The organism is Streptomyces sp. NPDC029122, from assembly GCF_055569445.1.
This window is the reverse complement of record NZ_JBVHWK010000042.1, coordinates 1-50,347: the sequence shown is the minus strand read 5'-3', so window position 1 is coordinate 50,347 and position 50,347 is coordinate 1. Positions and strand designations below refer to the sequence as shown.

Annotated in this window: 37 protein-coding genes; 17 read left to right on the top strand and 20 right to left on the bottom strand. The window is 75.3% G+C overall.

The genetic code is table 11. The annotated features are described in order from the left end of the window. Positions 1-112: 112 nt before the first annotated feature. Positions 113-580, bottom strand: a complete 468-nt coding sequence (locus ACZ4WZ_RS32285; RefSeq protein ID WP_467896454.1) for a MarR family transcriptional regulator — start codon at positions 578-580, stop codon at positions 113-115. A 119-nt stretch (positions 581-699) separates the two neighbouring features. Then, positions 700-1,197 (bottom strand): anthrone oxygenase family protein, encoded by a 498-nt coding sequence (locus ACZ4WZ_RS32280; protein ID WP_467896452.1) that lies wholly within the window; start codon positions 1,195-1,197, stop codon positions 700-702. 263 nt (positions 1,198-1,460) lie between these two features. Here ACZ4WZ_RS32280 and gdhA point away from each other — a divergent pair, with 263 nt between their 5' ends. Further along, complete coding sequence (gene gdhA, locus ACZ4WZ_RS32275) at positions 1,461-2,810, top strand: NADP-specific glutamate dehydrogenase (RefSeq protein WP_467896451.1); 1,350 nt, start codon at positions 1,461-1,463, stop codon at positions 2,808-2,810. 52 nt (positions 2,811-2,862) lie between these two features. On the opposite strand, the gene ACZ4WZ_RS32270 is transcribed toward gdhA, so the two are convergent. Further along, a complete protein-coding gene (locus tag ACZ4WZ_RS32270; RefSeq protein WP_467896450.1) occupies positions 2,863-4,836 on the bottom strand; it encodes a tetratricopeptide repeat protein in 1,974 nt (657 codons plus the stop codon). A 223-nt stretch (positions 4,837-5,059) separates the two neighbouring features. On the opposite strand from ACZ4WZ_RS32270, the gene ACZ4WZ_RS32265 reads away from it, so the two are divergent. The 3 genes from ACZ4WZ_RS32265 to ACZ4WZ_RS32255 all read left to right on the top strand — a co-directional run bounded on the left by ACZ4WZ_RS32265 (position 5,060) and on the right by ACZ4WZ_RS32255 (position 7,431). Next, positions 5,060-5,221, top strand: coding sequence for a hypothetical protein (locus tag ACZ4WZ_RS32265; protein ID WP_467896448.1), 162 nt, complete (start codon positions 5,060-5,062; stop codon positions 5,219-5,221). Between the two features lie 90 nt (positions 5,222-5,311). Further along, entirely contained in the window at positions 5,312-6,664 is a 1,353-nt protein-coding gene (locus ACZ4WZ_RS32260) for an AMP-binding protein (protein WP_467896446.1), read from the top strand. Continuing rightward, positions 6,661-7,431 carry a thioesterase II family protein gene (locus ACZ4WZ_RS32255; protein WP_467896444.1) on the top strand — a complete coding sequence of 257 codons (771 nt, stop codon included), beginning with the start codon at positions 6,661-6,663 and terminating at the stop codon, positions 7,429-7,431. The genes ACZ4WZ_RS32260 and ACZ4WZ_RS32255 overlap by 4 nt, the downstream gene beginning before the upstream one ends. Positions 7,432-7,467: 36 nt before the next feature. Here the strand turns inward: ACZ4WZ_RS32255 and ACZ4WZ_RS32250 are convergent, their stop codons facing one another. Then, entirely contained in the window at positions 7,468-8,181 is a 714-nt protein-coding gene (locus tag ACZ4WZ_RS32250; protein ID WP_467896443.1) for a MerR family transcriptional regulator, read from the bottom strand. Positions 8,182-8,239: 58 nt separating this feature from the next. Here ACZ4WZ_RS32250 and ACZ4WZ_RS32245 point away from each other — a divergent pair, with 58 nt between their 5' ends. The 4 genes from ACZ4WZ_RS32245 (at position 8,240) to ACZ4WZ_RS32230 (ending at position 11,597) form a co-directional block, all read left to right on the top strand. After that, positions 8,240-9,436, top strand: a complete 1,197-nt coding sequence (locus tag ACZ4WZ_RS32245; RefSeq protein WP_467896441.1) for an erythromycin esterase family protein — start codon at positions 8,240-8,242, stop codon at positions 9,434-9,436. Between the two features lie 81 nt (positions 9,437-9,517). Beyond that, entirely contained in the window at positions 9,518-9,859 is a 342-nt protein-coding gene (cutA, locus tag ACZ4WZ_RS32240) for a divalent-cation tolerance protein CutA (RefSeq protein ID WP_467896440.1), read from the top strand. A 106-nt stretch (positions 9,860-9,965) separates the two neighbouring features. Beyond that, a complete protein-coding gene (locus ACZ4WZ_RS32235) occupies positions 9,966-10,271 on the top strand; it encodes a hypothetical protein (protein WP_467896438.1) in 306 nt (101 codons plus the stop codon). Positions 10,272-10,526: 255 nt separating this feature from the next. After that, complete coding sequence (locus ACZ4WZ_RS32230; RefSeq protein WP_467896436.1) at positions 10,527-11,597, top strand: saccharopine dehydrogenase; 1,071 nt, start codon at positions 10,527-10,529, stop codon at positions 11,595-11,597. A gap of 56 nt (positions 11,598-11,653) precedes the next feature. Here the strand turns inward: ACZ4WZ_RS32230 and ACZ4WZ_RS32225 are convergent, their stop codons facing one another. The 3 genes from ACZ4WZ_RS32225 to ACZ4WZ_RS32215 all read right to left on the bottom strand — a co-directional run bounded on the left by ACZ4WZ_RS32225 (position 11,654) and on the right by ACZ4WZ_RS32215 (position 13,765). Next, the gene (locus ACZ4WZ_RS32225; RefSeq protein ID WP_467896434.1) at positions 11,654-11,878 is read right to left on the bottom strand and encodes a DUF5988 family protein; all 225 of its coding nucleotides are present in this window, start codon (positions 11,876-11,878) and stop codon (positions 11,654-11,656) included. Positions 11,879-11,984: 106 nt separating this feature from the next. Continuing rightward, entirely contained in the window at positions 11,985-12,191 is a 207-nt protein-coding gene (locus tag ACZ4WZ_RS32220; protein ID WP_467896432.1) for an acyl-CoA carboxylase epsilon subunit, read from the bottom strand. After that, on the bottom strand, positions 12,188-13,765 hold the full coding sequence (locus ACZ4WZ_RS32215; protein WP_467896431.1) for an acyl-CoA carboxylase subunit beta: 1,578 nt from the start codon (positions 13,763-13,765) through the stop codon (positions 12,188-12,190). Before ACZ4WZ_RS32215 ends, ACZ4WZ_RS32220 begins: the two co-directional genes overlap by 4 nt. A gap of 235 nt (positions 13,766-14,000) precedes the next feature. Here ACZ4WZ_RS32215 and ccrA point away from each other — a divergent pair, with 235 nt between their 5' ends. Next, positions 14,001-15,383, top strand: coding sequence for a crotonyl-CoA carboxylase/reductase (gene ccrA / locus ACZ4WZ_RS32210; protein WP_467896429.1), 1,383 nt, complete (start codon positions 14,001-14,003; stop codon positions 15,381-15,383). Next, positions 15,380-16,399, top strand: a complete 1,020-nt coding sequence (locus ACZ4WZ_RS32205) for an AIR synthase-related protein (RefSeq protein ID WP_467896427.1) — start codon at positions 15,380-15,382, stop codon at positions 16,397-16,399. Before ccrA ends, ACZ4WZ_RS32205 begins: the two co-directional genes overlap by 4 nt. On the opposite strand, the gene ACZ4WZ_RS32200 is transcribed toward ACZ4WZ_RS32205, so the two are convergent. Beyond that, positions 16,362-17,798 carry an MFS transporter gene (locus ACZ4WZ_RS32200; RefSeq protein WP_467896425.1) on the bottom strand — a complete coding sequence of 479 codons (1,437 nt, stop codon included), beginning with the start codon at positions 17,796-17,798 and terminating at the stop codon, positions 16,362-16,364. The genes ACZ4WZ_RS32205 and ACZ4WZ_RS32200 overlap by 38 nt on opposite strands. Positions 17,799-18,048: 250 nt before the next feature. Here ACZ4WZ_RS32200 and ACZ4WZ_RS32195 point away from each other — a divergent pair, with 250 nt between their 5' ends. After that, on the top strand, positions 18,049-20,319 hold the full coding sequence (locus tag ACZ4WZ_RS32195; protein ID WP_467896423.1) for a helix-turn-helix transcriptional regulator: 2,271 nt from the start codon (positions 18,049-18,051) through the stop codon (positions 20,317-20,319). 195 nt (positions 20,320-20,514) lie between these two features. Here ACZ4WZ_RS32195 and ACZ4WZ_RS32190 read toward each other — a convergent pair whose 3' ends face one another. Beyond that, positions 20,515-20,721, bottom strand: coding sequence for a hypothetical protein (locus ACZ4WZ_RS32190; protein WP_467896421.1), 207 nt, complete (start codon positions 20,719-20,721; stop codon positions 20,515-20,517). Positions 20,722-20,976: 255 nt separating this feature from the next. Here ACZ4WZ_RS32190 and ACZ4WZ_RS32185 point away from each other — a divergent pair, with 255 nt between their 5' ends. Both ACZ4WZ_RS32185 and ACZ4WZ_RS32180 read left to right on the top strand, forming a co-directional pair. Further along, on the top strand, positions 20,977-21,924 hold the full coding sequence (locus tag ACZ4WZ_RS32185; protein WP_467896419.1) for a helix-turn-helix transcriptional regulator: 948 nt from the start codon (positions 20,977-20,979) through the stop codon (positions 21,922-21,924). A 105-nt stretch (positions 21,925-22,029) separates the two neighbouring features. Next, positions 22,030-23,022 carry an AfsA-related hotdog domain-containing protein gene (locus tag ACZ4WZ_RS32180; RefSeq protein ID WP_467896416.1) on the top strand — a complete coding sequence of 331 codons (993 nt, stop codon included), beginning with the start codon at positions 22,030-22,032 and terminating at the stop codon, positions 23,020-23,022. Between the two features lie 43 nt (positions 23,023-23,065). Here the strand turns inward: ACZ4WZ_RS32180 and ACZ4WZ_RS32175 are convergent, their stop codons facing one another. The 8 genes from ACZ4WZ_RS32175 to ACZ4WZ_RS32140 are packed head-to-tail and all read right to left on the bottom strand — an operon-like array spanning position 23,066 to position 34,074. Further along, positions 23,066-23,914 (bottom strand): 4'-phosphopantetheinyl transferase family protein, encoded by an 849-nt coding sequence (locus ACZ4WZ_RS32175; protein WP_467896414.1) that lies wholly within the window; start codon positions 23,912-23,914, stop codon positions 23,066-23,068. Then, positions 23,911-24,192 (bottom strand): acyl carrier protein, encoded by a 282-nt coding sequence (locus ACZ4WZ_RS32170; RefSeq protein WP_467896412.1) that lies wholly within the window; start codon positions 24,190-24,192, stop codon positions 23,911-23,913. The genes ACZ4WZ_RS32175 and ACZ4WZ_RS32170 overlap by 4 nt, the downstream gene beginning before the upstream one ends. After that, entirely contained in the window at positions 24,167-26,143 is a 1,977-nt protein-coding gene (locus ACZ4WZ_RS32165) for an HAD-IIIC family phosphatase (protein ID WP_467896410.1), read from the bottom strand. Before ACZ4WZ_RS32165 ends, ACZ4WZ_RS32170 begins: the two co-directional genes overlap by 26 nt. After that, positions 26,140-27,180: a 3-oxoacyl-ACP synthase III family protein gene (locus ACZ4WZ_RS32160; RefSeq protein WP_467896408.1), complete on the bottom strand. Its 1,041-nt coding sequence runs from the start codon at positions 27,178-27,180 to the stop codon at positions 26,140-26,142. The genes ACZ4WZ_RS32165 and ACZ4WZ_RS32160 overlap by 4 nt, the downstream gene beginning before the upstream one ends. 5 nt (positions 27,181-27,185) lie before the next feature. Then, on the bottom strand, positions 27,186-30,143 hold the full coding sequence (locus tag ACZ4WZ_RS32155) for a type I polyketide synthase (RefSeq protein ID WP_467896406.1): 2,958 nt from the start codon (positions 30,141-30,143) through the stop codon (positions 27,186-27,188). Then, on the bottom strand, positions 30,140-30,427 hold the full coding sequence (locus ACZ4WZ_RS32150; protein ID WP_467896404.1) for an acyl carrier protein: 288 nt from the start codon (positions 30,425-30,427) through the stop codon (positions 30,140-30,142). Before ACZ4WZ_RS32150 ends, ACZ4WZ_RS32155 begins: the two co-directional genes overlap by 4 nt. Positions 30,428-30,481: 54 nt before the next feature. Next, positions 30,482-32,269 (bottom strand): acyl-CoA dehydrogenase, encoded by a 1,788-nt coding sequence (locus ACZ4WZ_RS32145; RefSeq protein WP_467896402.1) that lies wholly within the window; start codon positions 32,267-32,269, stop codon positions 30,482-30,484. Next, positions 32,266-34,074, bottom strand: coding sequence for a fatty acyl-AMP ligase (locus ACZ4WZ_RS32140; RefSeq protein WP_467896400.1), 1,809 nt, complete (start codon positions 34,072-34,074; stop codon positions 32,266-32,268). The genes ACZ4WZ_RS32145 and ACZ4WZ_RS32140 overlap by 4 nt, the downstream gene beginning before the upstream one ends. 246 nt (positions 34,075-34,320) lie before the next feature. On the opposite strand from ACZ4WZ_RS32140, the gene ACZ4WZ_RS32135 reads away from it, so the two are divergent. Continuing rightward, complete coding sequence (locus ACZ4WZ_RS32135) at positions 34,321-36,909, top strand: AfsR/SARP family transcriptional regulator (protein WP_467896398.1); 2,589 nt, start codon at positions 34,321-34,323, stop codon at positions 36,907-36,909. 78 nt (positions 36,910-36,987) lie between these two features. Then, the gene (locus tag ACZ4WZ_RS32130; RefSeq protein ID WP_467896396.1) at positions 36,988-38,322 is read left to right on the top strand and encodes an AMP-binding protein; all 1,335 of its coding nucleotides are present in this window, start codon (positions 36,988-36,990) and stop codon (positions 38,320-38,322) included. Between the two features lie 16 nt (positions 38,323-38,338). Here the strand turns inward: ACZ4WZ_RS32130 and ACZ4WZ_RS32125 are convergent, their stop codons facing one another. After that, positions 38,339-39,259 carry an ABC transporter ATP-binding protein gene (locus ACZ4WZ_RS32125; protein ID WP_467896394.1) on the bottom strand — a complete coding sequence of 307 codons (921 nt, stop codon included), beginning with the start codon at positions 39,257-39,259 and terminating at the stop codon, positions 38,339-38,341. An 82-nt stretch (positions 39,260-39,341) separates the two neighbouring features. Between ACZ4WZ_RS32125 and ACZ4WZ_RS32120 the strand changes: the two genes are divergently transcribed. Beyond that, positions 39,342-39,833 carry a GbsR/MarR family transcriptional regulator gene (locus ACZ4WZ_RS32120; protein WP_467896392.1) on the top strand — a complete coding sequence of 164 codons (492 nt, stop codon included), beginning with the start codon at positions 39,342-39,344 and terminating at the stop codon, positions 39,831-39,833. A 143-nt stretch (positions 39,834-39,976) separates the two neighbouring features. Here the strand turns inward: ACZ4WZ_RS32120 and ACZ4WZ_RS32115 are convergent, their stop codons facing one another. Then, positions 39,977-41,743, bottom strand: coding sequence for a 3-hydroxyacyl-CoA dehydrogenase family protein (locus ACZ4WZ_RS32115; protein ID WP_467896390.1), 1,767 nt, complete (start codon positions 41,741-41,743; stop codon positions 39,977-39,979). After that, entirely contained in the window at positions 41,740-42,771 is a 1,032-nt protein-coding gene (locus ACZ4WZ_RS32110; protein WP_467896388.1) for a 3-oxoacyl-ACP synthase III family protein, read from the bottom strand. Before ACZ4WZ_RS32110 ends, ACZ4WZ_RS32115 begins: the two co-directional genes overlap by 4 nt. Positions 42,772-43,083: 312 nt before the next feature. Between ACZ4WZ_RS32110 and ACZ4WZ_RS32105 the strand changes: the two genes are divergently transcribed. Further along, positions 43,084-50,347: type I polyketide synthase (locus tag ACZ4WZ_RS32105; RefSeq protein WP_467896386.1), on the top strand; the 7,264-nt coding region annotated here is incomplete at its 3' end.

Here is a 50,347-nt window from a genome sequence, read left to right as displayed (position 1 = left end):
CCCCCCCCCCCCCCCCCCCCCCCCCCCCCCCCCCCCCCCCCCCCCCCCCCCCCCCCCCCCCCCCCCCCCCCCCCCCCCCCCCCCCCCCGGGGTCACGGGGTCCGGCGGTCCGTCAGGCGACCGGCCCGCCCGCGTTGTGGATCAGCCGCCGGAGCACCTTCATGGTGGTGACGTAGTCCGCGTCGTCGATGCCCTCATGGAGGGCGGCGCGGATCGCGGGGGCGTTGCGCGCGAGCTCGACCCGGGCCCGTTCCCCCTCCTCGGTGAGCCACAGCCGCTGTCCGGCGTCCCGGGTCAGCCAGCCGCGCTCGAGGAGCACTTCGGCCTCCGCGGCCAGATCGTCCTCGGGCCGGATGTAGGAGGCCATGGCCGCCCGCAGTTCCGGCAGGGTCATCCCCTCCCCGTCGGGGGAGATGTCGTTCGCCGACAGGTTGCGCAGGAGCCAGAACTGGGGCTGGGTGTAGCCCTTCTCGACCTGCCGGGCCCGGGTGAACGCGATGAGCGCCTCGTAGGCGAGACCGGTCCAGTACGCGGCGGGCTGGCCGGCGAGTTCGGCGTCGGTCATCGGCTGGGTCGTCATGGGGGCCTCCTGAGCATTCCGGCGCGGATCCTGCACACCGTGCAGGTCATGCGGAAAACGTACGACCTCAAGCGCGGTTGAGGGCAAGCGGATGATCTCCCGGAAGCGGCAGGACCTTCCTAGGCGTGCCCGCCGTGCAGGGTCAGCGCCCACGTCAGCAGCCCGAACGCCACCGTGCACAGGACCGTGCGCCACACGTTCGCGCGGACCCACGGCCCCTCGAACGCGCGGCGCACGGCGGCCGGATCGGTGATCCGGTCCACCGGTCCGGCCTGCTCCAGGGCGTTGTTGAGCGGGATGTTCACCCGGGCGGTGACGGCCATCGCGAGCAGGTACGCGACGAACGCGCCGGCCAGCGGCAGCAGGGCGCGGCGTCCGTCACCCGGCAGGTGCAGGCCCAGGGCGAGCCCGGTGAACAGCAGCGAGCCGACGTAGCCCAGCAGGAACCAGCCGTTGAGGATGGCCACGTTGATGCGCTGCATCGTCTCGACCGCCGTCCGGTCGGACGCGGCGCGCAGGCCGGGCATCACCGCCACCGAGAACCCGTAGAAGAGGCCGCCGACCAGGCCCGTCGTGATGGTCGCGGCGATCAGTGACACCAGCCGTGCCGTTTCCATGTGTCCCCCGTACGCGTAGGTGCCGCAGGTGCGCGCCGTGCGCCGCGGTGGCCGGATTCTCGCCCATTCCCGGCCGTTGCGCTGCTGATCCGCGCCGTTCCCGTCCGATCCCACGGTCGTGCGCGCGCCACCACCCGTGGCATCGCACGGGCCCAACAGCCCTGCCGGTCAGGCCGGATGACCGGTTCCGGGGGCACCCCCCGCGCGCGGTACCCTCCCGCTGGGCCCGCACGCCCGCCAGGACGCCGGAGAGGAATCAGACCGTGACCGACCCGAAGCACAGGCTGGACGCACTGCGGTCCGACATCGAGCGCCGCAACCCCGCCCAGCCCGAGTTCCACCAGGCCGTACGGGAGGTCCTGGACACCCTGGCCCCCGTCTTCGCGGCGCGCCCCGAGTACGCCGAGGCCGGGCTCGTGGAGCGGCTCGTGGAACCGGAGCGGCAGATCATCTTCAGGGTGCCGTGGACGGACGACCACGGGCGCGTGCACGTCAACCGCGGCTACCGGGTGGAGTTCAACAGCGCGCTCGGCCCGTACAAGGGCGGGCTGCGCTTCCACCCGTCCGTGGACATCGGCGTGGTGAAGTTCCTCGGCTTCGAGCAGATCTTCAAGAACGCGCTGACCGGGCTGGGCATCGGCGCCGGCAAGGGCGGCAGCGACTTCGACCCGCACGGCCGCTCCGACGCCGAGGTCATGCGCTTCTGCCAGTCCTTCATGACCGAGCTCCACCGCCACATCGGCGAGCACACCGACGTCCCGGCCGGGGACATCGGCGTCGGCGGCCGCGAGATCGGCTACCTGTTCGGCCAGTACCGGCGCATCACCAACCGCTGGGAGGCCGGCGTCCTGACCGGCAAGGGGCAGGGCTGGGGCGGCTCCGCGATCCGGCCCGAGGCCACCGGTTACGGCAGCGTCCTGTTCGCCGCCGAGATGCTGAAGGTGCGGGGCGAGTCCCTGGACGGCCTGACGGCCGTGGTCTCCGGCTCCGGGAACGTGGCCCTGTACACGGTCGAGAAGCTCCAGCAGCTCGGCGCCAACCCGCTGACGTGCTCCGACTCGCAGGGCTACGTGGTCGACGACAAGGGCATCGACCTGGCGCTGCTGCGGCAGATCAAGGAGGTCGAGCGGGGCCGTGTCAGCGAGTACGCGGCCCGGCGCGGCCCCTCGGCCCGCTTCGTGCCGGGCGGGCGGGTCTGGGAGGTCCCGGCCGACGTGGCGTTCCCCTCCGCGACCCAGAACGAACTCGGCGCCGACGACGCGCGCACCCTCATCGGGAACGGCGTCAAGGCGGTCTCGGAGGGCGCCAACATGCCCACCACTCCCGAGGCGGTCCACCTCTTCCGGGCGGCGGGCGTCGCCTTCGGCCCGGGCAAGGCCGCCAACGCGGGCGGCGTCGCGGTCAGCGCCCTGGAGATGGCCCAGAACGCGGGCCGCACGGCCTGGACCCGCGACCGGGTCGAGTCGGAGCTGGCCGGCATCATGAGCGCGATCCACGAGGTGGCGTACGAGACGGCCGCCCGCTACGACGCCCCGGGCGACTACGTCACGGGCGCCAACATCGCCGGCTTCGAACGCGTGGCGGACGCGATGCTGGTCCAGGGCGTGATCTGACCCCCGGCCCCGCAGGGCCCGTGTCCCCGGTGACGGGACGCGGGCCCGCTCGTCAGGCCGGGGCGCCGCCGGCTTCCGCGACCCGTCGCGCCAGCTCGGCGAGCCGCTCGCGGCCGGTGACGGAGTCGGGGTGGCCGACGCCGAGCGCGCGTTCGAGATCGGCCGCGAGTGCGGTCATCAGATCGAGGGCGGCGACGGGGTCGCCCGCCTTGGCGGTGTGCCGGACGTGCTGGTAGCGGCCGGCCAGGGTGCGGCGGTGGTCGGGTCCGAGGACGCGGGCCTGGTCGCGAGCGAGCCCCTCGTAGAGGTCGCGCGCCGTGGCGTGATCCCCCGCTTTCGCCGTGTTGCGGGCGTGCTGGCGACGGCTGTTGAGGGTGTCGGGGTGGTCGGCGCCGAGGACCCGGGTCTCGTCGGAGACGACGGCCGCGAAGAGGTCGCGTGCGGTGGCGGCGTCGCCGGCCGCTGCCGTGTAGAAGGCGTGCTGGAAGCGGCTGACGAGGGTGTGGGGATGGTCGGCTCCCAGGACGCGTTCGCGGTCGAGGACCAGTGCGGCCATCATGCGGCGCGCGGTGACGGGTGCGCCTGCCGATCCGGTGAAGTGCGCGTGCTCGAAACGGCTGTTGAGGGTGTCGGGGTGGTCGGCGCCGAGGATACGGGTCTGGTCCTGGACGAGTTCCCCGTACAGGTCTTCCGCCTCGGCGGGCGCGCCGCCCATGCCGGTGTAGTAGGCGTGCGCGTAGCGGCTGCTCAGCGTGGAGCGGTGGTCGGGTCCCAGCACGCGCTCCTCGTCCCGGAGGAGCGCGGCCGCGAGGTCCCGCGCGGTGACGAAGTCGCCGGCTTCGCCGGTGTAGTAGGCGAGCTGGTAGCGGCTGTGCAGGGTGTCGACGTGGTCGGCGCCGAGGACGCGGGTCTCGTCGGAGACGAGGGCGGCCGTGAGGTCGCGTGCGGTCGCGGGTGCGCCCGCCTCGCCCACGGACCGGGCGTGCTCGTGCCGGCTGCGGAGGGTTTCCGGGTGGTCCGGGCCCAGGTAGCCGGCCGAGGCCGTGGTCAGCCGGCCGTAGAGGCGGGCCGCCTCCCCGAAGTCGCCGCCGTTCTCCGCGGCCTCGGCCTCGGCGCGGAGTTCGCGGGCCGTGTTGTTCCGCACGTCCGGGCTGGTGGAGGGCTTGTCCGGGACAGTGGCCGGTGAGGGCTCGCCGAGTTCCCCGAGTTCCCCGGTGATGCGGTGGACCGTGTCGCTGTCGGTGTCGTTGACCGCCGTCACGCGGGCCAGGGTCGCGTCGACGTCGTCGCCCACGGGGTCCGGGGAGGCGGCCGGCGGAGTGGACGGGGTGAGGCCGGGGAGACCGTCCGAGGGGGCCTGGCCGCCGCCCTGGCCGCGCAGCCGCTCCAGCTCCTCCGCCAGCGCGGCGATCTGTTCCTGAAGGCGCCCGGCCAGGGCCTCGGCCTGCCGCTTCTTCTCCTCGGCCCGGCCCAGTTCGCCCTCGGCCTTGGCCTGCTGGGATTCCGCGCGCGCCAGCTTCGCCCGGGCCGCCTCCAGGGCCTCCTGGCCCGCGGCCCGGTCGCGCTCGCGGCTCAGGGTGCCGACCCGTTCGTTCAGCTTGTGGATCATCCCGAGCAGGATCCAGATCAGCCGCGCGGCGTTGTCGGCGGTCTGGCGCAGCTCCGCCTGCTGCTCCAGGGCGCGGGTCAGCCGGTCGTACGTCTCGATCTGCTGCGCCTGCACGGCCGTCAGGTCCACCACCGCCGCGCCGGCCGCCCGCGCCGCCGGTTTCGCGGCCCGGGGCGGGTGCAACGCCTCGTACAGCAGGGCCTCCGCCTCGCCGCGCCGGCGTTCGCGCAACGGCGCGGGGACCGTGGCCCCGATCAGTGAGGTGACGAACCGCTGCGGCGGGATCCGCCCACTGAGCAGCGAGCTGACCTGCGACTTGGAGTAGTCGATCTCCTTCGCCAGGTCGGCCAGGGTCTTGCCGGAGCCCTCCACCTGCGCGCGCAGGAACGCGGCCAGCCTGCCCGCGCCCGGGTTCACGGGCCGGATCTCCTTCCACGGCCGGCCCTTGGGCCTGTCCGTTCCCGCCAACGAGGTACCCCCTGTCGCGCGTGCCGCGCCCTTGTCCGGTCCGTCCAGGACGAGCGGCCCTCCGTCCGCAACTTATCTGCGATGTTCCGCCCGGAGGGTCCGGACAACCCAACTCCCCCCGATGGTGCGTCCACCGGCCGCACCCCGCGGCCCCACCCCGAAGGGCCCGGCCATGACCGACCTCCTCCCCGTCCTCTCCGTCGCCGCCGACGTCCTCACCCTGATCGGATCGGGGCTCTCCCTCACCCTCGAGGTCCGCCGGGTCCGCCGCGAGGCCATCGCCGCGGCCGAGGACCCCCAGAACCCCGAGACCCCCGAGAACCCCGAGGAGTGAGCGGGCCCGGCGTACGAGGGCCGCTCGGGCGGGCCTCGGGGGCGGCGGCGTAGCCTGGGGGCCCGCCCGCCACCGACAGGGAGTTGCCGCGTGCTGACCGCGCTTGACGGGACGTACGGCGACCGCGAGGACGCCATCGGCGTCGCCGGCCGCACCGCCTCGTACGAGGAACTGCTCGGCGCGGCGAGGGCCGTGGCCGCCGACGTCGCCGGAGCCCCCGCCTTCGCCGTGACGGCGACCGCCTCCCTCGAAACCGTGGCGGCGGCCGTCGGCGGGCTCCTGGCCGGGGTGCCCTTCGTACCGCTGCCCCCCGACGCCGGCCCGGCCGAACGCGAGCACATCCTGCGGGACTCCGGCGCCGTCGAGACCACCGTCGACTTCGCCCGGCGCTCCGCCGCCGCCCCGCCCCGCGGCGGCGGCCCGAAGGACCCGGCGCTCATCCTGTACACCTCGGGGACCACCGGCCCGCCCAAGGGCGTGGTCCTGACCGCCGACGCCCTCGCCGCCGACCTCGACGCCCTCGCCGAGGCCTGGCAGTGGAGCGCCGAGGACACCCTGGTGCACGGGCTCCCCCTGTTCCACGTGCACGGCCTCGTCCTCGGCGTCCTCGGCGCCCTGCGCACCGGCAGCCGCCTGGTGCACACCGGCCGCCCGGCCCCGCGGGCGTACGCCGCCGCCCGGGGCAGCCTGTACTTCGGGGTGCCGACCGTGTGGTCCCGCATCGCCGCCGAACCGGAGCACGCGGCCGCGCTGTCCGGGGCCCGCCTCCTCGTCTCCGGCAGCGCCGCCCTGCCCGCGCCCGTCTTCCGGGACCTGGAGCGCCTCACCGGCCACCGCCCCGTCGAGCGCTACGGGATGACCGAGACCCTGATCACCGTCAGCGGCCGCGCGGGCGGCGAGGTCCGGCCCGGCACCGTCGGCACCCCCCTGCCCGGCATCCGCACCCGGATCGCGGCCGAGCCGGGCGCCGAGATCGGCGAACTCCAGCTGACCGGGCCCACGCTGTTCTCCGGCTACCTGGGCCGCCCCGAGGCCACCGCGGCCGCGTACACCGAGGACGGGTGGTTCCGTACGGGCGACATCGCCGCCGTCGACCCGCGGGACGGGGTCCACCGCATCGTCGGCCGGGCCTCCATCGACATGATCAAGTCCGGTGGCTACCGCATCGGCGCGGGCGAGATCGAGAATGCCCTGCTGGACCACCCCAAGGTCGCCGAGGCGGCCGTCGTCGGGGTCCCGGACGCGGACCTCGGACAGCGCATCGTCGCCTTCGTCGTCGCCGAAGGGGTCACCGGCCCCGAGCTCACCGACTTCGTCGCCGCGCACCTGTCGGTGCACAAACGCCCGCGCGAGGTCCGCTTCGTCCCCGCGATCCCGCGCAACGCCATGGGCAAACCGCAGAAGAAGCTCCTCCTCACCGACCGGACCGGGGACGCCCGGTGAGCACCACCGCGCAGGGGAGCCCCTGGATCCGCCGCTTCCACCCGCCGACGGCGCCGCCGGGGAACGTACCGGTCCTCGTCGTCCTCCCGCACGCGGGCGGCAGCGCCTCCTTCTACTTCCCGCTCTCCCGCGACCTGGCCGCCCACGCCGAGGTGCTCACCGTCCAGTACCCCGGCCGCCAGGAGCGGCTGGGGGAGCCGAGCCCGGACACCGTCGCCGGGCTCGCCGACGGGGTGGAACGGGCGCTCCTGCCGTGGCGCGACCGGCCCCTCGTCCTGTTCGGGCACAGCATGGGCGCGGTCCTCGCCTACGAGCTGGCGCGCCGGCTGGAGGCGGCCGGCGACACGCCGCGCGGCCTGATCGTCTCCGGGCGCCGCTCCCCGCTGATCGTGCGGGAGGAGAACCTCCACACGCGGGACGACGACACCCTCCTCGCCCGGGTGCACTCCCTCTCCGGCACCGACCCCGCACTGCTGGCGGACCCGGAGTTCCGGGCGCTGATCCTCCCGGCGCTGCGCAGCGATTACAAGGCGGCCGAGACCTGGCGGTACGAGCCGGGACCGCCGCTGCGCACTCCCGTCAGCGTGTTCTGCGGGGAGTCCGACCCGCGGGCGAGCGTGGCCGAGGCGATGGGCTGGCGGGCGCTGACGGGGGCGGGGTTCGGCTTCCGGAGCTTCCCCGGCGGGCACTTCTACCTGGCCGAGCAGCACGGGGCCGTGGTCCGGGCGGTGGCCGAGGACCTGGCGGCGTTCACCGCGGCGAAGTAGCGGGTCCGGCCGGGCGGGGCCGTGCGCCGCGCCCGGTCATCCGCGGGCGCGGAGGTAGGCGTCCAGCGCGGCGGCACCGGCCAGCAGGGCCCGGCCCCGGGCGGACAGGCGGCCGTGCCAGTCGTGCAGGGCGGCCTCCAGGGGCTCCAGGCCGCCGGCCGCGCGGACCCGGCCGATCAGCGGGGCGATCCGCTCCAGCGGGTAGCCGCCCCGGCGGAGTTGGCGGGTCAGCCGGGCGTCCCGTACGGCGGCCCCGTCGTAGACGCGGTACCCCGTCCGGGGATCGCGGTGCGGGCGTACCAGCCCGGCGCCCTCCCACTTGCGCAGGGTGGCGGGCCGGATCCCGAGCTTCGCCGCCAGCGGGCCGATGAAGGTGCCGCCGGGCTCGGGGAGCGGGACCGGCTCCAGGTCGCGCAGGGCGCTCTCCACGGCGCGGAGGGTCCGGCGGTCCTCGAGCAGCTGCGCGTGGCTCTCGTCGACGAGGCGGAAGGCGTCCTCGGCCGCCCCCTGGTTCACGGCCCGCATGATCGCCGCCGCTGTCGGGTGGCCGTGACCGGGCACCAGGGCGAGGAACGCGCGCAGGGCGTCCGCGTGCAGCGGGGTGTAGGCGCGGTAGCCGTGGGGCGACCGGGCGGCGGCCGGGAGGATGCCGGCCTCCTCGTAGTTCCTGACCGCCTGGGTGGAGAGACCGTGCCCGCGTGCCAGGTCGACCGGCCTCAGCTGCCGGGGGGTTTTAAGGTTCTGGCCCATGGGAGGCGAGAATAGCGGCCAAAGTTTCAACCGAAGGTTCAACGATAGCGTTGAAGCCATGGCGACCCGCATCAAGGAAACCGTCCATGCCGTCGACGCTGCCGCAGTTCTGCGACTGCTGCCGGAGCGGCCCCGGCTGCTCGCCCTGGGCGAGCCCACCCACGGCGAGGACACCCTGCTCCACCTGCGCAACGAGCTCTTCCGGCAGCTCGTCGAGGAGGGCTACCGGACCATCGCGATCGAGAGCGACTGCCTGAGGGGCCTCGTCGTGGACGACCACGTCACCACCGGCGAGGGCGTCCTCGGCGAGGTCGTGGACCACGGCATCAGCCACGACTGGGGCACCTCGGCGGCCAACCGCGAGCTGGTGCGCTGGATGCGCGCCCACAACGAGGGACGGCCGGCCGGGGAGCGGGTGCGCTTCGCCGGTTTCGACGGCCCGCTGGAGATCACCGGCGCCGCGAGCCCCCGTCAGGCCCTCGTCGCGCTCCACGGCCGCCTCGCCGCCCGGGTGGACGCGGACCTGCTGCCCTGCACGGGGGCGACCCTCGACCGGCTGCTGGGCGCCGACGGCCGGTGGACCGAACCCGCCGCGATGAGGGACCCGGCCCGGTCCGTCGGGAGGTCGGCCGACGCCGGTCGGCTGCGGCTGATCGCGGACGACTTGGCGGCGCTGGTGGAGGAGCAGGCCCCGCACCTGATCGCGGCCGCCGGGCGCGAGGGCTGGGACCGGGCGCGCCTGTACGCGCGGACGGCCACGGGACTGCTGCGCTACCACCACTGGATGGCCGACGACTCGCCCGCCCGTCTGGCCCGTCTGGTAGGGGTCCGGGACCAGATGATGGCCCGCAACCTGCTGGCCCTCGCCGAGCGTGGACCGGTGTTCGTCCACGCCCACAACACCCATCTCCAGCGCGAGAAGAGCTCGATGCGGATGGGCGGGGCGCCGCTGGAGTGGTGGAGCGCCGGTGCGCTGGTGGACGCCCGTCTCGGCGAGGAGTACGCCTTCGTGGCGACGGCCCTCGGCACGATCCGGCACCGGGGCGTGGAGGCGCCGGAGCCGGACACCCTCGAAGGGCTCCTGTACGCGCTCCCGGAGGACCGCTGCCTCGTCGACGCCCGGCGGCTGGCCGCCGTGCTCGGCGACGCGCCGCCCCCCGCGCCGCGCGCCTCCGCCTGGTTCGGCTACTTCCCCTTCGACCCCGCCCGCCTGGCCGGCAGCGACGGGCTGGTCTTCGTCAAGGACCTTCCGTAGCTCCGCGGCCTGTCGCGGCGCCCGCTGCACCGGCGCGGCCGGGACCCTTAGGGTCGGCGGGACCGGGAGAGAGGGAGAGCCGTGGCGACCGACATCGTGATCGCGCAGACCACCGTCGACGACGAGGAGCGGGCACGGGTGCTCGCCCGGGGCGCGGTGGAGGAGCGGCTCGCGGCCTGTGCGCACGTCGACGCTCCCCTCACCGCCGTATACAGGTGGAGGGGGAGCGTCGAGACGGCCACCGAGTGGCGGGTCTCCTACAAGACCACCCGGGACCGTCTGCCGGCCCTCGCCGAGTGGGTCGCGCGGACCCATCCCTACGAGGTGCCCGAGTGGATCGTCCTGCCCGTCGCCGGCGGATCGGCCGCCTACCTGGCCTGGGTCGCCGAAGAGAGCGGTCAAGAGAGCGGTCAAGGGACGTAGGTGGCTTCGTTGCGGCGCCCTGCCGGACGCCGACGCGGTCCGCGCCGTCTGCGCCGCCGTCGAACGGCCCGTCAAAGCCTGACGACCGCCGCCCCTCAAGCTGTCCGTGGCCGACCTCGGCGCCCTCGGCGTACGCCGGATCGGCACCGGCTCCGCGCTCTCCCGCGCCGCGCTCGGCGCCCTCACCCGCGCCGCCCGCGAGATCACCGGGACGGGCACCTTCGGCTTCGTCGCGGACTCCCTCCCGTACGACGAGGCCAACGCCCTGCCGGCCGCCGCCCCCGTCCCGTCCGCCGGTCCGGAGAGCGATCCGGCACCGTGGGCCTTCCGTACGCGTCACCCGCCGCCTCCGCACCGGCCGAGGCCCCCGCCGTCAATCCGGACCCGCACGCGCCGACCCCCGGCAGGGTGAATCCGGCCGTCTTCACCTTCGGCGCGGCGGCCCACCGCTGCCCGGGGGCGGAGCCCGCCACGGCCCTCGCCACCGCGGTCGTCACCGAACCGAGCGCGGCAGGCTTGGGTACCACCGCGACCCCCGCCTACCGCCCGCCGGCGAACGCACGGATCCCGCTCCTAGGGCCGTCCCCGACGGAAGCCGACGCAGCCCCGCGAACGCGATCAGGCCGGGTCGGCCGCCCCTATACCTTCAGACAGGACGAACCGTACGATGTCGGACACCCTTCACCTCTGGATGCGGCACGAGGCCCGCCCCACCGAACGCCGGGCACCCCTCACCCCCCAGGACGCCGCCCGCCTCACCGCGGCCGGCATCCGGATCACCGTCGAGGAGTCGGACCAGCGCGCCTTCCCCCTCACCGGCTACACCGCCGCCGGCTGCGCCACCGCCCCCACCGGCTCCTGGCACGAACAGGCCCCCGACGACGCGTACGTCCTCGGCCTCAAGGAACTCCCCGCCGGGCCCGGCGCCCCCGCCCTGCGCCACCGGCACATCTACTTCGGCCACGCCTACAAGGGCCAGGCAGGCGCCCGCGAGCTGCTCGCCCGCTTCACCGAGGGCGGCGGCGCCCTGCTCGACATGGAGTACCTCACCGACGAAGCCGGCCGCCGCGTCGCCGCGTTCGGCTACTGGGCGGGCTACGTCGGCGCCGCCCTCGCCGTCCTGCACCAGCGCGGCGCCCTCACCGCCCCGCTGCGCCCCACGGACCGCCCCACCCTGGACGCCCTCCTCGCCGCCGGCGCGTCCGCCCCCGGCACCGCCACCGCCCTCGTCATCGGGGCGCTCGGCCGCTGCGGCCGCGGCGCCTGCGACGCCCTCGTCCAGGCCGGGCTGGAGCCCACCCGCTGGGACCTCGCCGAGACCCGGAACATCGACCGGCCCGCCCTCCTCGGCCACGACCTGCTGGTCAACACCGTCCTGACCACCGCCCCCGTACCGCCCTTCCTGACCAAGGCCGACCTCGACGACCCCGGTCGCCGGCTCTCCCTGGTCAGCGACGTCACCTGCGACGTCACCTCCGACTGCAACGTCCTGCCGGTCTACGACGAGACCACCACCTGGACCGAGCCCGTACGCACCCTCCGCGAGGGCGAACGCCGCCTCGACCTCATCGCCATCGACAACCTCCCCTCCCTCCTCCCCGTCGAGGCCGCCACCGCCTTCTCCGCCGAACTCGCCCCGCACCTGCTGCGGCTGGCCGAGTGGGACGGCGTCTGGGCCCGCGCCCTGCACACCTTCGAGGCGGCCGTCCAAGCCCAGGAGGCACCCCGTGACCACTGACCAGCGGCGCGCCGGAGGGGGCGGCTGCGGCGCCGCCCCCTCCGTACGGTTTCCGGCTACTCGGCGATGTAGGTGTGGCCGCTGTAGGCGTACACCAGGAGCTCGAGTTCGAGTTCAGGGTCCACCACGGTGCCCCCGGTGGGCTCGAAGTGCTCGTACCGGTTCCCGTTGAGGACCTTCACCTTCGCGCTCGTGTCCTCCACGTAGCGGATGCGGTCCAGCGCTTCGACACTGGTCGCGGGACCGCCGCTGAGTATGACGTTCGGGCTCTGCGCTGTCATGGTCGTCGTCTCCTTCGGCCGGGTGCGGAGGCAGCAGCCTCACTGCCTGCCCGCACACAATGGGGGATACCGCTAAAGCTGGTCTAAACCGGAGGAACCGCCCGCCCTACGATGCCCACGAGCCCGGGGCGCGGAAGTCCTCGTCCTCCGCCGGCCAAGGGGCGCGGAGCGGCCGCGGGTCGGGCGGGGCGATCTCGGCGCCCATCATCCGGGCGGTGAGCAGCATGGCGATGGCCGCGACCTCCTCCAGCGTGGGGGACCCGCCGACCACGTGGAAGGCCGCCTGCTGGAGCCGGTCCCCGGCGGGGTTCACAGGGGGAGGTTCCCGTGCTTGCGGCTGGGGCGCGGCGCGTGCTTGCCGCGCAGCATCTCCAGCGCGTCGATGAGCCGGGACCTGGTCTCGGCGGGGTCGATGACGTCGTCCACAAGGCCTCGTTCCGCGGCGTAGTAGGGGTGCATCAGCTCGGTCCGGTATTCCTTGATCTTCATCTGGCGCACCGTGTCGGGATCGTCGGACGCGGCGATCTCGCGGCGGAAGATGACGTTCGCCGCGCCCTCCGCGCCCATCACGGCGATCTCGTTGGACGGCCAGGCCAGCGCGATGTCCGCGCCGATGGAGCGGGAGTCCATGACGATGTACGCGCCGCCGTAGGCCTTGCGCAGGATCAGCGAGATCCGCGGCACGGTGGCGTTGCAGTACGCGTACAGCAGCTTGGCCCCGTGCCGGATCACCCCGCCGTGCTCCTGGTCCACGCCCGGCAGGAATCCCGGTACGTCGACCAGCGTCACCAGCGGGATGCTGAAGGCGTCGCAGAACTGCACGAAGCGCGCCGCCTTCTCGCTCGCCTGGATGTCGAGGACGCCCGCCATGCAGGAGGGCTGGTTGGCGACGATGCCGACGGTCCGCCCGCCGAGCCGGGCGAGGGTGCAGACGACGTTCTGCGCCCACCGGCCGTGGATCTCGAAGTGCTCCCCGTGGTCGACGACCTCCTCGATCAGCTCGCGGATGTCGTACGACTGGTTGGGGCGCGACGGCACCAGGTCGGCCAGGCGCTCGCAGCGCCGGCCGGGCGGGTCGTCGGTGTCGCCGGCGGGCGGCAGCTCGCGGTTGTTGGCGGGCAGCAGCGACAGGAGGTAGCGCACGTCCTCCAGAGCGCTCTCCTCGTCGTCGTACGCGAAGTGCGCGACGCCGGAGGTCCCCGCGTGGCTGTCGGCCCCGCCGAGGGTCTCGCTGGTGACGGCCTCGCCGGTGACCGCCTGGACCACGTCGGGTCCCGTGATGAACATCTGCGAGGTCCCGCGGACCATGAAGACGAAGTCGGTCAGCGCGGGAGAGTACGCGGCCCCGCCGGCGCACGGGCCCATGACCACGGAGATCTGCGGGATCACCCCGGAGCTGCGCACGTTGCGGGTGAAGATGCCCCCGTAGCCGGCGAGCGCGGTGACGCCCTCCTGGATGCGGGCGCCGGCCCCGTCGCACAGGCCCACCAGGGGTGCCCCGGTGGTCTCGGCGAGGTCCATCAGCTTGTGGATCTTCTGTGCGTGGGCCTCGCCCAGCGCGCCGCCGAAGATCCGGAAGTCGTGGGCGTACGCGAAGGCGGTCCGGCCGTGGACCAGTCCCCACCCCGTGATGACGCCGTCGGTGTGCGGCTTCCTGTACTCCAGGCCGAAGCCGGTGGCACGGTGCCGTCGCAGCCCTTCGATCTCGGTGAACGTCCCCTCGTCGAAGAGGAGTTCGAGTCTTTCGCGGGCGGTCAGCTTGCCCTTGGAGTGCTGGGCCTCGGTCGCCTTCTCGCTCGGACCCCGTACCACCTGCTCCCGCAGGACGGCGAGCTCCGCCGTGCGCTCCCGCAGTGACGAGTACCGGATCTCCTCCTGGGTGCTCATGAGGGCCCCTTTCGACGCAGACGCGCCGGTCCGGCCGGTGCGCGGCGACGAGCGTCCGGCGGAGGGCTAAAGCCGGGCTTGCACGGGGCCGCCCGGACACCGGCGCCCACCGCACCCGGAACCCGGGGCACCCCTACCTCGCCCGTGCGGACCCCACTGCACGCGCCGCGCCCGGGACTTCGGGGGCCGGGATGCGTATCAGTGGAACGTCACGTCCGAACCGCCGGAGGCCTCTGTGAAGGAAATCCTCGACGCGATCGCCGCGTCGACCGCATCTGGCAGCGGTTCTCCCGCTGTCACCGCCGCCGACTTCGCGGCCCTGCCGCTGCCCGAGTCGTACCGCGCGGTGACCGTGCACAAGTCGGAGACGGACATGTTCGCGGGCATCGCGACCCGCGACCGCGACTCCCGCAAGTCCCTGCACGTCGAGCGGGTACCGCTGCCCGAGCTCGGGCCCGGCGAGGCCCTGGTGGCCGTCATGGCCTCCTCGGTCAACTACAACACCGTCTGGAGCTCGATCTTCGAACCGCTGCCGACCTTCGGCTTCCTGGAGCGCTACGGCAGGATGTCGCCGCTCGCCGCGCGGCACGACCTCCCGTACCACATCCTCGGCTCCGACCTGGCGGGCGTCGTGCTGCGCACCGGCCCCGGCGTCAACCGCTGGCACCCCGGCGACGAGGTCGTCGCGCACTGCTTGTCGGTGGAGCTGGAATCGGCCGACGGGCACAACGACACGATGCTCGACCCGGAGCAGCGGATCTGGGGCTTCGAGACCAACTTCGGCGGCCTCGCCGAGATCGCCCTGGTCAAGTCGAACCAGCTGATGCCCAAGGCGCGCCACCTGACCTGGGAGGAGGCCGCCTCCCCGGGCCTGGTCAACTCGACCGCGTACCGCCAGCTGGTCTCCCGCAACGGCGCCGGGATGAAGCAGGGCGACAACGTCCTGATCTGGGGCGCCAGCGGCGGCCTCGGCTCGTACGCCACCCAGCTGGCCCTGGCCGGCGGCGCCAACCCGATCTGTGTCGTCTCCTCCCCGGAGAAGGCGGAGATCTGCCGCACGATGGGCGCCACCGCGGTCATCGACCGCAACGCCGAGGGCTACCGGTTCTGGAAGGACGAGCGGACCCAGGACCCGCGCGAGTGGAAGCGCTTCGGCAAGCGGATCCGCGAGCTGACCGGCGGCGAGGACGTGGACATCGTCTTCGAGCACCCGGGCCGCGAGACCTTCGGCGCCTCGGTCTACGTCACCCGCAAGGGCGGCACCATCGTCACCTGCGCCTCCACCTCCGGCTTCATGCACGAGTACGACAACCGCTACCTGTGGATGTCCCTCAAGCGCATCATCGGCTCGCACTTCGCCAACTACCGCGAGGCGTGGGAGGCCAACCGGCTCATCACCAAGGGCAAGATCCACCCCACCCTCTCGAAGGTCTACCCGCTGGAGGAGACCGGCCAGGCCTCCTACGACGTCCACCGCAACCTCCACCAGGGCAAGGTCGGCGTCCTCGCGCTCGCCCCCGAGGAGGGCCTCGGCGTCCGCGACCACGAACTGCGCGCACGGCACCTCGACTCCATCAACCGCTTCCGCGACGGCCGAACCCTGCCGGAAACAGGATGACGGGTACGAGAGCCGCCGGGACCGCCGTCCCCGGCGGCCAGGTGGCTCTCGTCCACGACGACGAGCTCCCCCCGGGCGGTGAGCTGCGCGCCCTGCTGGAGGACGCCCTCGCGGAGGTGCGCGGCACCTGCCCGCCCCTCGGCCAGCACCCGCCCGCCGTGGTGAGCGGCGCCCACGTCGTCGACCCGCCGTTCTACGGCAGCGGCGACATCGGGCGGGTCGCCGTGTGCGCCGCCGTCAACGAACTCGCCGCCGTCGGCGCCCGGCCCCTCGCCCTGACGCTGTCGGCGGTCGTCGAGGCGGGCCTGCCGCTGGAGCGACTGCACCGGCTGGCCCGCTCCGTGCGCGACGTGGCCCTCGAGGCCGGCGTGGTGATCGCCGACGTGGACGTCCGGGTCGTCCGGGCCGGCGAGGCGGACCAGGTCTACCTGCAAACCACCGGGATCGGCGCCTTCCACGGCGCCCCGCTGCGCACCCGCGACGTCCGGCCCGGGGACCGCGTCCTGCTGAGCGCCCCGCTCGGCGGACACGGCGCCCACCTCCTGTCGGTGCGCCGGGGACTCGGGTTCGAGAGCCTGGTCCCCAGCGGCTGCGCGCCGCTGGCCGGACTGCTGGAGCGGGCCCGCGCGGCCGGGTCCGGCGACGGGATCCGGGCCGTACGGACCGTGGCGCGCGGCGGCCTCGCCGCCGTGCTGCACGCGTACGCCCGCGAACTGGGCCACACCCTGCGCGTCGAGGAGAACGCGCTGCCCGTGCAGTACGAGGCCCGGATGGCCCTGGACGCCATGGCCGTCGACCCGCTGCACGCCTCCAGCGAGAGCTGCTTGTGCCTGCTCGTCGCGCCGGACGCCGCGGCCGGTGTCCTGGCCGCGCTGCGCACCCACCCGTACGGGCGTTTCGCGGCCGACATCGGCACGGTCGCCGAGGACGGCGCCGCCCCGGTCGAGATGGTGCGCGACCAGGGCGCCGCGGTGCCCGTCACACCCGAACCGGCGGCCTCCCCCCGGCTGGCGTGAGCCCCGCCGGGGCCGCCGGAGCAGGAGCCGCGGCGGCGGTCGCCGCCTGCACCGGACCGGCGGGGGCCTTCGGAGCCGCGGGCCGGAAGCCGCGCAGCAGTACCAGTCCGGCCGCCGTGGCCAGCGCCGGGAGCAGCGCCATCCCCGCCAGGACGCCCCACGTGGCGCCGGAGCCCTGGCCGGTGGCGTGCCCGGTGCCGGAGGAGACGTAGCCGGACGACTGCAGCACCAGCCCCGTCAGGAACGGCCCGACGGCCATGCCCAGCGCCTCCCCGGCGCTGAACAGACCCGACATCGCACCGGCTCGGCTGCGCCCGGTGCGGACGGCGTCCCCGGCCGCGCACTCGGCGAGCATCGCGTACAGGAACAGCAGCTGCCCCGCGTGCCCGGTACCGGCGACGAGGAGCGCCACCGGGGCCCAGAACAGCGGCAGCACGGGCGCGGCCGACAGCAGCAGGGTGCCCCCGGCGAACAGGGCGCAGGAGAGACCGAGCACCCGCCGGTGACCGTACCGGGCGCCCACGCGGGACCACAGGGCCGTGGTGAACAGGTTCGGCAGGACGAACGCGGCGACCAGCACCCCGGTCATCCCCGGCCGCTCCAGGACGTGTTCGGCGTAGTAGGGGCAGCCCGCGAGCAGCACCCCGGTGCCGACGACGAGGACGGTCGCCCCGCGCAGCAGTACGGCGAACCGCGCGTTGCCGCGCAGCACGGCGAACCACGCGCGGGGCCCGGCGCCGCGCGGCTCCCCCGCGTCCTGCGGCAGGCCCCGCGGCAGGTCCCGGGCCGCGCCGGACAGGGTGGTCCGGGAGGTCCCGAAGAACACGCCGAGCGTCCCGGCGGCGACCACGCAGGCGCCGAACAGCCCGGCCCAGCGGTGTCCGGACAGGCCCCCGCCGCCCGCCTCGACGACGGCGGGCGCGGCCGATCCGGCGACCAGGGCGGCGACGGCGAGGCCGGCCACCCGGCCCCCCACCAGCCGCACCCGGTCCCGCGCGGTCGTGGCGATCTCGGCGGGCAGGGCGGCGTACGCCACCTGGAAGAACGCGAACGCCGTCGCGGTGAGCAGGAAGCCCGCGGCGGTCCACAGCGCCCCCGCCGGCCCCCGCGCGGTCCCCGCGAACATCAGGGCGAAGCCGGCGGCCACACCGAGGCCCCCGCCCAGGACGTGGCCCCGCCGCGGGCCCCACCGGCCGTGCGTCCGGTCGCCGATCCGCCCCGCGTGCGGGGTGAGCAGCACGTCCCAGACCTTGGGCACGAGGACGACGGCCCCCGCCACGGCGGCGCCGACGCCGAGGGTGTCGGTGAGGTAGGGCAGCAGGAGCAGACCGGGCAGGGTGTTGAAGGCTCCGGTGACCAGGGAGCCGGAGGCGTAACCGAGACGCGTACGGGGGGACATGCCCCGATCGTCGCCGTGCCGGGCCGGCCCCCACCAGTCGGTGCTTCTCCCCCTTCCCGCAGGTCGCGGCGGTCCCCGGGCGGCCGCCCCGGACGGCCCGTCAGGGAACACCCCGACACCCGGCGTCCGGTGCGGCGGTAGCCCTCCGCAGTAACTGACATGCAGGTAGTGACGGTCCGTCGGGGCTGTGCGCGGGGACGCCGGTCGGCGAGGCTGCCGGAGGGGGGAACGCGCACACGAAGGGGATTCCGTGCTTGACCAGCAGCATCCGTCGGCGGCGGCCCGGGCTCGGGACCTCGCGGTCCTCTGCCGCGAGCTGAGGCTGGCCGGTGACGGCCCCCGGTTCGTCCGGCTGACCGGCGAGCCGTGGAGCGGCAAGAGCCGGCTGCTGCGGCAACTGGCCGCCACCGCGCACAAGGAGGGGTGGACGGTGGCGTCCGGACGGGTGCCCAGGGTGGGCCGGACCCGGCCCTTCGAGGTGGTGGCCGACGCCCTGGACGACCATCTGGCCCGTGCCGACGGCACGCTGTTCGAGCGGCTCGGCGAGGCGCGCACGCGCGCCCTCGCGCCCGTCCTCCCGGCCCTCGCGACCCTGCCGGGAGCCGGGGAACCGCCCGACCCCGGTGCGGCGGTCCGTGCCCTGCGCGTCCTGCTCGGGCTGCTGGGGGAGCGCGGGACGCTGTTCGTCCTGGACGACGTGCACCGGTCCGGCCCCGAGGTCCTCGACCTGCTCGACCACCTCGTCCGGCACCCCCCGCAGGGCCCCGTGCTGACCGTCTTCGCGCACCGGGCCGTGCCGGGCGGCCGCCACCTGTCGGCCGTGCCACACGACGCGCCCGGGGTCCGCCACCTGGCCCTGGGCCCGCTCCCCCAGGCCGACGCCCGCGCCCTGCTGCCGGCCGGGACGCCGCCGCTCGCCGCCGAGCTGGTGCTGCGCGACGCGGCGGGGGTGCCGGGACTGCTGCACGCCCTGGCCCGGGGCGCCGCGGCCGGCCCGTCCTTCCACGCGACGGCCGAACTGGCCACGGGCATACCGCCGGTGCTCGCGCCCGACTCGATCGACCTGCACACGCTGTCGTCCCTCGGCTGGCGCTGCGCGTGCGCCGCCGCCCTGCTCGGCGACCCGTTCAGCGCGGCCGCGCTCGCGCACACCGCGGGCGTGCCGGTGGAGCAGGCGCTGGCCGGACTCGACGAACTGCACGGCGAGGGGCTGGTCCGGCCCGAGGGCACGCCCGGTACGCGGTTCTGCTTCGTCCGCCCGGCGGTACGGGCGCTGGTCCACCACGCCTCGGGGGCCGGCTGGCGCAGTGCGGCACTGGGGCGGGCCCTGGAGGCGCTGAGGGCCGAGGCCGGTACGGGGGCCGGCCCGGAGGACGGCGACGCCGGGGCCCGCCGGGCGCTGGCCGCGCACCTCGAACACGCCGCCGCGATCGGCCTGGAGGACGTCCGCGCCCTGGCGTTGAGCGCCCGCGGGGGCCTGTACACCCGGCCCGCCCGCTCCGCCGCCGCCCTGCGCCGGGTGATGGCGACCGGCCCCGTACCGGTGGAGGTCCGGCTCCTGCTCAACAAGGCACTGGTGCTGTCGGGCCGCCTGGAGGAGGCGGTACGGGGCTACGAGGAGACCGGACCCCGCTCGCACGAGGACCGGCTGCCCGGCGGCCGGACCGACACGGCGGTGTGGCAGGCCCGCGCCCTGCGCTGGAGCGGCCGCCACGCGCAGGCCCGGTCCGTGCTCGACGGGGACGGCGGCCTGCCCCCGGGAGGCGCCGCCGCCGATGCGGAACGGGCGGCGCTGGCCCTGGAGCCGGGGGCGGGGGCCGACCCGGAGGAAGCCCGCGCCGCGGCCGGGCAGGCCCTGCGGACGGCCCCGGCGGACGATCCCGGGGCGCGGGCGCACGCGTACGCGCTGCTGGCCGCCGCCTGTGCGGCGGCCGGTGACGGCGAGCCGGCCAGGGCGGCGGCGGACGCGGCGCACGCGCTGCTGGCGCGGACCGGGGAGCCGGAGCGGGCCGCGCACCTGGAGGCGCTGCGCTGGCTGGGGGCGGCCGAGACCGGGCTGGGCGAGCCGGAGCGGGCCGGCCTGCACATGGAGCGGGGCCTGGCGGCGGCACTGGAGCACGGGCAGGCGCATCTGGCGGGGCTGCTGGCCCTGGGTCTGGCGGACGCCGCGCTGGCCGCCGGCGACACGGCGGGGGCACGGGCGCGCATCGGGCTGGCGGCCGCGCTCGCGGAACAGACCGCCGTGCCCGCTCTCGCCGCCGCCGCGCGGGAGGCGGAGCGCCGCACCGGGGCGCACGCGGGAGGGGCCCCGGACGCGAGCCGGCTGTCCCTGCTCAGCGAGCGGGAGCGCATCGTCACGGGGCTGGTGGGAGAAGGGCGTACGAACCAACAGATCGCGGCCCGGCTCGGCATCAGTGTGAAGACTGTGGAGACATATATGAGCAGGATCTTCAAGAAGCTCGGGGTGAATTCCCGTACGCAGGTCGCGCACGTCGTCGGGTTGAGCGCGCATATCCGCTGACTACTGCCGCGCACAAGTGCCGCGGGCGGTATGTTTCGACTATTCCTCCCGCCCATTTCACGCCGAAGCCCCGCCGGTTTCGGAAACATTCTTCCGAAACCGGCGGGGTGAACGGCCCGGCTCTACCGGCGGGGGATCCGGGAGCCCGTGCCCCGGATCATGCCCTCGCGCGCTTGTGACCTGCTAAAGGCCGGGTCACAGGCAGGCGAGCTCCCAGCGGTCGTCCTCCGGGCAGTTGACGACCGACTCGCTCACGCGCAGTTCGGCGAGGGACTTCGGCGCGGTCACCGTGGTGCTGGTTCCGGACTCGGACGCCTGCGCGGCGGTGGCCGGGACCATCCCCCACAGGCCGAACGCGAGAACGATGGCGGTGGCGGCATTTCGGATGGAAGCGCTGCTCATGTCTGACCCCCGTGTCGACAACTTTCGTTTGCGGGACCATCCTGACCAGCGGACACGGCGTCTCCAAGCAAAAAGGCAGGCGTAAAGTTGCCTGGCAGCAAGTCCTGTCAGCACATGGGGGTGTCAAACGGGATGTCGGGGAGTTCCCTACACGGGTCCGAGTTCGGCGAGTTGGACGACGCGAGCGCGTCCGCCTATCAGCACGCCGTCCTGTCAGGACGCTTCGTCCGTGCTGAGATCGCGTCCGCCCTGCGCATGACGCAGCTGGAGGCCGGGCGGGTGGAGGAGGCGCTCACCACGCTCCGCCTGCTCCGCCCGATGCCCGGCCGCCCGGACGAGCTGGTCCCGGTGAGCCCGGACGCGGCGGCGGCGGACCTGGTGGGCCCCGCGGAGGCCGAGATCCGCGAGATGCAGCAGGCGGTGAGCAGCGTGAAGACGCAGATGCAGGGCCTGCTGCCCGCCTACTTCGAAACCCGCCGCACGCGCAATCAGGCGGAGGCCTTCGACGTCATCAGCGATGTGGGAGTGCTCCAGTCGATGCTGGACGAATGGGGTACGCGCTGCCGCAGCGAGCTGCTCACCTCCCAGCCCGGCGGCTCCCGTCGGCCCGGCGCCATGGAGACGGCCCTGCCCCTGACCCTCGCCCGGCTGCACCGCGGCGTGCACGTCCGACACCTGTACCAGCACACCGTCCGCAGCGACCTGGCGACGACCGACTACGTGCGCGCGGTCACCGCCGAGGGCGCCGAGGTGCGCACCACGGACGAACTGGTCGACCGGATACTCATCTACGACCGCGAGGTGGCCTTCCTGCCCGAGCAGCAGGTGGAGGGCCGCTCCCCGGGCGCGATCGTGGTCCGCGAGCCCACGCTCGTCGCCTTCCTGGGCAAGGTCTACGACCACATGTGGGCCGGGGCCACGCCGTTCGCCCCCGGGGACGAGGACGCCGCCGACATCGCCGACGACCTGAAGCGGTCGATCATCCGGCTGATGGCGCAGGGCCACAAGGACGAGATGGTGGCCCGCCGGCTCGGCATGTCGGTGCGCACCTGCCGCCGCCACATAGCCCGGATCATGGAGGAGATGGAGTCCACCAGCAGGTTCCAGACGGGTGTCAACGTCGCGTTCTACGGGCTCCTCGGCACCGACTTCTCCCCCCCGGGCGCGGCAGCGGGGGACGCCGCCGGGCCGGGTACTAGCTGACGGGCAGCAACCTGCCAGGTTCCACGGCTGGTTCCTCCCGCCGGACCCCCGGCAGCCTGGTGCGTGCGGCCTCAACATCGGGTGGGGCCCGAGGGAGGGCCAGCCATGGACACCGCAGCCATCGCCGCGGGACGGACCACCGCCGGGGCAGCCGCACGGCACCTCGTGCACCGTCCGCAGCCCTGGGAGCGGCACGGCGGTGCCGCCGCGCCGCCCGTGGCGGAGGAGTTCGTCCTGCTGGGCGACCTGACGAATTCCCACCCGCTGTTCGACGACGGTCCGGGGCACTTCCACGACGTGGTGGCGGCGGCCGACATGGTCCGGGAGGTCGGCGAGTTCATCGGCCGCACCCACTTCCGCGTACCCGCGAAGCGCACCGGCATCTTCTACCGGGTGGGCATCGAGGTGAGCGACATCGGACCGTGGCGCACCCGGCCCGGGGCCGCCCCCGGGCGGCTGGCCACCACGATGAGCGTCCGCCCGGACAAGGTCATCGACGGGGTGCCGCGCGCGCTGGAGTTCCGTACCGCGCTCGAGATCGACGACGTGCCCTGCGGCACCGGCACGGCGAACCTGGTCTTCCTCGCCCCGATGGTGCACCGCGACCACCGCGAGCACAGCAGGCTGGCCGCGCTCCGCTCGCCGGCCGGACAGGAACCCCCGGTCCCCGTCGGAGCCCCGGTCGACGCCGGGGAGGTGGGGCGCCGCGATCCGGCCGGCGTCCTGCTGCACGGCCCCACCGGACCCCGCGACGGAAGGCTGTCCGTCGGGGTGGCCGTCCCCCCGCACCGGCTCGGCGAGGAGGCCGCGCGGGACGGGCACGTGCCCGCGCCGGTGCTGCTGGAAGCCCTGCGCCAGACCTCCCTGCTGACCGTGGGGCGCGGCCACTGCTTCGAACCCGGGCGCAGCGCCCTCGCCTCGCTCCAGGTCCACGTCCGCGGCTACGCCGAGGCCGACCTGCCGCTGCGCTGCGCCGCGGTGACCGGCGGGCCGGGCCGGGACGCCGCGGGCCGGCGTACGGCGCCCCTGACCCTGACCCTCACCCAGGCGGGCCGGACCGTCCTGGAGGCGACCACCGTGGTCGTGGAGGACCACTGACGGGGCCGTCCGCTGACGGAGCAGCGGTCAGCCGGGGCAGCGGTCACCCGGCGGCGGCCCGCAGCGCCCGCCCCAGGGCCTCGGCGGCCTCGGCGTCGAGCATCGTGGTGATCTCGGTGTCCAGGGTGCGGCCCAGCCCCGCGTCGTACACGGCCGCGCTGACGCAGAACGCGACACCGCCGACGTCGAGGCCGTACGTGCGGAAGGCCCACTCGGCGCCCGCGCCGGGGGTGCCGTCCGGCCGGTGCACGCGGGCCGGACGGTCGTCGGGCCCGAAGCCGAACTCGGTGAACCGGAACTGCATGCCCTGTCCGATGGCCTTGCTGTAGGCCTCCTTCAGGGTCCACAGCCGCACCAGCCGCGGATTGCGCCGCTCCGGGTCCAGCCCGGTGAGGTGCAGGCGCTCGGCCGGGGTGCAGATGTGCCGGTCGAGTCCCTTGCTGTAGATCTGCCGGTCCGCGAGCTCCGCGTCGACGCCGACGAGCCCGCGCGTGGTCAGGCCCACCAGCAGCAGGTCCCCGGTGTGGCTGAGGCTGATGTCGATCTGGTCGCAGCCGCGCAGGTACGGGCGCCCCGTGGGCCCGTAGGTGAGTTCGAGGTCCGCCGCGTCCGCGTGCAGGGCCGCCGCGGCCGCGTGCTTGAGCAGCCTGCGCGACGCCGCGTACCGCTCCCGGATGTCCTCGTGCGCGATGCCGCTGTAGCGGGCCCAGTCACGGCCCAGCAACGCGCGCAGCGCGGGCCCGTCGGCGTCCCGGGGGCGCCAGTCCGCGAGGGTGCCGTACACCAGGGCCGTCCCGTGGGCGCGCAGGTCCGCGCGGACCGCCCCCCAGTCGGTGCCGTCGGCGCGCACCGCGATCGGCTCGCCCGGCGACACGGACGCGGCCGCGTTCACCGCGCACCGCCCCGGGCCGCGGGCCGGGTGCCGGAGGCGGCCAGTACCTCGGTGTGGATCTGCGCGATGCTGCGGGCCCGCAGCACGGCGGAGACGGGCACCCGGCGGCCCGTCTCCTGCTCGATCAGCATGACCAGCCGGAGCAGGTGCACGGAGTCCCAGGACGGCAGGGCGTCCAGGTCGGCGCGGGCCTGCTCCTCGGTCAGCTCCAGTCCGAGTTCGTCACTGATCAGGGTGAGGAAGCCCGGCAGATCAGCGGGTGGTTCCGGCAGGCTCATCGTCGTCCCCTCCGAGGTGTGAATCGGTGGTCAGGTGGTCCGGTACGGAGGGCAGTTCGGCCAGGTCGTGGCGGTAGTGCAGCGAGCCGTCGGGGTCCGTGGCGGTCTCGGCGAAGCCCAGGGAGGGGTAGAAGCCGGCCGCCCTGGTGTTCTTGGCGGTCGGCCGGTGGCGGGCGTGCACGGCCGGCAGGCCGCGGTCCGCCGCGTGCGCCAGCAGCGTCGCGAGCACGGCCTGCTCGACCCCGCGCGCGAACACCCGGCAGCTGAGCCAGAAGCCGTCCAGGTGCAGCCCGTCGTCCGCGTACCGGCCGAGGACCGCGCCGGCCAGGCCGCTGTCGCCGAACCGGTCGCCGACGCGCACCCCGAGCAGCAGGCCAGCGCGGTCGGCGGCGAGCGCGGCGACGCGGTCCGCGCCGAGCCGTTCGCCGGTGAGGTTGAACTGGTTGGTGCGCAGCGACAGCTGGGCGATCCGGTCGCGTTCGTGCGGCATCGGCGGCGCGATCCGGACGCGGACGCCCAGACCGCGCAGGTACTCCTCGTACGATCCGCTGCCGTGCTCCAGCTCCGCGCGGGCGGCGGCCTCGTGGTAGCGGGCGGTGCGGACGAGGTCGTCGCCGGTCAGCCGGGGGGTGTCGAACCAGCCGTCGGCCAGCAGCCGGGTGACGTGCAGGGCCGGTTCGGTGCCCAGCGGCACCACGGCGGCGGCGGGGAGCCGGGCCCGCACCAGGGCGCGCTCGGCGGGGGAGTCGTCGGCGAACACCAGCGCGTCCGCGCCGATGCCCAGGGCGGCGGCGATGTCCCGCAGACTGCCGTCCTTGGGCTCCCAGTTGGCGTGGACGCGTACGAAGTCCCGCTCGCGCAGCACCATGTCCGGGTGGTCGCGGAGCACGCCGAGCACCGGAGCGGCATCGTTCTTGCTGCTGACGGCGAGCAGGACCCCTTGGGCGGCGAGCTGCCGCGCGGTGCGTTGCAGGGCCGCGTGCGGCTCCCCGGCCAGGGTGCCGGCGGCGGCCGTGATCCCCTCGGGGCCGTCGTCGCCGAGGATCCCCGCCCACAGGGTGCCGTCGAGGTCCAGGACCAGGCACTTGCGGGTCATGCCCCGGTGGGCGCGCAGCACGTGCACCGCCTCCCGGGCGTAGGCGGCGAGCAGCTGCTCCGTGTACGGGGCGTGCGTGTACAGGGCCAGGCGGGGGTCGCAGGCCGGGCCGCCGTCGGCGATCAGCGGCTCCAGGTCGACCACGGCCACCGCCGGGTGCTCGTCGGCCAGCCGCAGCAGCCGGGCGTTGAACTCCCGCCACACCGCTCCGAGCAGGGCCCGCTCCCGCTGCCCGACGAGCTGCTGGAGGCGGCTCCGGGGCAGGGGCAGGGTGTTCAGGACGAGCGGACCCGCCGCGTCCGCGGCGTGGGCGGCGGTGACCGCGCGCAGCCGCTCCAGCAGCCGGGCGCAGCCGGCCTCCACGTCCTGCCAGGTCCAGGGCTCCGGGAGCTCGTCGAAGACGGCGCCGGCGTCGAGTACGCACAGGGTCAGCTCCGGCCGGTGGCGGCGCAGGTCGCCGCCGCCGTCGAGCAGGTCGCGCAGGTAGGCGCCGTGGTCCCCGGACAGCACCCGGGAGAGCAGCCCGTGCCGGGCCAGCTCGGCGACCAGCGGGTCGGTGAGCTGGGCCAGGGTGGAGTGTCCGGTGACGGCCACCGTGACCAGGGGGGTGTCCGGGTGGCGGGCGAGGACCTCCGCCGCCGGAAGCACCGCCAGGACCCGGCCGGCGCGCACCAGGTCGGTACGGACGGCCTCGGGCTCCCGGTCCCCGTGGTCGGTCAGCTCGGCCAGCAGCGGGGCGACGCGCGGCCATTCCCCGGCGAGCCGGCCCGCGCGGTGCAGGGCGCGCAGCTCCCGCACCGGGTCGGGGGGAGCGGTGGGACCGGCGGCGGGGGTCGGGGTGGCGCGGGCGGTCATCCGGCGGCCTCGGTTTCCGGGACGCGCTCCAGCGCCAGACCGCCCTTGATCCACTTGCTGGACTCGACCACCACGGCCAGGGCCCGCTCGCCGTCGCCCAGCTCCCCGGCGAGCCGGTCGAGCTGGATCAGGGGCAGGGCGTTGCCGGTGTTCCCGGTGTCGGCCACGCAGGACACCTCGCGCAGCTCCGGCACGTCCATGTGCTCGGTGATGCGGGCCGTCATCCGGCCCGAGAGCTGCGGGGGCAGGACGTAGTCGAGTTCCTCGCGGCCCCAGCCGGCGTCGGCCAGCAGCTCCCAGAAGATCTCCGAGGCCATGGCGGGAACGCTCTCCTCGATGGCCTTGTAGTCCTCGAACAGCATCTGCCGGCCGGCGGCGGGGCGGGCCGCGCCCTGCCAGTCGACGATCTGGCCGGGTGCGCGGCCGCGCCCGGTGAAACGGTGCAGCAGGCTCCGCACGGCGATGGCCTCGCCGACGGGCTCCACGGCCACCACGGCCGCTCCCGCCCCGTCGCCGAACAGCACGTAGTTGACGAGCTCCTCGGTGGGCAGGCTGACCGCCTCGCGCTCCGGGTCGAGGAACCGGTCGGTGACGTCCCCGCCGACGACGAGGCCCGCGCGGTGGCCGCCCGCGAGCAGCGCGCGGGCCACGTCCAGTGCCTGTACGGCACCCGAACAGCCCGCCTGGAGCTGGAAGGCGGGCAGGTGGCTGAGGCCCAGCCGGTCGGCCACCACGGTCGCCGTGGTGGGCAGCAGGGTGTCGGGCGTGGCGGTGGCCAGGATCAGGAAGTCGAGGTCGGCGGGGGCGAGACCGGAGCCGGCGAGGGCACGCCCGGCGGCCTCCGCGCACAGGTCGGCGAGGCTGTGGGTCAGGATGCCGGTGCCCAGGTCCCAGCAGAAGTGCCGGCTCCGGGTCCCCACGAAGAGGTCGATCCACTCCTCGCTGATCCCGAACACCTTGCCCAGCGTGGTGTTGTCCACCGGGTCACCGGGCAGGGCGGTGCCCGTGCCCACGACGTACAGGGCGGTCTCGGTCACAGGTGTCACGGTCGTACCCCCACACTGATCCACTCGCCGACGAAGTCGGCCAGGGTCCCCACCGAGCGCAGCGCGGGCAGCAGTTGCTGCACCGCGATGCCGCCGGCCTGCGGCAGCGAGGTCTCGAGCCGGTCCTTGAGTTGCATGATCATTACAGAGTCGAAGCCGAGGTCCTCGTAGAAACGGGACCGCCGGCCGACGCGTTCGGGCGCGTAACCGCCCACCTCCACCACGGCCCGCACGACGGCGGCCAGCACCGGGTCCTCGGACCCGCCGCGCTCACCCCCGTCCGCGACGGCCGCCGCCGCCGTCGCCGGGCCGGAGGCGGCCGCGGGCGCGGACGGGGCCGCCGGGGCCTGCGGGCGGGCGGCCGCGGTGTGCCAGAAGCGGTGCGCGGTGGAGAAGGCGTACGGGGGCAGCCGCTCGGTGGTGCGCCAGGCGGGCTCGTACAGCTCGTCCCACTGCGGCTCCAGCCCGGAGCGGTACAGGGCGGCGACGGTCTCGGCCAGGTCCCGGGCCGTCGAGTCCCGGCCCGGCGCCGGATGCAGCAGCCGGATCCCGTCGGCCAGCCCGGACCGGCCCACCAGCTGGATCAGCTGCGGCGCCGGGCCGATCTCCACGAGCGCGGTCGGGGCGGTCCGCGCCACCAGATCGGTCAGCGCGTCCGCGAACAGCACCGGCCCGGCCGCCTGCCCGGCCCAGTAGGCGCCGTCCATCGGCTCGTCGGCCAGCAGCCGCCCGTACCGGGTGGAGGCGACGGGGACGCGCGGCGCGGCGGGCGCGGTGCCCGCGGCAGCGGCGGCCAGCGGCTCCAGGACGGGGGCCATCAGCGGCGAGTGGAAGGCGTGGGAGACGCCGACCGCACGGCAGTGCGTACCGCGCTCGCGCAGTACGGCGGCGACCCGCTCCAGCGCCGCGAGCCCGCCCGACAGCACGGTGTTCCCCGGGCCGTTGACCGCGGCCAGGGCCACTCCCGGACCGGTGGTGAGGAACTCCTCGACCGCTTCGCGCCCCGCCCGCACCGACAGCATGCCGCCGCCCTCGGGCAGCGCGTCCATCAGCCGTGCCCGCTCCGCGACCAGCCGGGCCGCCTCGTCCAGCGTGAGCACCCCGGCGGTCACGGCGGCCGCGAACTCCCCGACGCTGTGCCCGAGGACCACGTGCGGCCCCGCGCCGAGGCCGCTCAGCGTGGCCGCCAGCGCATGGCCGACCGCGAACAGGGCGGGCTGCGCCCAGCGGGTGCGGTGCAGGGCCGGATCCCCGCCGAGGATCAGATCGCGCACCGAGCCGCCCAGGTGCGGGGCGAGCGCCGCGTCGGCCTCGTCGAGCCGGTGCCGGTACAGCGGCGACTGCCGGTACAGGGCGGCCGTCATCCCGGGCTCCTGGACGCCCTGGCCGGTGAAGAGGAACCCGATGACCGGCGGGCGCCAGGCCCGGTCGGCGATCCCGGCGGCGAGCCGTTCGTCCTCGGCCGCCCCGCGCAGCGCCGCCGCCAGCTCGACGGTGTCGGTGGCGGTGAACGCCGCCCGGTAGGGCAGCCCGGTCTTGACCCGGTTGCTGGTCCAGCACAGCGCGGCGGCGTCCCCGCGCGGGCGGGCGGCCACCGCCTCCGCCTGCGCGGCGAGGTTGCGGCGCAGCGCCTCCGGGGTGTCGGCCGAGACCGTGAACACCCCGGCCGGCGCGGCCGCCGCCCGGCGGCGCCCCGTACGGGCCGTACGGGGCGCGGCGGCGAGTACCGCGTGCGCGTTGGTCCCGCCCATGCCGAAGCTGCTCACGCCCGCCACGACCTCACCGGGGGGCAGCCGGACCGGGACCTTCAGCAGGGCCAGCCCCCGTTCGGAGAGCCGCAGTTGCGGGTTCTCGCGGTCCGCGAACCGGCTCGCGGGCACGATCCGGTGGTGCAGCGCGAGCGCCACCTTGATCAGCCCGGCGATGCCCGAGGCCCCCTCCGTGTGCCCGAGATTGCCCTTGACGGAGCCGATCGCGCACGGCTCCTCGCGCGGTACGCCGTGCACCTCGCCCAGGGCCCCGCACTCGATGACGTCGCCCAGCGCCGTACCCGTGCCGTGCGCCTCGACGAACCGCACCTGGTCGGGGGTGACCCCGGCCCGGCGGTACGCGGCCGCGACGACCTCCCGCTGGGAGTGCCGGTTCGGCGCGGTGACGCCGTTGCTGCGCCCGTCCTGGTTGACGGCGGTGCCCCGGATGACGGCGTAGACCCGCTGTCCGTCAGCGAGCGCGTCCTCCAGCCGCCGCAGCACCACCACCCCGGCGCCGTCACTGCGCGCGATGCCGTTCGCGTCGGCGCTGAACGGCCTGCACCGGCCGTCCGGCGAGGCCAGCCCCATCTGCGCGTACACCAGCCCCAGCGCCGGCGTCAGGACCAGGTTGACCCCGCCGGCGAGCGCCGTCCCGCACTCCCCGGACAGCAGTGAGTTGACCGCCAGGTGCACGGCGACCAGCGAGGAGGAGCAGGCCGTGTCCACGGACAGGCTCGGCCCCTTCAGGTCGAGGTGGTACGAGATGCGGTTGGCGGCCATGCCGGCGCTGGACCCGGCGCCCAGCTGCGGGGTCACGCGCCCGTAGTCGCCCAGGTGCAGCTGGCCCCACTCACTGCCCATCATGCCGACGAACACCCCGGTGTCGCCGCCCGCCAGGGACCGCGGGGAGCGCCCCGAGTCCTCCAGCGCCCGCCACGCGCACTGGAGCAGCAGCCGCTGCTGCGGATCCATCGCCGCGGCCTCGCGCGGCGAGACGGTGAAGAAGTCGTTGTCGAACACGTCGGCGTCGTCGATGAAACCGCCGCGCACCGGCGTCTCGTACCCCGGCCCGAACCTGCGCGGGCCCGGCTGCTCGCCGGTCGCGTCGCCGCCGCGCATCAGCAGGTCCCAGTAGGCGTCGGGGCCCGGCGCGCCCGGGAAGACGCAGTCGAGCCCGACCAGGGCGACGGAGGCGGAGTTCACCGGGAGGCCCCCGCGGCCGGAACCGTCACGCCCCGGGCGCCGAGGTGGGCGACCAGCGCGACGACGGTCGGGTGGTCCCAGGCCAGCGACGGATCCACGGCGATGCGGAACGTGTCCTCGATGTCCCCGCACAGGCTCAGCGCCCCCACCGAGTCCATGCCGTACTCGGCGAGCGGCACGGTGGGGTCGATGCTCTCCGGCAGCCGGTCGAGGTAGACGGCGAGGCGGTCGGTCAGCCAGTGGTGCAGCGGGGCCGCGCTGTGCGGCGACACGGGCAGGGACATCCCTGGACTCCTTGCGTGCGGGCGAAGGGAAGCGGTGGTCGGGGCCGTTGCCCGTCAGCCGGGCAGCGGGGTGTTGTGCAGGTCGTAGCTGCGCCGGTCCCCGAAGCGGGCCAGGACCTCCTGGTGGACGCGCGCCAGGCATTCGGGGGGCAGCTCCACGGGCGCGGTGCCCAGTCTGGACGCGATGCGGTGCAGGGCGGCCGCCGCCCAGGCCGGGTCGGCCAGGAACGGGTCGAGGCCGTGGCGGTTGTGGCGGCGTACGCCGAGCACGGCCGCGGCCGCCAGGACCAGGACGTAGCGGTCCGTCAGCGCGAACCAGGCCGGGCCCACCGGCGTCCCGCCGTCCAGCGGCGGCAGCGCGAGCACCCGCCGGCGCAGGTCCCGCAGCTCCTCGACGAGGTGCTCCGTCATCGTGCGCAGGGCCCGCTCCACCGGGTCGCGGCCCGGCGGCTCCGCGGCGGCGGCCAGCAGCGAGGCGCTGAGGCTGTCGCGTCCGCCGGCCAGCGCGAGGGCGTCGTAGCGGAACGCCGGCAGGGGCGCGTCGGGCTGGAACAGCGCGGCGGGGGCCTCCTCCTCGGCGAACCAGGAGCGGCTCGCCAGATGCTTCAGCTGCGGGATGACCGTCGCCTGGCAGGCGACCGTCCCCGCGTGGCCGAGGCTGATCACCGGCACGTCCCGGATGTGCTTCTGCAGCACGCCGACGGTGCCGTCCCGCGTGTACAGCTGCGAGCCCAGCACGGTGGACAGGTCGTACATCGTCTCGATCAGCACCCGCGGCAGCAGCAGCTTCACGGCAGCCGAGTACACGCTGGTCTCGGCCGGCAGCAGGTGCAGCGCCCGGGTGGCGACGACCGCCAGGCAGTCGTACAGCAGCAGGTTCACGAAAGCGCCCGTCAGGGTGTTCGCCGTGTGCTGCGGGTCCACCGGCGCCGTGCCCGCCGCGCCGGGCCCCCGCTGACGGTCCACCAGCACGGCCGTGCGCAGGCTGGTGTCCACGGCGGCCACCGACAGCGAGGCCATCAGCGTGCGGCTCATCTGGAACGACTGCAGCGAGGTCGCGACCCCGCTGCCGGGCGCGCCGAGCAGGGCGCCGGCGGGCACCGGGCAGTCGTCGAAGCGCACGCCCGAGAAGAAGCAGGACCGCAGGCCCAGCGCGGCGGGCCGCCGCTCGGTGCGGTAGCGGTCGGCGGGCAGGGTGCGCGGGTCCAGCAGCAGGGCGCTCTGCGTCCCGCCGGGGAAGTGCCCGCCGGTACGGCAGAACAGCACCAGGGCGTCGGCCCGGTGCAGGTTGTTGACCACCGGCTTGGCCCCGGTGAGCGACAGGCCGCCGCCGGGGGCCAGGTCCGCGGAGATCTGGTTGCGGACGAAGTCGTTGGTGTGCGCGGTCTCGTGCTGGGCTATGGCCGCCTTCGAACCGTCCAGCAGCAGGCCGCCCAGCCACGACCGCTGCTCCTCGCTGCCGCGCATCCACACGTCCGAGGCGGCCATGAAGGTGGTCATGCCGTAGCCCATGCCGAGGGACACGTCCCGGCGGAACACCGGCCGCATCACCCGCAGCAGGCCCTCGGGGGAGTCGAAGCGGCCGCCGAGCTCGCGCGGAACGAACTCGCGGTGCATCCCGAAGTCGTCGAGCAGCCCCTCCGCCTCCGGGGACAGCGCGGCCGCCCGGTCGGAGGCGAGCAGCGCGCCGTGCCCGGCCGGGTTGCCGGGCTCCGCCGGGTCGCCGAGCAGGGCCTCCAGCGCGGCGGCCCGGACCCGGCCGCTCGTCGACTCCGGGGACGGCGCGGGCCGCCGCACCGGCGCCCGGGGGGCCGGTCCGGCGGCGACGGCGACGGCGCTCACCACGCCGTCTCCGCGGCGGCGGCGCGGGCGGAGGGCCGCAGCAGGTCGTTGCCGAGCAGCCTGTCGCGCGGACGGACCAGGGCGTGCACGGCCGGGTCGAGGACCTCGTACTCGCCGCTGACCCCGCCCTCCAGGAACAGCTTGCGGATCAGGGTCCGCTGGATCTTGCCGCTGGTGGTACGGCGCAGGGTGCCGGGCCGCACCAGGAGCACATTGGCCGCGGGCACGTCGAAGTCCTGGCCGATGAGGACCTGGACGCGCCGGGCGAGGGCGCGCAGCGTCTCCCAGTCCGTGGTCTCCGGCCGCACCTCGTGCACGACGACGAGCTGCTCGCGGTCCGCGTCCACGGTGAAGACGGCGCCCTGGCCGGCCCCGAGGGCCGGCTCCCTCTCGCGCACCGCCCACTCGACGTCCTGCGGGTAGATGTTGCGCCCGTTGAGGATGATCACCTCCTTGAGGCGGCCGGTGACGTACAGCTCGTCCCCGTCGATCACCCCGAGGTCGCCGGTGCGCAGGAAGCCGCTGTCCCCGTCGTCCACCATGGCGTGGAAGGTGCGGGCGGTGTCGGTGGGACGGCGCCAGTAGCCCTGGGCGACGCTGTCGCCGCGCACCCAGATCTCCCCGACCCGGCCCTCGGGCAGCTCGCGCCCGATCACCGGCTCCACGATCCGCACGTCGAAGCCGCGTACGGTGCCGCTCCCGACCAGGGTCCGCACCGGCAGGCCGGGGCGCGGCGGGCGCAGCTCGTCGTACTCGAGGCCGGCCGCGTCGACGGTCAGGGTGCGCGGGCCGTGGCCGGGCGTGCCGCCGGACACGACGAGCGTGGCCTCGGCGAGCCCGTAGGCCGGGAAGAGGCTCCCGCGGCGGAAACCGGCCGCGGCGAAGCGCTCGGCGAAGGCCTCCAGGGTCCGGTGGCGCACCGGTTCGGCGCCGTTGACCGCCAGCCGCCAGCTGCTCAGGTCCAGGCCGGCGAGCTGGTCGTCCGTGATCCGGCGCAGGCACAGGTCGTAGCAGAAGTTGGGGCCGCCGCCGATGGTCACCCCGTACTCGCCGATCGAGCGCAGCCAGCGCACCGGCCGCTTGACGAAGGCGGTCGGGGACATCTGCACCGACGAGGCGCCCAGCCACAGCGGGTGCAGCAGATGGCAGACGAGTCCCATGTCGTGGTAGTGCGGCAGCCAGCTGCCGAACACGTCCCCGGCGGTGGATCCCAGGACGTCGCGCATGGCCTCCATGTTGGCGAGGAGGTTGCGGTGACTGACCATCACCCCGCGCGGCCGGGAGGTCGAACCCGAGGTGTACTGGAGGAACGCCAGGTCGTCCGGGCCGGTGCGGGGCGGCTGCCAGGCCTCGGCGTCCAGCCCCTCCTCCACGTCGGTGGCCAGGCACACCGTCTCGCCCCGGCCCGCCATGGCGAGCCACAGCGATACGTCGGGGGCGTGCGCGGAGTCGGTCAGCACCAGCTGCGCGCCGGTGTCGCGGATGATCCCCGACACGCGCTGCAGCCGCTCGCCCCGGTCACCGGGGAGCGGGGCGGGCACGGCGACGGCGCCGGCGTACAGACAGCCCGCGAACGCCTTCAGGAACCCGGGGCCCGGCGGGTACAGCAGCAGCACCGGCTGCCCCAGGGCGCCGTGCTCGCGCAGCCGCACCGCGATGGCCCGGGCCGCCCGGTCCAGCTCCCCGTACGTGAGGTGCTCGGCGGCGGCGCCCGGGGCGTCACCGAGGAACACGTGAGCGTCGCGCTCCCCGAGAGCCGCGGCCCGGCCGCGGAGCACCTCGGTGAACGTAGCGAATCCAGTCAACGTCAGCCCCCTTCTGGCGCACCCGGGGCAACTGCCGAACGCCCGGCGCCCCTGCCGCCAACGCCTCGGCATGCTCCACACCGCCCCTAAAGCCTGGCTTGCGGGTCCCGGCCAGGGTGCGCGGCACCGGATCAGGGGTCCGGCTGTCCGAAGCCGGGGGTGCGCCCGGCCCTAGGGTGACGAGGGCCGGAGCGGGGGGATTGCGCCGCCACCCGTGCCACCGGAGTGCCGAGGAACGGGGGCTGCATGCGATTTCGGGTGTTGGGGCCACTGGAGGTGGACGCGGCCGGCCCGGACGCGCACCGCGTGACGCCCCGCGCGGCGAAGATCCGCGTGGTGCTCGCGACGCTGCTCGTACGGCCCAACGAGATCGTGTCCGTGGGCAGCCTCATCGACGAACTGTGGGGCGAGGACCCGCCGCGCACCGCGACGACCACGCTCCAGGTCTACATCTCGCAGCTGCGCAAGCTCCTGCACGCCGCGGACCCCGACGCGGGCCGCGACTGCCTGGTCACCCGGCCGCCCGGCTACCTCATGCGGCTGGACCCGGACCGGCTGGACCTGACCGCCTTCGAGGACCTGCACGCCCGGGGCCGCGCCGCCATGGCCCGCCAGGACGCCGGGGCCGCCGCCGACCTCCAGCGCCGCGCGCTCGCGCTGTGGCGCGGCCCCCTGCTGTCCGACACCCCGCACGGGGCGATGCTCGACAGCACCGCGATCCGCCTCGGCGAACTGCGCACGGCCGCACTGGAGCAGCGCATCCGGGCCGACCTGCAACTGGGCCGCCACCACGACCTCGTCGGTGAACTGCGGGCGCTCGCCGCCGAGCTGCCGATGCGCGAGGAGTTCCACGCCCACCTGATGGTGGCGCTCTACCGCACCGGCCGGCAGGCCGACGCGCTGGAGGTCTTCGCCCGGCTGCGGCGCACCCTCGTCGACGAACTGGCCATCGAGCCGGGGCCGCCCCTCCAGCAGCTCCACGGCCGGATCCTCGACGGGGACACCGCACTGCTGCGCCCCGCGGGCGTCCGGGGTGCGGCCGCCCCCGCCGCCCCCGCCGCGGCGCCGGCCGCCGGGCCGGACCCCGTACTGCCCCCGGTCACCGGGCCGGTCCGTGAACTCCCCGCGCCCGACCCGCTGTTCACCGGACGCGACGAGGAACTCGCCGCGCTGGAGACGCTCCTGCGGGACGTCCCCCCGGGCGGCTGCGTCGCGCTCACCGGCCCCGCCGGCGTGGGGAAGACCGCCCTCGTCCTGGCCGCCGCGCACCGCGCCGGCGACCTCTTCCCCGACGGCCGGGTGTTCCTGACCCTGCGCGACGACGCCGGCGAACCGCTCGCCCCCGCCGCCGCCCTCACCCTGCTGCTGCTCCGCTGCGGAGTCACCGGGCCGCTGCCCGACGACCTCGACGGGCTGCGCCGCACCCTGGACCGGCTCACCCTGGGCCGCCGGATGCTGTTCGTCCTCGACGACGCGGCCGGCGCGGAGCAGGCGGGCCCCCTGCTGCCGACGACCCCCGGCAGCACCGCGCTGCTGACCGCCCGCCGGACCCCGGCCCTCCCCGTCACCCGGGCGCACCTGCTCGACGTCCCCGCCCCCGCGCAGGCCCGCCGGCTGCTGCTGGCCGCGTCGGGGCGCGGCGGACAGGGGGAGGACGACGGGCCCGACGGGGCCTGCGCCGCCGTCGTCGAGGCCTGCGGGCGGCTGCCGTCGGCCGTACGGGCCCTCGCGGGCCGGCTGGCCGCGCGTCCGCACTGGAGCGTGGCCTCCCTGGCCGCCCGGCTGTCCGACGAACAGGCCCGGCTCGCCGAACTGCGCTCCGCGCACCCAGGCTTGGACGCGGCCCTGCGGGGCGCGTACGAGGAGGCCGGCGAACCGGTGCGGCGCGCCTTCCGGCTGCTCGGGCTGCTGCCCGCCGGTCCCTTCCCCACCGCTGACGCGGCCGCCCTGTTCGGCACCCCCGAACCGGCCGCCGAAGCCCTGCTGGAGAGCCTCGTGGAAGCCCGGCTGCTGCGCGCCGAACCCCGCGGCGGCTACCGCCTGCACGTGCTGTGGCGGCTGCTGGCCGGCGAGCTCCTCGACGCCGAGGAGCCCCCCGGCGAGGCGGCGCGGGCCGTGGCCCGGCTCGCCGGGGCCCTGGCCGCCGAGGCCCGGGAGACCGACGGGCTCCCGCAGGCCGCCGACTGGTTCGCGCACCGCCGCACCGCACTGACCTCGGCCCTGGACCGGGCGCACGCGGCCGGACTCTGGGTCCACACCGTGCGCCTCGCCGACGTCCTTACCGCCCCCCTCGAGGCCCACGCGGCCTGGGACGACTGGGAACGCGCGCACTCCCGGGCCCTGGACGCGGCCGAACGCTCCGGTGACCTCGGCGCCCGGTCCCGGCTGCTGTGCTCGCTCGGCGACCTGGCCTGGCAGCGCCGCCGGACCGACACGGCCCGCGGGCTCTACCGGCGCGCCCTGAGGGCCGCCGACGGCGCCGACGCCCGGCCCGAGCGCGACCGCGCCCTGACGGGCCTGGCCGAACTGAGCCTGGACTCCTCGGCCGTCACGGAGGCCGCCCGGCTGATCGGCCAGGTCCTCGACGCGGCGCCCGCCGACCCCCGCGACCACTACGAGGCCCGCCGGGTCCGGGCCCTGCTCGCCCTGGAGACCGAGGGCCCCGCCGCCGCGGAACCGCACTTCGCGCAGTGCCTCGCCCTGGCGGCGCGGCTCGGCGACCGGCGGCGCGAGGCGTACGCGGTCCGCTGGCTGCGCCAGGTGCGCGGCGGCCTTCCGCTGCCGGACTGGACGGAGACCCGGCCCGGGGTGTGGCGCCTGCGCGCCGCCGCCTGAGCCGCGGGCGGCCGTACCGCCCGCGGGACCGACCGACGCGCCACGCGTCACCACGTACCGACGTAAGGAGAGACATCCGTGCTCACGGCGCTGCAAGGGGTGTACGGGGACCGTGCGGACGCGGTCACCGTCGGCGGCCGGACCGCCTCGTACGAGGAACTGCTGGGCGCGGCCGGAGCGGTGGCCGCCGACGTGGCCGGCGCCCCCGCCGTCGCGGTCGAGGCCACCGCCTCCCTGGAGACCGTCGCCGCGGTGGCCGGCTGCCTGCTGGCCGGGGTGCCCGTGGTGCCCGTACCGCCCGACGCGGGCGTCGCCGAACGCGAGCACGTCCTGCGTGACTCGGGCGCCTGCCCCGTCACGGTGGACTTCGCCCGCCGGGCCGCCTGGAGCGGCCCCGCACCGGCGGCCGACGCCCCCGCGATGATCCTCTACACCTCCGGGACCACCGGCGCCCCCAAGGGCGTCGTCCTCGGCGGCGCCGCCATCGCCGCCGGTCTGGACGCCCTCGCCGAGGCCTGGCAGTGGAACGCCGAGGACACCCTGGTCCACGGGCTGCCGCTGTTCCACGTCCACGGCCTGATCCTCGGCGTCCTCGGCGCGCTGCGCACCGGCAGCCGCCTCGTGCACACCGGCCGGCCCACCGCGGCCGCGTACGCCGAGGCGGGCGGCAGCCTCTACTTCGGGGTGCCCACGGTGTGGTCCCGCGTCGTGGGGGAGCCGGAGCGGGCCCGGGCGCTGCGCTCCGCACGGCTGCTGGTCTCGGGGAGCGCCCCGCTGCCGGAGCGGGTCTTCCGCGGCCTGGAGGAGCTGACGGGGAGCCGGCCGGTCGAGCGGTACGGGATGACGGAGACCCTGATCACGGTGAGCGGCCGCGCGGACGGCCCGCTGCGGCCGGGGGCGGTGGGGACGCCACTGCCCGGCGTCCGTACGCGGATCGCCGCCGGGCCCGGGGAGGAGATCGGTGAACTCCAGCTGACCGCGCCGACGTTGTTCTCCGGCTACCTGGGGCGTCCCGAGGCCACGGCGGCCTCGTACACGGAGGACGGCTGGTTCCGTACGGGCGACATCGCGGCGATCGACGCGGACGGCACCCACCGCATCGTGGGCCGGGCCTCCGTCGACATGATCAAGTCGGGGGGCTACCGGATGGGGGCGGGCGAGATCGAGAACGCCCTCCTGGACCACCCGCGCGTGGCCGAGGCCGCGGTGGTCGGGGTGCCGGACTCCGATCTGGGCCAGCGCGTCGTGGCGTTCGTCGTGGCCTCGGGGGTGACCGGGGCCGAGCTCACCGACTTCGTGGCCGCACGCCTGTCGGTGCACAAGCGCCCGCGCGAGGTGCGGTTCGTCGCCTCGCTGCCGCGCAACGCGATGGGCAAGACCCGGAAGGGGCTGCTGCTGTCGGGGGAGGGGTGAGGCGGCGCCGCGGCCCTCAGCCCGGCCCCGGGGACCCGGCGGACGCCGGCTCGGCCTCGGGCCGGTAGTGCCGCAGGAACAGCTCCTCGAGGCTCGGGGGCCGGCTGACGAGGCTGCGCACGCCCGTCCGGGACAGCACCCGCAGGAACGCGCCGAGGTGTTCGTGGTCGACCTCGGCGGTCACCTCCGTGCCGTGCACCTCCAGGCCGTGGACCCCGTCGAGGTCCTCGAGGCCCTCGGCCGGGGCGGCGAGTTCGGCCGTGACGTACGTCCGCGACAGGTGCCGCATCCGGGCGAGCGTGCCCGTCTCGACCGTGCGCCCGTCCCGGACGATGCTGACGCGGTCGCACAGCGCCTCGACCTCGGCGAGGATGTGGCTGGAGAGCAGGACCGTACGGCCCTCGTCGGTGGCCTCGCCGACACAGCTCTGGAAGACTTCCTCGGCCAACGGGTCGAGGCCCGAGGTGGGTTCGTCGAAGACGAGCAGCTCGGCGTCGGCGGCGAAGGCGGCGACCAGGGCGAGCTTCTGCCGGTTGCCCTTGGAGTACGCGCGGCCCTTCTTGCCCGGGTCGACCTCGAAGCGCTCCATCAGCTCCTTGGCCAGCCGGGGGTCGGTGTTGTCGCGCAGCCCCGTGAGGAAGTCGACGGCGTCGCCGCCGGAGAGGTTGCGCCACAGGTTCACGTCGCCCGGCACGTACGCGATCCGCTGGTGCAGCGCGACCGCGTCGCGCCACGGGTCGCCGCCCAGCAGCCGCACGCGGCCGCGGTCGGCGCGGATCAGGCCGAGGAGGATGCGCAGGGTGGTGGACTTGCCGGCGCCGTTGGGGCCGAGGAAGCCGTGCACCTCGCCCTTCTCGACGGTCAGGTCAAGGCCCTTCAGCGCGTGCGTGCGGCCGAACGACTTGTACAGTCCGGCAATCTCGATTGCCTTCATCACAATGTCGGAAGATACCTTAGTTTCAGAATATCGTGAAGATAGCGAAAGGGATCGTCTGACGATCGATCACGGGGGAGACACGATGGGCGCGAGCGCCGGTGAAAGCGAACAGCGGGGCTACAGCGAGGAGGTCTCGGCCTTCGTCGAACGGTTCGCCGCCGACCTGGTGGCCGCCGGGATGCCGCGGATGGCCTCCCGGGTCTTCGCGTGCCTGCTCGCCGAGGACGCGGGCGCGCTGAGCGCCGCGGCACTCTCGGAGCGGCTGAGGGTGAGCCCGGCCGCGGTCTCCGGCGCGGTCCGCTACCTGGCCCAGGTGCACATGGTCGGCCGGGAGCGGGCGCCGGGCGGGCGGCGGGAGATCTACCGGATCCACGCCGACCTCTGGTACGAGGCGGTCACCAACCGGGACCAGATGCTCAACCGCTGGGCGGCCACCCTCAAGCAGGGGATCGCGGTGCTGGGTCCCGGTACGCCGGCGGGCCTGCGGGCCGAGGAGACGGCCGACTTCTTCAACTTCGTGAAGGCGGAACTGGACTCGCTGATGGACCGCTGGCGCGCCCACCGCGGCGGGTGACCACCCGGGCGGCGTGCCGGCCCGCCCGCCCGGAAAAGGCACCGCAGGGACGTCCGGCCCCGCGAGCTCCGGCACCGACCGGACCGGCGGCACCGGAAGGATCTCCGGTGCCGCCGGTCCTCGCGGGTCCTCGCGGACACCCCCTAGTACGTGTGGAAGCCCCGGCCGCTCTTGCGCCCCAGGTACCCCGCGTCCACCAGGTGCTCCAGGTGCCGGGCCGGCACCAGCGACGGCTCCCGGAAGGAGGCGTGCAGGCTGTTCTGGATCTGCAGCGACACGTCCAGGCCGATCGTGTCCAGCAGCGTCAGCGGCCCCATCGGATAGCCGCAGCCCCGCGTCATCACCGAGTCGATCTCCCCGGCGACCGCCCGGCGGTCCTCCAGCAGCCGCACCGCGCTGTTGAGGTAGGGGAACAGCAGGGCGTTGACGATGAAACCGGCCCGGTCGTCGATCCCGACGGGGTGCTTGCCCAGCCGCGCGCACACCTCGTGGACCGTCCCCAGCGCGTCCGGCGCCGTCAGCACCGTGCCGACCACCTCCACCAGCCGCATCACCGGCGCCGGATTGAAGAAGTGCATGCCGAGCACGTCCTCGGGCCGCGAGGTGACCGCCGCGCACTCCACCACCGGCAGGCTCGACGTCGTCGTCGTCAGTACCGCACCCGGACGGCACACCGCGTCCAGCCCCCGGAACACCTCCCGCTTGACGGAGAGTTCCTCGGCGACGGCCTCGACCACCAGGTCGCAGTCCGCCACCGCCTCCAGGGAGTCGGCCGGAAGCAGCCGCTCCAGCGCGGCCCGGCCGTCCTCGGCGCTGATCCGGCCGCGCTTGACCCCGCGCTCCACGGAAGCCGCGATCTTGTCCAGCGCCTCCTTCGCGCGGACGTCCGTACGGGCCACCAGCCGCGTCGCGTACCCGGACCGGGCGAACACCTCGGCGATGCCCGACGCCATCGTGCCGGAACCGATCACCCCGACGCTGCGCACCGGCCGCGACGGCCGCGGGGAACCTTCCGCCCGGCCCTCCGGCGGGACGGCCGCGGCGCGGGGACCCGCCGGGCCCTCGGGCCAGGTGTGGAAGCCGCGGCCCGCCTTCGCGCCCAGCAGCCCCGCCGTCACCATGTGGTCCAGCAGCGGCGGCGGCAGGAACTGCGCCTGCCCCGTCTGGTCGTACAGACCGCGCAGGGTGTCGCGCGCCGTGTCCAGACCGATCAGGTCGAGGTGGGCCAGCGGCCCCAGCGGCAGCCCGCAGCCCAGCATCATCGCCGCGTCGATGTCGTCGCGCGACGCGTAACGGCGCTCGTACATCGCGACGGCGCCGTTCAGGTAGGCCATCAGCAGCCCGCCCCCGGTGAATCCCGGCTGGTCGCTGGAGGCCAGGGCCGTCCGGCCCAGCGCACCCACCAGCTCCTCGGTGGCCCGCCCCACCGACGGCTCGGTCAGGGGCGTGGTCACCACCTCAACCACACCGCCGTCCGGGGCGTGCCCGACCGGGTGCAGGCCCACCGTGCGCGGCAGCCGCCCGCACGCCGCCGCCACCCGGGTCACCGACAGGGAGGTCGTCGTCGCGAACACCGTCCCGGGACCGCACAGTCCGTCGGCCCGCCGCAGCACCTCCGTCTTCAGCGCGAAGTCCTCCGGCACCGCCTCCACGACCAGCTCGCTGTCCGTGACGGCCGCGAGGTCGGCGGTGTACGTGATGCGGGCGCGGGCCGCCGGATCCTCCAGCCCGCGCTGGACGCGCTCCCGGCCGCCGGCCAGGGCGTCACCGTCGGCCTCCACCGCCACCACCCGGGCGCCCGCCGAGGCGAGCGAACGGGCCAGCGCGGATCCGACCGTACCGAGGCCGATCACCGCGACCGCGGTGAAGGGCAGGGCACCGGGAAGGGGTGCCGCGGATGCTGCCGTCATGCTGCTGAGTCCTTTCGGGGAGCGGGAGCCGCCTCCTCGTCCCAGCGGACGAGGACCGTGCCCAGGGACATGCCGCCGCCGAAACCGGCGAGCAGGACGACGTCCCGGTCCCGGAACGCCCCGGACCGGCACGCCTCGTCGAGGGCGAGGGGAATGGATGCGGCGCTGGTGTTTCCGTGCTCGGCGACCGTGAGGTGCGTACGGGCGCGGGGCAGGCCGAGGCGGGGCACGGTCTCGCCCAGCATCACGCCGTTGGCCTGGTGCGGGACGAAGTGGTCGACCTCGGAGCGGTCCAGGCCGTGCCGGTCCAGCACCTCGCCGACCGCGCGCGGCAGTTCGGCGGCCACGAAGTCGCGTACGCCGCGCCCGTTCATCCTGAAGTGGTGCAGCCCCTGCGCGACCGTCTTCTCCGAGGCGGGCAGCCTGCTGCCGCCGGCCTCGACGTGGATCAGTTCCGCTTGGTCGCCACGGCTGGCCAGGTACGAGCCGAGGACCCCGTACCCGGACCGCACCGGGCCCAGCACCACGGCACCCGCACCGTCACCGAACAGGACGGCGGTCCGCCGGTCCTCCCGGTCGATGATGCGTGAGTACACGTCGGCGCCGATGACCAGGGCGTGACCGCCGGACCCGCCGTCCGGTCCCGGCAGCAGCCGGGCCGCCGTCACCAGACCGAACACGAATCCGCTGCACACCGAATTCAGGTCGAAGGCGGCCGCGTTCACCGCGCCGATCCGGTGCTGGACCAGACAGGCCGTGGCCGGCTGGGGGGAATCCGGCGTGGACGTCGCCACCACGATCCACGACAGCTGCTCCGCCGAGATCCCCGCCGCGTCCAGCGCGGCCCGCGCCGCCTCGACCGCCAGATCGGACGTGGCCTCGGACTCGGCCGCGTAGCGGCGCTCCCGGATGCCCGTCTTCCGCAGGATCCAGTCCTCCGTGACCCCCGCCCGTTCCGCGACGAGCCGATTGGAGACCGTATCGGCAGGCAGATACGACCCGGTGCCCAGAATTCCGATTGCTGTCATGACGGGCGGCTCCTCACCGTGGCGGTGGGCAGAAAACGCGGGAGAGTACGGGAAATGCATTCACCGCGGGATGCTCGAATGGGACATTCAGCAATGGTTCTCGGAGACCGAGCCGGGCGGTAACCCTTGCTCCGCCCCCTAGCCGCCCCTAGCGGTCCCGCAGGCCGGTGACCAGGAGCTGTTTTTAGCCGACCTTTAGAGCTGGACGTCAGCGTCTCGACGGTCTGCACGGAATTCCCCCGGTCCTCGGTCCGCCCGCGCGCCCGGCGGATCCCTGAAGACGCATCAGGCAAACAGGCGAAGGGGGAGATCGTGGCTGACCCGCTGAATTCGGCACGGCAGACGACGGCGGCTCCGGAGGAGTCCGGCACACCCGCCCGTACCACCGGGCCGATCGCGGTCATCGGCATCTCCTGCCGGTTCCCGCAGGCCGACGGCCCCGCCGCCTACTGGCGGCTGCTGCGCGACGGAACGGACGCCGTCACCGACGCGCCCGAAGCGCGCCGCGACGTCGTCCCGGCGGGGGCCGGTCCGGCCGCCGCCCGCGGCGGCTACCTCGACCGCGTCGACACCTTCGACGCCCGGTTCTTCGGCATCTCGCCGCGCGAGGCCGCCGCCATGGACCCGCAGCAGCGGCTCGTCCTCGAACTGGCCTGGGAGGCCCTGGAGGACGCCGGCATCCTGCCGGGCACCCTCAAGAACAGCGGCACCGGCGTGTTCGTCGGCGCCATCTGGGACGACTACGCCGACCTCGTACGCCGCTCCGGCGGCGCGGGCACCGGGCAGCACACCTTCACCGGGCTCAACCGGGGCGTCATCGCCAACCGGGTCTCCTACACGCTCGGCCTGAACGGGCCCAGCCTGACGGTCGACACCGCCCAGTCCTCCTCCCTCGTCGCCGTGCACCTGGCCTGCCGGGCACTGCTCAGCGGGGAGGCCGACCTGGCCCTCGCCGGTGGCGTCAACCTGCGCGTCACCCCCGCCAGTTCCGAGACCACCGCCGGGTTCGGGGCGCTGTCCCCGGACGGCCGCTGCCACACCTTCGACGAGCGCGCCAACGGCTTCGTACGGGGCGAGGGCGGCGGACTCGTCCTGCTCAAGCCCCTCGACCGGGCCCTCGCCGACGGCGACCGCGTCCACTGCGTCCTGCTCGGCAGCGCCGTCAACCACGACGGGGCCACCGACGGCCTCACCGTGCCCAGCCCCACCGCCCAGGCCGACGTCATCCGCCGGGCCCTGGAAGCCGCCGGCACCGACCCCGCCGAGGTGCAGTACGTCGAACTGCACGGCACCGGCACCCCGGTCGGCGACCCCGTCGAGGCCGCCGCGCTCGGCACCGCCCTCGGCGCGGCCCGCGACGCCGCCGACCCGCTGCCCGTCGGCTCCGCCAAGACGAACATCGGCCACCTCGAAGCCGCCGCGGGCATCGCCGGGCTCATCAAGGCGGCCCTCGCCGTCGGCCACCGCGAACTGCCGGCCAGCCTCCACCACCGCACCCCCCACCCCGCCATCGACCTCGACGCGCTGCGGCTGCGCGTGCAGACCGAGGCCGGCCCCTGGCCGCACCCCGCCCGCCCCCTCGTCGCGGGCGTCAGCTCCTTCGGCCTCGGCGGCGCCAACTGCCACGTCGTCCTCGCCGAGGCCCCGGCCCCCGCGCCCGTCCCCGCGGCCGCGCCCGCCCCCGCCGCCGGCCGGACGCTGCTCTTCCCGCTCGCCGGCCGCGGCGAGCCGGCCCTGCGCGCCCAGGCCGCCCGGCTCAGCGCGTACGCCGCCACCCACACCGGGACGGCCGCGGACCTCGCGCACGCCCTGGCCGCCACCCGTACCGCCCACGAGGACCGGGCCGTCGTCCTCGCCGAGGACCTCACCGGCCTCACCGCGGGACTCGACGCGCTCGCCGCCGCGGCCGCCTCCCCGCACCTGGTCCGCGGCCGGGCCGGCTCCGGCGCCACCGCGTTCCTCTTCTCCGGCCAGGGCAGCCAGCGCCCCGGCATGGGACGCGAACTGCACGCCGCGCAGCCCGCGTTCGCCGCCGCCTTCGACGAGGTGTGCGCCGCCTTCGACGCCCACCTGCCCCGCCCGCTGCGGGAGATCGCCTTCGCCGCCCCGGGCACCGACGAGGCCGCCCTCCTCGACCGCACCGCCTGGACCCAGCCCGCGCTGTTCGCCTTCGAGGTCGCCCTCCACCGGCTGCTCGGCCACCTCGGCGTCCGCCCCGACTTCCTCGTCGGCCACTCCATCGGCGAACTGGCCGCCGCGCACGTCGCCGGGATCCTCACCCTGCCCGACGCCGCCGCGCTCGTCGCCGCCCGCGGCCGTCTGATGGACGCCCTCCCCGGGGGCGGCGCGATGGCCGCCCTCCAGGCCGACGAGGCCGAGGTCGCGCCCCTGCTCGCCGGGCGCACCGACCGGGTGTGCGTGGCCGCCGTCAACGGCCCCCGCTCCGTCGTCGTCTCCGGCGACGAGGACGCCGTCGACGCCCTCACCGAGCACTTCGCCGCGCAGGGCCGCAAGACCAAGCGGCTGCCCGTCAGCCACGCCTTCCACTCCCCGCACATGGACGGCATGCTCGACGCGTTCCGCACCGTCGCCGCCTCCGTCTCCTACGCTCCGGCGCGCATCCCCGTCGTCTCCGACCTGACCGGGCGGATCGTCACCGACGAGGAGATCGGCACCGCCGACTACTGGGTGCGCCACGTCCGCGAGGCCGTCCGTTTCGCCGACGGCATCCGCGCCCTCGAGGCCGCCGGCGTCACCACGTACGTGGAACTCGGCCCGGATGGCGCCCTTTCCTCCGCCGGACGCGAGTGCGCGGGCGAGGACGCCGCGTTCGTGCCGGTCGTCCGTACCGGCAAGCAGCCCGAGCCGGAGTCGCTCACCACGGCCCTGGCCCGGCTGCACACCCTGGGCGCCGCCCCGGAACTGCACTGGGAGACCCTCCTCGGCACGGCCGGCCCGGCTCCCCGGCTGGACCTGCCGACCTACGCCTTCCAGCGCCGCCGCCACTGGATCGACGCGGCGCCCGCCGCCCCGGTGACCGTCCCGGCGTCCGCCTCCGCCCCCGCCTCTTCCCCCGCTTCCGGCGACGGCCCGGGTGAGGAGACGGACTCCGATGCCGGAGCCCTGCGCGCCCACCTCACCGCGCTCCCCGCCGCCGGCCGCGAACAGGCCGTCCTCGACCTGCTCCGCGCGGACATCGCCGTCGTCCTGCGCCACGACGACGCCCGCGACATCGACCTGCGCGAGACCTTCCACGAGCTCGGCTTCGACTCCTGGACCGCCGTCGAACTGCGCGACAGCCTCACCCGCAGCACTGGACTGGCCCTGCCCAGCAGCCTGCTGTTCGACCACCCCACGCCCGTCGCCCTGGCCCGCAACCTCGTGGAGCGCGCCCTCGGCCACTCCGCCGACCCGGCCGCGGCCGCCCGGCACACCGGCGCCGCGGCCGCCGACGAACCGATCGCCGTCGTCGCCATGGCCTGCCGCTTCCCCGGCGGCACCGACTCGCCCGAGGCCCTGTGGGAGGTCCTCACCGCCGGCCGGGACGTCACCGGCCCCTTCCCCACGGACCGCGGCTGGGACCTGGAGGGCCTCTACGACCCCGAGGGCCGGCCCGGCACGCACTACGTGCGCGCGGGCGGCTTCCTCGGCGGCGCCACCCTCTTCGACCCCGCCTTCTTCGGCATCTCGCCGCGCGAGGCCGCCGCCATGGACCCGCAGCAGCGGCTGCTGCTGGAGACCTCCTGGGAGGCCCTGGAACGCGCCGGCCTGGACCCCCGCGCCCTCAAGGGCACGGACACCGGCGTGTTCATCGGTGCGACCTTCCAGGACTACGGCCCGCGCCTGCACGAGGGCACGGAGTCCACCGAGGGCTACCTGATGACCGGCAGCACCCCCAGCGTCGCCTCCGGCCGCATCGCCTACACCCTCGGCCTCGAGGGCCCCGCGGTCACCGTCGACACCGCCTGCTCCTCCTCGCTGGTCGCCCTGCACCTGGCCGCGCAGTCCCTGCGCCAGGGCGAGTGCACCCTCGCCGTGGCGGGCGGCGTCACCGTCATGCCCACCCCCGGCCTCTTCGTCGAACTCACCCGCCAGCGCGCCCTGTCCGCCGACGGCCGCTGCAAGTCCTTCTCCGCCGACGCCGACGGCACCGGCTGGGCCGAGGGCGCGGGCGTCCTGCTGCTGGAGAAGCTCTCCGACGCCCGCCGCAACGGCCACCGCGTCCTCGCCGTCATCCGGGGCTCCGCCATCAACCAGGACGGCGCCTCCAACGGCCTCACCGCCCCCAGCGGCCCCTCCCAGCAGCGCGTGATCCGCCAGGCCCTGGCCCACGCGGGCGTCACCGCCGACACCGTCGACGCCGTCGAGGCCCACGGCACCGGCACCAGGCTCGGCGACCCCATCGAGGCACACGCCCTGCTCGCCACCTACGGCCAGGGCCGGGACGCGGACCGGCCGCTGTGGCTCGGCTCCCTCAAGTCCAACACCGGCCACACCCAGCAGGCCGCGGGCGTCGCGGGCGTCATCAAGATGATCCTGGCCCTGCGCCACGGCGTGCTGCCCAAGACCCTGCACGCCGAAGAGCGCTCCCCGCACATCGACTGGTCGACGGGCGCCGTCGAGCTGCTCACCGAGGCCCGCCCGTGGCCCGCCGCCGAGGAGACGGGCCACCCGCGCCGCGCGGGCGTCTCCTCCTTCGGGATCAGCGGTACGAACGCCCACCTCATCCTCGAAGAGGCGCCGGCCCCGGCGTCGCCCGAGCCGGAGGCGGCACCCGCCGCCGGCCCCGTGGCATGGCTGCTGTCCGCCAAGACCGAGGACGCCCTGCGCGAGCAGGCCGCCCGGCTGCGCGCCCACGTGGCCGAGCACCCCGGAACCCCCGCCTCCGCCGTCGCCGCGGCCCTCGCCGGGCACCGCTCCGTCTTCGGCCACCGGGCGGCCGTGCTGGGCTCCACCCGCGAGGAACTGCTGGCCGGTCTGGAGGCTCCGCCGGTGCCCGGTGTGGCGGACGCGGGCGGCAAGACGGTGTTCGTGTTCCCGGGTCAGGGTTCGCAGTGGGCCGGGATGGGCGTCGAACTCCTGGACTCCTCGCCGGTGTTCGCGGCCCGGTTCGCGGAGGTCGCGGCGGCCGTGGAGGCGCACGTCGACTGGTCGGTGGAGGAGGTGCTGCGCGGGGGCGGTGATCTGACCCGCATCGAGGTGCTCCAGCCGGTGCTGTTCGCGGTGATGGTGTCCCTGGCCGACCTGTGGCGCGCCGCGGGTGTGGTGCCGGACGCGGTCGTCGGCCACTCCCAGGGGGAGATCGCCGCCGCGGTCGTCTCGGGTGCGCTGTCACTGGAGGACGGCGCGAGGGTGGTCGTGCTGCGCTCGCAGCTGTTCGCGGACGAGCTGGTGGGCCGGGGCGCGGTGGCCTCGGTGTCGCTGGGTGCCGAGGCGGTGCGCGAGCGGCTCGCCCCGTACGGGGACGCGCTTTCCATCGCCGGGATCAACGGTCCGGGCACCGTCACCGTCGCCGGTGAGGTGGCCCCGCTGGAGGAGCTCGTCGCGGCCCTGGAGGCCGAAGGCGTACGGGCCAAGGTCATCCCCTCCACGGTGGCCTCCCACTGCGCCCAGGTCGACCGCCTCCAGGGGCGGATCCTGGATCTGCTGGGCTTCGTGGAGCCCCGGACGGGCTCCGTTCCGCTGTACTCCACCGTCACCGGCGAGGTCCTGGAGGGGCCGGAGCTGACGGCCGCCTACTGGTACGAGAACTGCCGGCAGCCGGTGTCCTTCGAGCCCGTCGTCCGCTCGCTCCTGGCGGAGGGTTTCCGGGCGTTCGTGGAGTCGAGTGCGCATCCGGTGCTGACGTACGGGCTGGTGGAGACGGCCGAGGCCGTGGGCGCCGACATCCTGGCCACGGGCACGCTGCGCCGTGGCGAGGGCGGTCCGGCCCGCTTCCACACCTCCCTCGCCACCGCCTGGACCCGGGGCGTCGACGTCGACTGGACCTCCGTCCTCACCGGCTCCGGCGCCCACGCGGCGACCGAACTGCCCACCTACCCCTTCCAGCGCGCACGCCACTGGCTCGACGCCCCGGACACCGGCGGCGCCGACGTGTCCGCGGCAGGCCTGGCCGAGGCCCGGCACCCGCTGCTGGGCGCGTCCGTACGGATCGCCGACGGGGACCGCTTCCTGCTGACCGGCCGGATCTCCCTGCGCAGCCACCCCTGGCTCGCCGACCACGGCGCGCTGGACACCGTCCTGCTGCCCGGCACCGCCTTCGTCGAACTGGCCGTCCGGGCCGGTGACGAGGCCGGCTGCGCCCACCTCGAAGAGCTCACGCTCGAAGCCCCGCTCGTCCTCCCCCCGCGCGGAGCAGTCCAGGTCCAGGCGGTCGTCGGAGCCCCCGACGGATCCGGCCGCCGCTCCGTCGCCGTCTACGCGCGGCCCGACGACGCCGACACGGACGCCGCCTGGACCCGCCACGCCAACGGCTTCCTGGCCCCCGCCGCGCCCGGCCTCGCGGTGGACCTGTCCGTCTGGCCGCCGGCCGGGGCGCGGTCCCTCGACGTGGAGGGGTTCTACGCGCGGACGGCCGAGGCCGGTTATGCGTACGGGCCCGCCTTCCAGGGCCTCAGGGCGGCCTGGAGCGTGGACGGGGCCGTGTACGCGGAGGTGGCGCTGGATGCGGCGCAGCGCGAGGAGGCGGCGGCCTTCGGCCTGCACCCCGCCCTCCTCGACGCCGCCCTGCACGCCGAGCAGCTCGTCCGCGCCGCCCGCGGCGAGGACTCCGGCGTCCGGCTGCCGTTCGTGTGGAGCGGCGTCTCCCTGCTCGCCACCGGAGCCGCCTCGCTCCGCCTGCGCATGACCCCCCTCGGCACCGACACGGTCGCGCTGGACGTCGCCGACGCCGAGGGCCGCCCCGTGGCCCGCGTCGAGTCGCTCGTACTGCGGCCCGTCGCCGCGGGAGCCCTGCGCGGCGCACACCGCGAGGCCCTCCACCGCGTCGAGTGGTCGGCGGTCCCCGCGACCGGGGGCGCCGGCCGGCTCCCCGACTGGACCGAGCTGGGCGGCGCCGCCTACCCCCGCCTCGCCGATCTCACCGCCGCCCTCGACCAGGGGCTCGCCGTCCCCTCGACGGTCGTCCTCTCCTGCGCCCCCGCCACGGGTGCGGACACGGACGGAGCCCCGACCGCCGAAGCCGCCCGCGCGGCGACGGCCGCCGCCCTCGGCCTCGTCCGGGACTGGCTCGCCGAGGACCGGCTGGCCGCCGCCCGGCTGGTGATCGTCACGCGCGGCGCCGTCTCCGTGCGCGCCGGCGAGGACGTCATCGACCTCGCGCACGCCCCGCTGTGGGGTCTGCTGCGCTCCGCCCAGACGGAGAACCAGGACCGCTTCGTCCTGGTCGACCTCGACCCGTGGGACAGCGGCAGCACCGACCTGGCCGCCGCACTCGCCACCGGGGAACCCCAGGTCGCCGTCCGCGACGGCTCCCTGCTCATCCCGCGCCTGGTGCGGGCGGCGGTGGTTTCTGCCGGGGGTGCGGTGTGGGGTGCGGAGGGGACGGTGTTGATCACCGGGGGTACGGGTGCGCTGG

What these genes read in the sequence shown, in the direction of transcription:
- ACZ4WZ_RS32180 (WP_467896416.1), top strand. Translation starts at nt 22,030, where the DNA reads ATGGACACCGCAGCCATCGCCGCGGGACGGACCACCGCCGGGGCAGCC.
- ACZ4WZ_RS32165 (WP_467896410.1), bottom strand. Translation starts at nt 26,143, where the DNA reads ATGACCGCCCGCGCCACCCCGACCCCCGCCGCCGGTCCCACCGCTCCC.
- ACZ4WZ_RS32200 (WP_467896425.1), bottom strand. Translation starts at nt 17,798, where the DNA reads ATGTCCCCCCGTACGCGTCTCGGTTACGCCTCCGGCTCCCTGGTCACC.
- ACZ4WZ_RS32135 (WP_467896398.1), top strand. Translation starts at nt 34,321, where the DNA reads ATGCGATTTCGGGTGTTGGGGCCACTGGAGGTGGACGCGGCCGGCCCG.
- ACZ4WZ_RS32115 (WP_467896390.1), bottom strand. Translation starts at nt 41,743, where the DNA reads ATGACGGCAGCATCCGCGGCACCCCTTCCCGGTGCCCTGCCCTTCACC.
- ACZ4WZ_RS32205 (WP_467896427.1), top strand. Translation starts at nt 15,380, where the DNA reads ATGACGGGTACGAGAGCCGCCGGGACCGCCGTCCCCGGCGGCCAGGTG.
- ACZ4WZ_RS32185 (WP_467896419.1), top strand. Translation starts at nt 20,977, where the DNA reads ATGACGCAGCTGGAGGCCGGGCGGGTGGAGGAGGCGCTCACCACGCTC.
- ACZ4WZ_RS32190 (WP_467896421.1), bottom strand. Translation starts at nt 20,721, where the DNA reads ATGAGCAGCGCTTCCATCCGAAATGCCGCCACCGCCATCGTTCTCGCG.
- ACZ4WZ_RS32265 (WP_467896448.1), top strand. Translation starts at nt 5,060, where the DNA reads ATGACCGACCTCCTCCCCGTCCTCTCCGTCGCCGCCGACGTCCTCACC.
- ACZ4WZ_RS32225 (WP_467896434.1), bottom strand. Translation starts at nt 11,878, where the DNA reads ATGACAGCGCAGAGCCCGAACGTCATACTCAGCGGCGGTCCCGCGACC.
- ACZ4WZ_RS32280 (WP_467896452.1), bottom strand. Translation starts at nt 1,197, where the DNA reads ATGGAAACGGCACGGCTGGTGTCACTGATCGCCGCGACCATCACGACG.
- ACZ4WZ_RS32230 (WP_467896436.1), top strand. Translation starts at nt 10,527, where the DNA reads ATGTCGGACACCCTTCACCTCTGGATGCGGCACGAGGCCCGCCCCACC.
- ACZ4WZ_RS32245 (WP_467896441.1), top strand. Translation starts at nt 8,240, where the DNA reads ATGGCGACCCGCATCAAGGAAACCGTCCATGCCGTCGACGCTGCCGCA.
- ACZ4WZ_RS32215 (WP_467896431.1), bottom strand. Translation starts at nt 13,765, where the DNA reads ATGAGCACCCAGGAGGAGATCCGGTACTCGTCACTGCGGGAGCGCACG.
- ACZ4WZ_RS32250 (WP_467896443.1), bottom strand. Translation starts at nt 8,181, where the DNA reads ATGGGCCAGAACCTTAAAACCCCCCGGCAGCTGAGGCCGGTCGACCTG.
- ACZ4WZ_RS32150 (WP_467896404.1), bottom strand. Translation starts at nt 30,427, where the DNA reads ATGTCCCTGCCCGTGTCGCCGCACAGCGCGGCCCCGCTGCACCACTGG.
- ACZ4WZ_RS32285 (WP_467896454.1), bottom strand. Translation starts at nt 580, where the DNA reads ATGACGACCCAGCCGATGACCGACGCCGAACTCGCCGGCCAGCCCGCC.
- ACZ4WZ_RS32170 (WP_467896412.1), bottom strand. Translation starts at nt 24,192, where the DNA reads ATGAGCCTGCCGGAACCACCCGCTGATCTGCCGGGCTTCCTCACCCTG.
- ACZ4WZ_RS32110 (WP_467896388.1), bottom strand. Translation starts at nt 42,771, where the DNA reads ATGACAGCAATCGGAATTCTGGGCACCGGGTCGTATCTGCCTGCCGAT.
- ACZ4WZ_RS32120 (WP_467896392.1), top strand. Translation starts at nt 39,342, where the DNA reads ATGGGCGCGAGCGCCGGTGAAAGCGAACAGCGGGGCTACAGCGAGGAG.